Raw genomic sequence first — 57,671 nt, forward strand, 5'->3', positions numbered from 1 at the left:
TACCGAGGGCCGCCTCGGTGGTCAGGCGGACGTGAAGGGTGTGTCGGGGACCTGGAAGGGTCTGACCGAGTCGGTGAACGTCATGGCCGACAACCTCACCGCTCAGGTGCGGTCCATCGCCGAGGTGACCACCGCGGTCGCCCGCGGTGATTTGTCGCAGAAGATCCGGGTGGATGCGCGGGGTGAGATTCTCGAGTTGAAGGACACCATCAATACGATGGTCGACACGTTGTCCTCCTTCGCGGACGAGGTCACCCGCGTGGCCCGCGACGTCGGCACCCAGGGACGGCTGGGTGGTCAGGCGGATGTGAAGGGTGTGTCGGGGACCTGGAAGGGTCTGACCGAGTCGGTGAACGTCATGGCCGACAATCTGACCGATCAGGTGCGGTCCATCGCCCAGGTCGCGACCGCGGTCGCCCGCGGTGATCTGTCGCAGAAGATCACCGTGGAGGCCAAGGGCGAGGTCGCCGCCCTGGCACAGACCATCAATACGATGGTCGACACGCTGTCCGCCTTCGCCGACGAGGTCACCCGCGTCGCGCGCGAGGTGGGCACCGAGGGCATCCTCGGCGGGCAGGCGCGGGTGCCGAATGTGGCCGGCACCTGGAAGAACCTGACCGACAACGTGAATTCGATGGCGGGCAACCTGACCAGTCAGGTGCGCTCGATCGCGCAGGTCACCACGGCGGTGGCGCGCGGTGAGCTCTCCCAGAAGATCGACGTCGACGCGCGCGGGGAGATCCTCGAACTCAAGACGACGATCAACACGATGGTCGACACCCTGTCCTCCTTCGCCGCCGAGGTGACGCGCGTGGCGCGCGAGGTCGGCAAGGAGGGCCAGCTGGGCGGTCAGGCCGAGGTCGAGGGCGTGTCGGGAACCTGGAAGCGGTTGACCGAGAACGTGAACGAACTCGCGGGAAACCTGACCCGCCAGGTCCGCGCGATCGCCGAGGTGACCGGTGCGGTGGCCACCGGGGATCTGACCCGGTCGATCTCGGTCGAGGCCAAGGGCGAGGTCGCCGAACTCAAGAACAACATCAACGCGATGGTGCAATCCCTGCGCGAGACCACTCGCGCCAATGAGGAGCAAGCCTGGTTCAACACGAATATGGCCCGGATTTCCGGCCGCCTGCAGGGCCATCGCGACCTGTCGGCCGTCGCTCAGCTGATTATGAATCAGGTAACCCCACTGGTCGGCGCGCAGTACGGCGCGTTCTTCTCCATGGAGTCGGAGCCGGAGCGCTCGATGCTCCGCCTGATTGCCGGATACGGGCGCATCGCGGACGGCACGATCTTCGATCTCGGACAATCACTGGTCGGGCAGGTAGCCCTGTCCAAGCAGACGATATTGATCGAGCGCACGCCCCCGGACTACCTGCAGATATCGTCCGGACTGGGTGCTGGACATCCGGCCAGTCTGATCGTGCTGCCGATCGTTTTCGAGGATCAGGTGCTCGGGGTCATCGAACTGGCCGCGTTCACCCGGTTCACCGTGGTACAGCGCGATTTCCTCGAACAGCTCATGGAAGCCATCGGGGTGAACCTGAATACGATCATGGCCAATGCCCGCACCGACGCCCTGCTCGGGGAGTCCCAGCGGCTGGCCGGGCAGTTGCAGCAGTCCAATGCCGATCTCGAGGAGAAGGCGGAACTGCTGGTCCGCCAGAACCGCGATATCGAGATGAAGAACTTCGAGATCGAGCAGGCGCGCCAAGAGATCGAGGAGCGTGCCCAGCAGATCGCCCTCGCCTCGAAGTACAAGTCCGAATTCCTGGCGAATATGTCGCATGAGCTGCGCACACCGCTGACCAGCCTGTTGATCCTCGCCGGGGTGCTCGCGCAGAACGCCTCGCGGAATCTGACCGACAAGCAGGTGGAATTCGCCAAGGTGATCCAGTCCGCGGGTAAGGATCTGCAACAGCTGATCGACGACATCCTCGACCTGTCGAAGGTCGAGGCCGGGAAGATGGACATCCGCACCGAGCCGGTCGCGCTGCCCCAGCTGCTGGACTACGTGCAGACCACATTCCGCCCGCTCACCACCCAGAAGGGGCTGCGCTTCGAGATCGAGGTCGCGCCCGACGCGCCGCCGCAGCTGGACACCGATGAGCTGCGCCTGCGCCAGGTACTGCGGAATCTGCTGTCCAACGCGGTCAAATTCACCGAGGCGGGTACGGTCCGGCTCCGGGTGTGCCGCACCGGTGATGACGTCGCATTCTCGGTGAGCGACACCGGAATCGGTATCGCCGAGCAGAATCTGGAGACGATCTTCGCGGCGTTCCAGCAGGCGGACGGCACCACCAGCCGCCGCTACGGCGGCACCGGACTGGGATTGTCGATCAGCAGGCAGGTGGCGAATCTGCTGGGCGGGCAGATCAGCGCGGAGAGCCGGATCGGGGTGGGCAGTACGTTCACGCTGACGCTGCCGCTGACGCCGCAACCGGAGATCGTCGCCGAATCCAGAACCCGGCCCGAATCGTCGGCTCGCACAGTGCTCGTCCTGGAGGATCAAGCCGATCGCCCGCTGACGCGCCTGGTGTCCGCGGTGGTCGCCCAGCTGGCCGACAGCGACGGCCCGGTCCGGCTCGAGTCGGTCGGCACCTGTGAGCAGGCGCTCGCCGCGGCCGAGGCCTGCCAGTGCGTGCTGGTGGACGTGAACCTGCCGGGTGCGGCCAGCACGGATTTCCTGGGCGGCCTGCGTTCCGCGATGACGGCGAAAGGCGCTGCGGTCCTTGCCTATCCGATCGGCGAGCTGGATGCGGAGCGGTCCCGGATGCTGGAGGCGAGCGTGCGGACGCATCAGGTGGAACTGGTCGGCACGGCCGACGAATTCCGGGAGCGTTTCATTCTGCTGCTCGCCCACCCGCATTCGGCCGAACTCGAACAGCCGGGCAGTCCCAGGCGGATTTCGGGGCTGCACGGTCGCAGGGTGCTGCTCGTGGACGATGACCCCCGCAACGTCCTGGCCCTCGCGGGCATGCTGGAGCTGAACGGGATGAGCGTGAATCACGCGCCCAACGGCCGCAAGGGAATCGAGGCGTTGCAGGCGCATCCGGACGTCGATGTGATCCTGATGGATGTGATGATGCCGGAGATGGACGGCTACGCCACGACCGCCGCGATCCGCCGGATGCCGAAATTCGACCGGTTGCCGATCATCATGGTCACCGCCAAGGCGATGGCAGGCGACCGCGACAAGAGCCTGGCCTCCGGGGCGAGCGACTACATCACCAAACCGGTGGACGCGGACGATCTGCTGGCCCGCATCGGCCGCTGGCTGAACGTCCCGACCGACGAGTAACGGTGCGGCTCAATCGGTTTCGGTCACGAAGTCGATGAGCCGCTCCACCGCGCCCAGCAGCGGGGCCTCCAGATCACGGAAGGAGTCCACCGCGTCGTAGACCCGCCGCCAGCCCTCCTGCGGTGTGCCCCAGCCCAGTCGGCGGCATACGCCGGTCTTCCAGTCCTCGCCGCGCGGCACCCGCGGCCACCGCTCGATGCCCAGCGCCTGCGGTCGCACGGCCTGCCAGACATCGATATAGGGGTGGCCGGTGACCAGCACGTGCGGGCCCAGCCCGGTCGTGAGCGTGGTCTCCTTGGATCCGGCGACCAGGTGGTCGACCAGGACGCCGACCCGATGCCGCGGACCGGGCTCGAATTCGGTCAGCCGCGCGGCCAGATTGTCCAGGCCCTCGAGATGTTCCACGACCACGCCCTCCACCCGCAGGTCGTGTCCCCAGACCCGTTCCACCAGCGCCGCGTCGTGCACGCCCTCGACCCAGATGCGGCTGCCGCGCGCGACGCGGGCGCGCAGTCCCTCGACCCGGGTGGATCCCGATGCCGAGCGGGTGGGCCGCTGTGGCGCGGCGGCCTTGGGACGTACCAGGGTGACCGGTTTCCCATCGATGAGAAACGCCGCCTCCCGTAACGCGAACAGGCGCACCAGCCCGTGCCGGTCCTCGAGTTTGACGAACTCCCCGTCGTAGGTGCGCTCGAAACCCACGACGGCGCCGCAGAATCCGGTGGCGGCGTCCTCGGCGACCAGATCGCGTTCGGCGCTGACCTCGGGCACCGCGCGCTTGCGGGTGCGGGAATGGCCGGAGTAGATGTCGCCGTACTCGTTCACCCGCTCGAAAATACAGTCTCGGCAACGTTTTGCGCGTCCTTGCCCGGTTCGGAACGTTCCGGACGGTTACTGTTGATGACGTGGCCGCTATCGTGTGGCTGGTCGCGGGCATCGCGCTCGCCGCCGCCGAAATGCTCACCGGTGACTTCACGCTGCTCATGCTCGGCGGCGCCGCACTGGTGACCGCCGGTGTGGCCGGGATCGCGGACACCGCGGTGGTCACCGACGCCATCGTCTTCGGGGTCAGCGCGCTTGCGCTGCTGTTCCTGGTGCGTCCGATCATGTTGCGGCGCTTCTCCGTTCCGCCGCCGACGCCGACCAATGTGCACGCCCTGCCGGGCAAGACGGCCAAGGTGCTCGAGACCGTCAACGACGAAACGGGCCGGGTCAAGATCGATGGCGAGGTGTGGAGCGCCAGACCCCTGGACCCGTCCGAAGAATATGCCGAAGGGGAAACCGTGTACGTGATGAAGATCGACGGTGCGCACGCCGTCGTGTGGAAGGGGCCGTAAATGGTTGCACTGATCGTCGCCGTCGTCCTGGTCCTGCTGGTCGCGGTGGTGGTGTTCAAATCGATCGCCCTGGTGCCGCAGGCCGAGGCCGCGGTGATCGAGCGGTTGGGCCGGTATTCGCGCACCGTCTCGGGTCAGCTGACGTTCCTGGTCCCGTTCGCCGACCGGATCCGCGCGAAGGTGGATCTGCGTGAGCGGGTGGTGTCCTTCCCGCCGCAGCCGGTGATCACCCAGGACAACCTGACCGTGCAGATCGATTCGGTGGTGTACTTCCAGGTCACCAGCCCGCAGGCCGCGGTCTACGAGATCAGCAACTACATCGCCGCGGTCGAGCAGCTGACCATCACCACCCTGCGCAACGTGGTCGGCGGTATGACCCTAGAGGAGACGCTGACCTCCCGCGACCAGATCAACTCGCAGCTGCGCGGCGTCCTGGACGAGGCCACCGGCCGCTGGGGACTGCGGGTATCGCGGGTCGAGCTCAAGGCCATCGATCCGCCGCCGTCGATCCAGGAGTCGATGGAGAAGCAGATGAAGGCCGATCGCGAGAAGCGCGCGATGATCCTGACCGCGGAAGGTAACCGGGAGGCGCAGATCCGCACGGCCGAGGGCGCCAAGCAGGCGCAGATCCTCTCGGCCGAGGGTTCCAAGCAGTCCGCGATCCTGTCCGCGGAAGGTGAACGGCAGAGCCGGATCCTGCGCGCTCAGGGTGAACGCGCCGCGGCCTACCTGCAGGCTCAAGGTCAGGCCAAGGCCATCGAAAAGGTCTTCGCCGCAATCAAATCCGGCAAGCCGACCCCGGAACTGCTTGCCTACCAGTACATGCAGACGCTGCCGGAGGTCGCCAAGGGCGACGCCAACAAGGTGTGGATGGTGCCCAGCGACTTCGGCAAGGCGCTGGAGGGTTTCGCACGCAACTTCGGCACTCAGGGCGAGGACGGTGTCTTCCGTTACGAGCCGAGCACCGAGGGCGCGGAAGCCACTGGGAGCGAGGACGATTCGGACGAGGTCGCCGACTGGTTCGACGTCAAGACCGACCCGGCCGCCGAACGTGCGGTGCGTGCGGCGGAGGCCGCCGCGGCCGCGCCGGTGGAGGCGCCCACGATCGGCCAGCGCAGTACTCCCGCACAGGGCGCGATCAGCGAGCAGCCGCATCCGGCGCAGTTCCAGCCGCAGCCGCCATCGCAGTACCAGTCGCCGCCGCCGTCGCAGTATCAGCAGCAGCCGCGTCCGGGCCAGGGCGAGACGCAGGGCTGGCGCCCGCCGGAACCGCCCGCGCGGTAACGCCTCGTCCCGGTCCGTCGATACTCGAATAACGGACCGGGACAGGGCGGTTCGCGTACTGCCAGGAAAGCGGTATCAGGGGGATGATCGCACGACGAGCGATTCTGCAGGGCGGGCTCGTCCTGCCGCTGGCCGCCGCGTGCGCGCCGGAGGTGCTGGGCGGGGATTCCGGTGCGGTGCGAATCGCGGTGTCCTGGAGCGGAAACGAGCTCTCGGCCTTTCGCGCGGTGCTGGCCGGACTGGCCTCGGCGGGCACGTTCATCGGCCGGGTGGAGGTGGTACCGCTCGGCGATGACATCAATACCGCGTTGAGTGCGGGCGGGCGCGATGCGCCGGACATCGTCATGCTGCCCGACCCGGGCTCGATCCAGACCGCGGCCCGCACGGGATTGCGGCCACTGTCGGAACTGCGGGCCGAGGCGATCTGGAAGCCGGACGGTCAGCAGGCTTATTCCCAGTCCTGGTACGAGCTGCTGTGGCACGCCGATTGCGGTCGGGCCCCGCGGCTGTACGGCGTCCCGTTCAAGGCGGCCAACATGTCGCTGGTGTGGTTCGATCGCTCGGCCTTTCCGGGATACGACCCCCGGACCTGCTCCTGGAACGGGATCGACGGGCCCGAGCGCTGGTCGCTGACGGATTGGGCCGCCTATATCGAACAGTTCGCGCGCAGCGGCCGCCATCTGTTCGCGCTCGGGGCGGCGGACGGCTGGGTACTGGCCTACCACTTCGCGAATGTGCTGCGCGCGGTCGCCCCGAGGTCCTACGTGGCGCTGTCCGAACCGGACGCGGAGGCGGGCAACTGCTGGCCGCCGAAAAAACCCGGGCTGCCGTCGGCGAACTGGGATCACCACCACGTGCGGGCCGCGCTCACGATGCTCGGCAAGATCTGGTGTGTGCCGGGGGCGTTCGCGGGCGGCGTCGCCGAGCCGCTGCGGCGGCAGTTTCCCGACGCGATTCGCGATGTCTTCCAGCATCGGCACGCGGCCATGGTCGTGGCCCCGGATTATGCGGAACCCATTGTGCGGGACAGTCTGCGGCGGACGGGGCGGCCCGAGTGCAGTGTGGGAGTGATCGGGTTTCCGGGATATCAGGGGTGGGCCGACGGCCCGCCGAATATCGGTGGCGGCGATGTCATGGTCATCACCGCGGACGCGTCGCCCCGGGCTGAGGATCTGGTCGCGGCGCTCGCGGCGGCGAAGGCCTCCCAACCGTGGATCGACCGCTACGGCGGCTTCGTGCCGCCGAATGTGCGGACGGCCGACCCCGCGTCGTACACCGGTCTGTTCGATGGCGTCGCCGACCGGATGGGCAGGTGGGACGTGTTCGACTTCGCGGATCTGGTCGGACCGCGCGGGCGGCGAGATGGGTTGTGGCGCATACTGACCCGCTTTCTCATCGATGTCGGCGATCGGGGTGAGCGGGCGGTCGGCCCGGCGACCGAACGTGCCATCGCGGATCTCGAACGGACGTGGGAATGACCGTCGACCGGATCGAAGCCAATGGCCTGACGATGGAACTCGCGCCGCGCCGCCTGTCGGGGCGGCTGATCGGCGGATGGTATCTGCGCGGCGTCGTGGCCTTCGCTGTGCAGATACCGGCTCTGGCGCTGGGAGCGCTGGTACTGGTGCCCACCGGGTGGTCGGTGGCGGTCGTGGTGTTCTCGCCTCGGCACCGATTCGTCACCGTGTGCTGCGCCGCGGTGATCTGCGCGGTGTGGACCTGGCGCAGGCTGTGGAGTTCGCCCAGGCCCAGGGTTCCGCGCTGGCCCGAGTTGTGCGTGTGGCTGGCGTGGCTCGTCGGCGTCGCGTGGGCGGGTGTCGCTTTCGGGGCGCGCGGGAATTGGGGCTGGTCCCAGGTGGCCGGTGCGGGTGCGGTTCTGCTCGCGGTCTGGTGGTGGCTCGGGCGGCGGTGGCCGGGGCGCTGGTATTGCGCGGCGCTGCTGCCCGCCGCGGTGGCGAGTGCGGGCATGATCGCCGCGATCACGGCCACCGCGGGGAGCGAAGCGTATTGGATGACGCTCGTGTGGGTGGCCGCCACCTTCGGACTGCTCGTATTCACGGTCTGGATGGCCTGGCTGCTGCGACGCACCTGGTGGCCGTGGTGGCCGCTGATCGTGCCGTTCGGCGTCTCGGCGTTCGTGGCGGGCCTGGCCTGGCGGCTGATCTTCGAGCCGATCGTGGATCCGGTCACGGATGTGCGGTTCCAGGCGTTGCTGTACGCGTTGATGCTGGGCGCGGCGTTCGCCTGGATCTGGTTCGGCGCGCTGTTCGTCCTGTTGCGGGCCGCGGCCGCCAGCATCGAGTCCGATCCGGTCCGCCGCGCGTATCTGGAGCGCGAGACCGGGCTGCGCCGCTACTGGCGCCTGGTGGTGATGCTGAATCCGGTCATCATGATCGTGGGGCTGGTCGTCACCGTGGCCGCGGCGCGCGTGTTCGACATCATTCTCGTGGGCGTGCCCGGCCCGCTGCAGTACACGTTGGACAGCGTGACCGTGCACTGGTGGCATCTGCCGTCCGACACCGCGGCCGATCATGTCGCCGCAGCGGCGTTCTCGCTGCCGTTGGCACTGGTGGTCGGTGTCGTCGCGTGGTTTCTGCAGGTCGGTATCCGACGGCATCACGCGCGGTGGCCCGCACCGGGCGTGGCCACGGTGCCGGTTCGGCTGCGCCTTCCCGTTTCGGACGCGACCGGGGACCGGCCGGAACTGGCCAGGCACGAGGCGTGGATCCTGGCGCGCGTGCGGCCGGTGATACGCGGGATCGGGACGGGCTGGGTCACGGTGCGGTCCGCGATCGGTGGGAGAGTCGCTCGGCTCGCTGGTGCGAAAGGCTTTGTGAATCAGAAGGATTCGCGGTTCGATTCGCGCCCGGCCGAACGTCGGCTGGTGGCGGTGGTACGCGCGGGCCGCCTGTGCTTTCGAATCGGCGCCCTGCCGTTGGCGGCCCTGGCTCCGCTGGTGGTGTTGTTCGTGATGACGTGGGCGGGATTCGACGGACCCGCGCTGATCGGGCCGACGTCGATCTGGAGCGACACCGAACTCTGGCGCGGTCTGATGGATACCGGGGTGGTCGCGGTGGTGGCCACCTTCCTGACCGTGAGCGCGGCACTGCCACCGGCCTACTACGCGGCGACGTTGCGCCCGGACAGAGTGCCCTCGCGCGTGCTGATGACGTTCCTGGTCGTCTTCGCGGTCCTGCCCGCGCAGGTCTACCTGGGGCCGATCCGGGCGATCATCGATCGATACGACCTGGCCGGGACGTCGATACCGTTGATCCTGACGCACGCGGCGATCGGGCTGCCGATCGCGATCATGATCCTGCGCGGCGCACTCCTGGCCCCGGCCGACGGCCCGCTGTCGGACACGCGCCGGGAACCGGCGAGCACCTCGATCATGGTGCGCAGCGTATTGCACAGTGCCGGACCGGCTCTCGTCGCGGTGGCGGTGCTGCAACTGGTGCAGGTGTGGAACGACTTCTTCATCGGATTGCAGGTGCGCGGCGCGGACGCGAGTCCGTGGTCGCTGCTGCTGTGGAGCGACGCGCGGCAATTCCACGAGAGCACCGCGCATCTGGCCGCCGGGGCGCTGTTGTCCGCGGTGCCGCCGGTGGTGTTGCTGTTGGCGACCTGGCGGCGATTCCTGGTGCCGGGTCTGACCGGAGGAGCGCTGCGATGACCTCGGTGGAAGACTCCGCCGACTTCGGCCCGGATGAATTCGCGGTCGAATCGCCGGTGCAGATCGTCGCGAAATCCTCGCTGTGGCAGGGATTCCTGCGGACCGCCTCGGTATTGAGCACATCGTTGCTGCTGGAATTGTTCAGCAAACTCTTGGAGAACAGAGTCGGGCAGAGTCCGACGCTGGCGTCGGCGTCGTCCTGGCTCAGCCGGATCGCCATTCTCGTGGTCCTCATCGCGGCGGCATACCTGATTCTGCGCAGACTGGCCACGATGCGGGACCGGCTGCGCGTGCGGCGGGAGACGCGCCTCACCGCCGATCTGATCTCGCCGGGCCCGGCGGTGAAATCGTCGGTGCCGCAACCGGACCGAGTGGCGGCGCTGACCACTCGCCGGGAATATCCGAATCCGTCGGATTGCCGGCAGTTGTGGACGGGCAAGGTGGTGCGGGTTCTCGACGCGCTGCCCTTCGAACAGTACGAGGCTGCCGCACTGTACGACCTGGTCTCGGCCGTCCTGACGGCCCGGCGGCGGCTACCGCTGGACGAGGCGCCGCAACCGATCTCCGCGAGAGCGGAGATCGACCGAATGACGCGGGCAGGGGTGCTGGACAGGGGCGTCGGCGGTCGGATCGTGGTGTGGCGCGGGGTCGTGCCGCGGGCGCTGGTGTTGTGGGTGCTGGTGCAGCGGATGCTGATTCAGCAGAACGTCCGGCAACTCGGGCCGGTGCGGTTGGTGGTCATGTGGCGTGTGCTGCCCGACGGAATATGCCGCCCGATCGACGACGAGCCCGAATGGGACGCTGGGCTGCCCGCACTGGTGCGGCACCACGCGGATCTGGCGACCCGGTGGGCGGCCGCACTGGATACCCGCAGATTGAGCGCGGGTGCGCAACGCTGGTTCGGTCAGGAGGCCGAACATCTGGTCGGGTTGATCAGGGTATGCGGCGGAATGCGCAAGCAAGCTGTGCGCGATGCGGCCGTCCCGGATCTACTGCGCATCGCGGACGGCCTGGATCGCTGGTATGCCCGCAACGGCTGGAGCGCGGCGAAAAATGGCCTGGCCGAGCAGGTTTCGAAATTCCTCACGGCTCAGGAGCAGCCGGTGGAATACGAATTGACGCGGATCCGGCTGGCCGATGCCGACAGGAGACTCGATGCCGATGGGAGAACCGGGGCGGACAGTGAACCGGATCCGGCGATCGAATCGTCGGTGTCGTGGTTGCATCGGTACAAGGCTCCGCTGACGGCCCGGCGCGATGAGCGCGAGGCGTGGAAACTGCTGGCCCGGCAGACGAGCCCGGAGAAGGTGAAGGAGGCGGGCAAACTGCTCGAGCGGGCGTGGCGGCGACTGCCCGCCCGCGACGCCGCCGGTTCGGTCAGCCTGCTGATCGACCTGGCGATCGTGCGGTTGCACGAGGGCAGGCTCGAGGCCGCGCGGAACTGCCTCGCGGTGGCGCAGACGCTGGCCGGTGACGATCGCGACCCGGCCGGGCTGGCGCACGTCTACGAAACCCTGGGCGTGCTGCGGTGGATCCGCGGCGAACCGCGCCGGGCGCTGCACGACTGGCAACGGGCGTTGACCCGTTTCCGGGATCTGAATCACGATCTGGGCACGTCCCGGTGTCTGCAGCACCTGGGATCGGCGATCGCGGAGTTCCCCGAGTACGGCGGGTTACTGGTGAGCGGGGAGCCGTGGCGGGGCGAGGTGCTGCGGCAGGCCGGTGGCTGGCTGGCCCAGGCGGTGAGCATGCGCGAGGCAATCGGCCCCGATGCGGATTCCGGCCGTGGACCTGCGGAATTGCCTGCGAACAAGGCGCTGGCGCGGGTGCGGGAACAGCTGACGCAGGATCCGGGCTTGTTCGACCCCCGGCTGGGGCCGCCCACCGGCCTGCTGCTCGAATGCGTCGACAGCTGGCCGCTACCCGCCCCCGAGGACGCCGGATCGCTATCTCGCGAGTCCTGAGGAAGAAATTTCGGAGACTTGGATCACATTTTTGTTGTGATCTCGAACACGTAACGGTCCGTTAACCACATTTGTGTAATCCGTTATCTTTTCGATGTCAGCCGCCGGAAAGTCGTTCTAACCTCATGTATATGTTTACGGTATCGACTCGTTATCCGAGCGTGATCTGCCGCGAATTCTTCGTTACCGTCGTCGGCGGCTCGGAAATCGAGCTGGAACTCGAATCGTCGAACACCGGAAACCTCGTCCCGCGATTCGAGTTCGGACCCGACATTTCCGGGGACGAGGCCTGGCGCTGTACGAGCGCCGTGGCGGCTGGGCGCGGGCAGGGAAAACCATATGCTTCGCAACCGCAAGATCACCACGCTCGGACTTACCGCCGTCGCAGGCGCTCTCATTGCAGTTCCGTTCGGCATGAGCGCGACCGCTTCCGCGCAGGGCGCGCACAACTGGGACGCCGTCGCGCAGTGCGAGGCCAGCGGCAACTGGGCCGCCAACACCGGCAACGGCTTCTACGGCGGCCTGCAGTTCACTCAGAGTACTTGGAACTCCTATGGCGGCAGTGGCAACCCGGCCAACGCCAGCCGTGCCGAGCAGATCCGCGTCGCGGAGAACGTGCTCGCCGGCCAGGGCCCCGGCGCCTGGCCGGTGTGCGGCTCGCGCCTGTAAGCCGCGCGCTCGAACGAATTCGCTCCATCACGGCCCCGCCGTCCGGTATCTCCGGGCGACGGGGCCGTGATCGTCTCGTCCGACGGATGCTGCCGAGCGGCTCGCCCGCTCAGCAGTCGGCCGGGTCGATATCGCGCAGCGCGCGGGCGATCATGCGAATCGGCTCGGCGCAGGTGCCGTACCGGTGAGCCGGATCCTTCGCCAGACATTTGCGCAGAACCGAGCCGACCGCGGTCGGAAGCCACGGGCGGCGGCGGGAGATATCGGGCGGGTCGGTATGTATCTGCGCGTCGGCCAGCCGGAAAGGGCTCGTCAGCGGGAACGGCGGCTGCCCGGTGAGCAGTTCCGCGGCCGAGCACGCCAGCGCGTACTGGTCGGTCGCCGGGACCAGGGCTCGGCCGCACAGCAATTCCGGTGCGGCATAGGGGAGTGAGCCGACCACGAATCCTTCGGGCGTCAGCTGCGGACCGGATCCGTCGATCCTTCGGGCCGTGCCGAAATCGGATAACTTCACCCGCGCCATCGTGTCCGGATCGGGTGCGAACGCACCGCCCTCCGATAACGCTCTGGACTCGGACGCGGTCGCCGGTTCGATCCGGCTCAGCAACATGTTCGCGGGTTTGACGTCCAGGTGCAGCACCCCCTGCACGTGCGCGTAGTCCAGTGCGTGCGCGATGGCGGTGAGGATCGCCACCACCAGCGCCGGATCCGGGTCGTGGCGCGGCGCGGGTCCGTGCGCGGCGGCGCCATCGATGTATTCGTGTGAGGACCACAGGCGTCCGTCGTATTCGCCATGCGCGAACATCTGCACGATATTGGGGTGGTGCAGTTTCACCGCGACCTCGAATTCGTGCACGAATCGCGCTCGCGCCGGACTCGAACGGCTCGCGGCGGTATTCATGATCTTCAGCGCGACCGGTCCTTGGCCGTCGTCGGCCAGATACACCTCACTGCTGCCGCCGAGGCCCAGCGGCATTCGAATGACGAACTCCGCGAACCGGTCTCCTGCGCTGAACAACACGGGCACAGCTTAGAGCCGCCGGTGTCCGATTTCGCGGTGACGATCGCTCAGGGTTTGCGCCCCATTCCGGCCCATGCCCAGGCAGGACCCTCGTGCGGGTCGGTCTCGTCGGGGAGGTCCTCACCGAGCGCGGGCTGCCAGTTCTCCAGTGTCGTGACCCCCGGCGGCACGAGATCGGTTCCGGCGAAGAGCTTTTCGACCTCCGACCGGTTTCGCGCAACGAGGGTGAGCCCGCCCCGTCCGGCCGCCTGCACGGCGCGCGCCGCGCCGGTGTCGTTGAAGTCGCCGGTGAAATGACTGATGGCCAGGGAGCTACCCGCCGGGACGCCGTCCAACAGCCGGGCGACGATATCGTGCAGGCCGTCCTCGTCGTGGAAGTACATCAGCACCGCGATCAGCATGATCGCGATCGGGCGATCCGGATCCAGCGTGCTGGACAATCCCGGATCGCGCAGAATCGACTCCGGATCACGAAGATCGGCGTGGATGAACGCGGTCCGGCCCTCGGGCGAGCCCTTCATCAACGCCCGCGCGTGGGCCAGGACCATCGGATCCTTGTCCACGTAGACGATTCGCGCGGCGGGGTTCACCTCCTGAGCCACCTGGTGGGTGTTGCGCGCGGTGGGCAGTCCGGTGCCGATGTCGAGGAATTGGGTGATGCCCAGTTCGGTGATCGCGTAGCGCACGCTGCGCCCGAGGAACACCCGATTGGCGCGCGCCATACTGCGGACCCCGGGAATGTGCCCGGCGATCGCTTCGCCGAGGCTGCGGTCGGCGGGGTAGTTGTCCACGCCGCCGAGCCAGTAGTCGTAGACGCGCGCCTCGTGCGCGACGCTGGTGTCGATCGTGGTGGGTAGGCGGCCATCGGTCTCGCCGTCCGGCATGCTGTCCCTCTCCGGTGTCCTGTTCGCGACGCACGATTATGCCCGGTCAGCGGCCGGATGGGCCGGGTTTCGCGAAAGTCGGTTCCGCTGTCGCGCTCATATCGGGCACCTGCGTCCGGGACCGGCTTGCGAGGTTCCGGACGGGGCGAATTCGCGGGACGTCGTCCCTGGCGCCGAATGTGTCGAGGCCTCCGTTCGGTGTGCACGAGGGCCAGGGCGCGAACGGGCGGTTCAGGCGTCGGCAGGCTCGGCGGCCAGTGACTCTCCGGTGCCGGCGGGCTCGGCCGGATCGGCGAATTGGCTTGCGCCCCAACGGGCGTCGACGACGAGTCCGATGACGCCGATGGTGATGCAGACACCGGACAGCACCAGCAGCGCGGGGTCGGTGCGACCGGTCAGCGCGTCGCCCAGGACGACCACGCCCACCGTGCCCGGGAGAATGCCGATCACCGTGGCCAGCAGATAGGGCAGCATCCGCACCGAGGACAATCCGGCGCAGTAGTTGATCACCGAGAACGGCACCGGTGCGATCAACCGCAGCGAGCCGACGGCCAGCCAGCCGCGCCGGGCCAACCGGCGATCCACCGCGCGCACCGCGGGATGGTTCAGGCGCGCCGCCACCTGGTCACGATCCAGCGCGCGCACCAGCAGCAGCGCGAGGATGGCGCTGATGGTCGTCGCCCCGGCAGCGACCCCGACGCCGAGTACCGGCCCGAACAGCAGTCCCGCGCTGAGGGTGAACACGGTGCGGGGGAACGGCGCGACCGTCACGATCGCGTGCACGAGGAAGAACACGACCGGGAACAGCGGACCGACCGAATGCGCCCAGTCACGGATCTGCTGCGGCGCGGGATGCGGCGTGAGAAATGCCACCGCGACCAGTACACCGCAGAGCACCAGCAGCGCGATGACGCGCGGATTGCGGAGTCTGCTCAGCACCGGGACAGCGTATCGACCGGGCCGACACGGTCATCGAAGGGCCGGTCGAACGCCGAGCGAACGTCTCCGCGGCGGCGAGTACGCGAATGCCGCGCGGAACCGGGCGGACGGCTGCGAACGAGGCACACAGCGGTGTGCGAAGGTGGTGCGAAGAGTTGGTCGCCGATCCCGGTGTCCGGTAGAGCTAGATGTATCGGACTCGAGTGGAAGAGGTACAGCAGCGATGCCGATTGGTTCGGATCCCGGCGCGGAACCGGTTCCCGGTTACGCCGCGTGGCGCAAGGGTGTGGCCGGGGTGCTGGCCAAGTCGCGCAAGGTGGAAGCCGCCGAGCTCGGCGACGAGCCGGAGCGCCTGCTGGACGTGTCCACCTACGACGGACTGACGATCGCCCCGCTCTACACCCGCCGCGACGAACTGCCCGAGCCGCCGCTGCCCGGTGAATTCCCCTTCCTGCGCGGCAACGACCCGACCCGCGACGTGCATCGCGGCTGGTACGTGACCGCCCGTTTCGACGGTTCGGACGCCGCTGCGGTCAACGAGGAGATCCTGGCAGCGCTGGAGAACGGCGTCGGCTCGGTGTGGCTGGGTGTCGGTGAACGCGGTGTTCCGGTCGCCGACCTGCCGCGGGCGCTGCGCGGTCTGCTGTTCGAGCTCGCCCCGCTGGCACTGGACGCGGGGTCCGAGGTGAGCGCCGCGGCCGCGCAGCTGTTCTCGATCCTCGACGGCTACGAGGCGGCCGAGCGCGCCGACATCCAGGTCTCGTTGGGTGTGAGCCCGCTGACCAGCCAGTTCAACGGCACCGACCACGCCGATCTGGAGACGGCGGTCGCGCTGGCCCAGCAGGCCGTCGCGCGGCCGGAGACGATCCGCGCGCTGACCGTGTGCGGTGTGGCCGTGCACAACGCGGGAGCCTCCGACGCGCAGGAACTCGGCGCGGCGGTGGCCGCGGGCCTGGAGTACCTGCGGGCGCTGACCGGCGCGGGTGTGCCGGTCGCCGATGCGCTGGGTCAGCTGGTGTTCCGCTTCGCCGCCACCGACGACCAGTTCGGCACGATCGCGAAGTTCCGTGCCGCGCGCCGGCTGTGGGCGCGCGTGGCCGGGCAACTCGGCGCCCCCGAGGCCGGTAACGCCCCGCAGTGGGCGGTCACCTCGGCCCCGATGATGACGCAGCGCGACCCGTGGGTGAACATGCTGCGCACCACCCTGGCGGCCTTCGGCGCCGGCGTCGGCGGTGCCGATCAGGTGACGGTGCTGCCCTTCGACTCCGCGCTCCCGGCCGGGGAACTCGAAGTGTCCCAGGCGTTCTCGCAGCGCATGGCCCGCAATACCCAGCTGCTGCTGCTGGAGGAATCGCATCTGGGACATGTGCAGGATCCCGGCGCGGGGTCGTGGTTCGTGGAGAGCCTGACCGACACGCTGGCCGCCAAGGGGTGGGAGTTCATGCAGGAGCTCGAGGCCGCGGGCGGATACCGGGCCGCGCTGGCCTCGGGCCTGCTGGCCGAGCGTGTCGCGCAGACGCGCGCGCAGCGCGATCGCGATGTGGCACACCGCAAGACGTCGGTGACCGGTGTCAACGAATTCCCGAATCTGGCCGAGCCGCCGCTGTCCGAGGCCGCCCGCGAACCCGCGGCCGTGGCCCGCTACGGCGCGGCGTTCGAGGCGCTGCGCAACCGCTCGGACGCGTACCTCGCCGCGCACGGCGAACGCCCGAAGGCCGTGCTGATTCCGCTCGGACCGGTGGCCGAACACAATGTCCGGGTCACCTTCACCGCCAACGTGCTCGCCTCGGGCGGTATCGAGACGAACAGTCCGGGCGCGCTGGAACTTGCCGAAATCGGCGCCACCGCAACCGAATCCGGCGCCAAGGTCGCGGTCCTGTGCGGTTCGGACGCGCGCTACGGCAACGAGGCGGAGGCGGCGGTGAAGCAGCTGCGCGAGGCCGGGGTGCCCACGGTGCTGCTGGCCGGTCCGGAGAAGGCCGTGGCCGAAGTGCCGCAGGAGCATCGCCCGGACGGATACCTCACCGCCCGGATGGATGCGGTCGAGGCACTGTCCGGCCTGCTGGAGAAGCTGGGAGCCTAGAGGATGAGTGAGAACAACGTGATCGGCAGTTTCGCCGAGGTGCCGCTGTCCGGCGGCGAGCCGGGCTCCGCGCACGTCGGCGAGGAGCAGGTGCGCGAGTTCGTGCGCGCGTCGGCCGAAGCCAACCGGTACACCCCGGAAGAGCTGGTGTGGTCCACCCCCGAGGGCATCGACGTGCCGCCGGTGTTCACCCGCGCGGACCGCGATCAGGTTGCCGCGCAAGGGTATCCGCTGGATAGCGTGCCCGGTGTCGCGCCGTTCGTGCGCGGTCCGTACCCGACGATGTACGTGAACCAGCCGTGGACCATCCGCCAGTACGCGGGCTTCTCCACCGCCGCGGATTCGAACGCCTTCTACCGCCGCAACCTGGCCGCGGGCCAGAAGGGCCTGTCGGTCGCCTTCGACCTGGCCACGCACCGCGGCTACGACTCGGATCACCCGCGCGTCACCGGTGACGTCGGTATGGCCGGTGTCGCCATCGATTCCATCCTGGATATGCGTGAGCTGTTCGACCGGATCCCGCTGGATCAGGTGTCGGTGTCGATGACCATGAACGGCGCGGTGCTGCCGATCCTGGCGCTGTACGTCGTGGCCGCCGAGGAGCAGGGCGTCAAGCCAGAACAGCTGGCCGGAACCATTCAGAACGACATTCTGAAGGAGTTCATGGTCCGCAACACCTACATCTATCCGCCCAAGCCCTCGATGCGGATCATCTCCGACATCTTCGCCTACACCAGCGCGAAGATGCCGAAGTTCAACTCCATCTCGATCTCCGGCTACCACATCCAGGAGGCCGGGGCCACCGCGGATCTGGAGCTGGCGTACACCCTCGCCGACGGCGTGGAGTACCTCGAGGCCGGTATCGAGGCGGGCATGGAGATCGACCAGTTCGCGCCGCGGCTGTCCTTCTTCTGGGCGATCGGGATGAACTTCTTCATGGAGGTCGCCAAACTCCGCGCGGGCCGGTTGTTGTGGAGCGAACTGGTCGCGCAGTTCGAGCCGAAGAACGCCAAATCCCTTTCGCTGCGGACACATTCGCAGACCTCGGGCTGGTCGCTGACCGCGCAGGACGTGTTCAACAACGTCGCGCGCACCTGTGTGGAGGCGATGGCCGCCACCCAGGGCCACACCCAGTCGCTGCACACCAACGCCCTGGACGAGGCCCTGGCGCTGCCGACCGACTTCTCCGCGCGCATCGCCCGCAACACCCAGCTGCTGATCCAGCAGGAGTCGGGCACCACGCGCCCGATCGACCCGTGGGGCGGCTCCTACTACGTGGAGTGGCTGACCCACCAGCTCGCCGAGCGGGCCCGCGCCCACATCGCCGAGGTGAAGGCGCATGGCGGTATGGCGCAGGCGATTTCGGAGGGCATTCCGAAGCTGCGCATCGAGGAAGCCGCCGCGCGCACGCAGGCGCGCATCGATACCGGCCAGCAGCCGGTGATCGGGGTCAACAAGTACCAGGTCACCGAGGACACCCCGATCGAGGTGCTCAAGGTCGAGAACTCCCGGGTGCGCACCGAGCAGAACGAGAAGCTGCGCCGCCTGCGCGCCGAACGCGATTCGGCGGAGGTCGAGCGCGTGCTGGCCGAATTGACCAGGGCCGCAGCATCTTCCGAGGGCGGGATGGACAACAACCTGCTGGCGCTGGCGATCGACGCGGCGCGCGCGAAGGCGACCGTCGGGGAGATCTCCGACGCGCTGGAGAAGGTGTACGGACGCCATCAGGCCGAGATCCGCACGCTCTCGGGCGTCTACCGCGAGGAGGCCGGGAAGGTGACCAATATCAGCCGGGCCATGGCGCTGGTCGAGGAGTTCGCCGCCGCCGAGGGCCGCCGCCCCCGCATCCTGGTCTGCAAGATGGGCCAGGACGGGCACGATCGCGGTCAGAAGGTGATCGCCACGGCCTTCGCCGATCTGGGCATGGATGTCGATGTGGGCCCGCTGTTCCAGACTCCCGAGGAGGTGGCGCGGCAGGCCGCGGACAACGACGTGCACGTCGTCGGCGTGTCCTCGCTGGCGGCCGGTCACCTCACCCTGGTGCCCGCGCTGCGGCAGGCGCTGGCCGATGTCGGTCGCCCCGACATCATGGTCGTGGTCGGCGGTGTCATCCCGCCGGGCGACTTCGACGAGCTGTATGCCGCCGGCGCGGCCGCGATCTTCGCGCCCGGCACGGTCATCGCCGACGCCGCGGCGGATCTGCTCCAGAAACTGGCCGCCGGACTCGGGCACGAGATCGGCTCCGGCGCGGGCGAATGAACGAGCAGGGCGCGAACAACGGTGGGCCCGAGTCCGTCTCGGCCACGGACCACCGTCGTTCGACCGGGTCCGCCGCCCCGCCGAACGGGGAGACGCCGGGCGAGCAGGCCCCCGGGGCCGGGAGCGCCGAATCGGCTGCCGCGCGACACCAGCGGCGGGAGGACTGGGTCCCCGCCGGACATCCGCGGCTGACCTCGACCTCGGGCGTCGGCAGTTCCGCCGGTGGAGCGGGCGCGGGTTCGGCTGCCGCGCAACGTCGCACGATCGATGTCGATCAGCTGGCCGAGGCGGTGCGCAAGCGGGAGCGCAGCGGTCTGGCCCGGGCGATCACCCTGGTCGAGTCGAGCCGCGCGGATCATCGCGAGCTGGCCCAGCAGCTGTTGTTGAAGGTCGGCTCCGAGGGCGCCGCTGGATCCAATCGCGTTGGCATCACCGGTGTTCCGGGCGTCGGCAAGTCGACCTTCATCGACGCGCTCGGCATGTATCTGATCGGGCAGGGGCATCGTGTCGCGGTGCTGGCGGTCGATCCGTCCTCCACCCGCACCGGTGGATCGATCCTCGGCGACAAGACCCGGATGGCGCGGCTGTCGACCGAACGCGACGCGTTCATCCGGCCCTCGCCCACCGCGGGCACCCTGGGCGGGGTGGCCAAGGCGACCCGGGAGACGATCGTCCTGCTCGAGGCCGCCGGCTACGACGTGGTGCTGGTGGAGACCGTCGGCGTGGGCCAGTCCGAGGTGACCGTCGCCAATATGGTCGACGTGTTCTGTTTCCTGACCCTGGCCCGTACCGGAGATCAGTTGCAGGGCATCAAGAAGGGCGTGCTGGAACTGGCCGATCTGGTCGCGGTCAACAAGGCCGATGGCCGCCATGAACTCGAGGCGAAATCCGCCGCTCGCGAACTACAGGGCGCGATGCGCTTGATCCATCCGCGCGACTCCCTCTGGCGCCCACCGGTTCTCACCATGAGCGGACTCAACGGCACCGGCCTGGACACGTTCTGGGATACCGTGCTGACGCATCGCCGGGTGCTCACCGAGGCGGGGGAGTTCGCCGAGAAACGCCGCCGCCAGCAGGTCGACTGGACCTGGACCATGGTCCACGATCAACTCCTGCGCCGCCTGGCCGACAGTCCCGAGGTGAGAGCCATCCGGACCGGCGTGGAGGATCGCGTCCGGGACGGTTCGCTGACTCCGGCGCTGGCCGCCGAGGAGATCCTGCGCGCGTTCGACGGCTGAAATCCGTTCAGCGCGAGGATCGTTCTCGCCGTCCATTCCGGACCGATTCTAGCGCTGCGCGAGCGGCTCCAACCCGAAAAGCTCGGCGGCATTTCCGTAGCACGCCCCGCGAAGCCAGTCCTCACCGAGTTCGAGACGGTCCAGGGCATAGAGCGCGTGAGCGTACGGGTACGGAATGTTCGGGAAATCGCTGCCGAACAGGATGCGATCGCCCAGCGCGAGCAGGCGGGTACGCTCGTTCTCGGGGAACGGGTCCCGCGAATCGAAGAAATCGGTGAAGTTCATCGTCGTATCGAGGTGGACCAGCGGATATCGCTCGGCGATATCGAGGAATTCGGTGTAGTCGGGCGCGCCCATGTGGGCAATGATCAAGCGCAGGCGCGGAAAGCGGTGCAGCAGTTCGGCAATCGGGCCTGGTCCGGTAAATCTGCCGGGGGCCGGACCGGATCCGCAGTGGATGACCACCGGAATACCTGCTTCGGACAGCACTTCCCATACCGGTGCGAGCAGCTGGTCGACAGGGGAGAAATCGCCGACCTGGATGTGCACCTTGAAGATTCGCGCGCCGGATTCGATCGCCGCGGCGACGTACCGGTCCGCATCCGGCTCCGGGAAGAAGGTCGCGGTGTGTAGGCAGTCCGGGGCACGGGCCGCGAATTCGGCCGACCACTCGTTGAGCCAGGCCGCCATCTGCGGCTTGTGCGGGTAGACCAGTGCGGTGAATGCGCGAACACCGAACTCGCGCAATGTCTTCAACCGGACCTGCTCCTCGTCGCGGTAGGCGATCGGCCACGGCCGCCCGGTCAGCGGCCCGGCCGAATCGAAGTACGCCCACACCTTGCGCATCACCGGCTCGGGCATGAAATGCGTATGCACATCGATGATTCCGGGCAGGCCGAGCCTGCGCGGGAATTCGTGGACATAGCTCCGGTCCTCGTCTGCGCTCATGCTGCGATCTTCTCGATTCCTCTATCAGCGGGCCGGATACACCGTGCGGGCGAAATCTCCCACCCGCTCGATCAGCCGGTCGAAGAAGACCGCCGGATCGGTGCCGATGACGATGTCCGCATTGGGTTCGCGCCCCCACATCCCGGCCCAGTCCGCGACGGTGGTGCCACGGGTGATCGTGCCGCCCAGTTCGACCTCGACCGTCGCCGCCCTGGTGCGGGCGAGGCCGGGGTCCAGTGCCACCGCGGCGGCGAAGGGATCGTGCATGTGCGCGAGATAGCCCTGGTCGCAGTGGCGATGGAATTCGAAATAGAAACGCACCGCGTCGTTCAGGAACCGCACGATGGGGTTGCTCGCCTTCGACCGCGTGCCGGGCGTATCGGTCTCGGAGACCTCGTGTGCCGGAAGGCTTTCCGCGCGCTCGGCCAGCCGGGCGAGGTGGTCCGGGAACATCTCGATGGCCTCGGTGATGTCCAGCCCGCAGACCAGCGGGCGCCGGTCGGCCGGTGCGGCGGCGAAGGCGGCGAAGACCTCCTGCCACGCCTCCGGGTCCACGTGCACATTCCACTCGTTGGTGGGCGTGGTGTTGCCCGGGTGGTTGAACGCCCCGCCCATCACCACCAGCCGGCCGAGCAGCCGTGGCAGCCGCGGCTCGATCCGCAGCGCGAGTGCGAGATTGGTGAGCGGCCCGGTGCACAGCCCGACGATCTCCCCGGGATGTTCGCGCACCAGATCCACCCACAGCTGGGCCGCGGACCGGGTCGAGATCCGCCGCGGCGGGAGCGGGAATTCGGCGTAGCCGATGCCCTGGGGTCCGTGCGTGTCCTCGGTGGTGCGCAACGGGATCGCCAGCGGGGTGTCCGCGCCGAGCGCCACTTCGATATCGGGCGCCCGGCACAGTTCCAGCAGGGCCAGATTGTTCGTCGCCACCTGAGGAGCGGGGACATTACCGGCGGTCGAGGCGATGCCGAGGAGTTCGGCCTCCGGGCTGGCCAGTATGTAGAGCAGTCCGAGGGAATCGTCGATGCCGGTGTCGACATCCATGATGATCTTCTGCCGCACCAGCACGATCCTATCGGTGCTGCGTGGCGGGGCCGCCGAGGGGCGGATCCCGGAGGCGGCCCCGGTGTGGGAGCCGCCTGCTCGGCGGTCAGTACTTCGGCAGCTCGTAGTCCTCGGTCTTGCCGAAGAACATCTTCATCATGACCGGCCGCATGACCCGCGAGAGCATCACCCGATTGGCGGTGCGCCGCATGGCGGTGCCGAATCGGCTGTGCGACAGCATCATATCGATGCCTCCGCCCGGGAGCTGCTTGGCCTCGTCCAGGAACGGGGTCACGTTCCGCTCGTACCGGCTCAGCGCGCCGAGCAGATCGCCGGGGGTGGCGGCGATCTCGCCCGCGAGGACGTACGCGCCCACGATCGCCATCGCGGTGCCCATACCCGTCATCGGGGAGCCGCAGTATCCGGCGTCGCCGAGCAGGGTGACCCGTCCGGCGTTGAGTGTGGGCATATCGATTCGGGCCAGCTCGTCGAAGTAGAAGTCCTCGGTCGTGGCCATGCCCGCGAGGATGGCCGGGGCGTGCCAGCCGTCACCGGCCAGACGGTCGTGGATGAGGCGGTGCTGCGCGTCGAGATCGCCGCGCAGGGCGGGATCGCGATCGGTCAGCAGGGTCAGGATGGCCTTGGCGGTGTCGGGATCGCCATCGGGCCGGATGCCGACCGCGGCGCCGGGAATCAGCTGCATGGTGAACCAGCCGGGCCGCACGTTCGGCGGCGTCGGCATGGTGAAGAACGACATGTATCCGCCCAGGTAGGTGCTGAATTGCTCCTCGGGGCCGAAGGCCAGCCGGCGGGTGGCCGAGTGCACGCCGTCGGCGCCGACGACGAGGTCGAAACGTTCGGTGCGGCCCGAGGCGAAACTCACCTCGGCGCCGGCGTCGTCCTGCTCGAGTTCGGTGATCCAGTCGCCGTACCGATAGTCCAGGTCGCCGCCCGCACCGGCGAGCGCGTCCAACAGCAGCTGATTCAGATCACCACGGGTGATCTCGATCTCGGCCACCGGCCCCTTACCGTCGAAGAACTCCATCGGCATGTGTGCGTACGTGCGGCCGCGCGGGTCGACGTAGGACATGCCGAGTTCCTGGAGTTGGTACTTGCCGATGCCGGGCATCAGGCCCATCCGCTCGGCGGCCTCGCGGCTGGGCCCGCGCAGATCCACGGCTTGCCCGCCGGGTCGGGGAGCGGCGGCCCGCTCGACGACGGTGACGCCGATTCCGGCTCGAAGCAGTTGCAGCGCAACGGCATTACCGGCGATGCCGCCGCCGGAGACGAGGATGCGCGGGGTGTGGGTGATGTCCATGATGTCGTTCCCTGTCGTGTGGATCGAATGTCTTAGACAAATGTGCCAGACGATTCGCACATCTGTCTAGAACAAATGTCTAAGACGTTGTAACCTGGGCATATGGGTAATCGAGAGGATCTACTTGCGGCGGCGAAGAAGGTGATCCTGGAACGCGGGCTCGCCAAGGTCACCGCGCGGGACATCGCCGGTGCCGCCGGGGTCAGCCTGGCGGCGATCGGCTACCACTTCGGGTCGAAGGACCGGTTGATCTCCGAGGCCGTCACCATGTCGGTCGGCAGCGAGATCGGCGACGGAATGGACGAGGCGATCCGCGCTGCGGGGGAGGGGCGTTCGCTCGCCGAATCGTTCGCGCCCACCCTGGACGGCCTGGTCGACGTGGCTTTCCGATATCGGGAACAGTTGATGCTGAGCCTCGAGAACGGTGTGCGCATCGCCCGCTCGCCCGACTCCCAGGCGTTCCTGTCCGAGGCGACCGCCGAGGCGTACACCGAACTCGCCGCCCTGCTGCGTGAGGTGTATCCGGATCTGTCCGACCCGCAGGCGCGGGCGGTCGCGAAGCTGTATTTCGTGCTGTTCCAGGGCATTGCCATGCTGACCCTGCTCGGTCCCGGCGGTGAGATGCTACTCGGCGACGATTTGGAACTCGCGCTGTCGGCGCTTCAGGGCAAATAGCCACCGAGTACTCTCGGCCCGACGAATTCCGAGATCGAGCGGAGAGGAAGGTTCTTGGCCGAACGGATTGTCGCGGGTGGCTGGTTGCGTGAACTGCGCGCGGTGCCCGATCCGCGCACAGTGCTGGTGTGCTTCCCGCCCGGTGGCGGCTCGGCGAGTGCGTATCGCGCCCTGGCGCGGCAAGTGCGATCGGACACAGCGGTTTTCGCGGTGCAGTATCCCGGGCGTCAGGATCGTCTGGGTGAGTCGCTGATCACCGATCTGCGAGTGCTCGCGGACCGGATCTCCCCGGAGCTGTCGGTGGGCGCGCCGCGGCTGGCGTTGTTCGGGCACAGTATGGGGTCGACGGTGGCCTTCGAGACCGCACGCCGGCTGGAAAAAGCCGGGCAGCAGGTGATCCGGCTGTTCGTGTCCGGACGTATCGCCCCCGACGCCCCGTATGCCGGTGCGATACACAAGGCTCCGGATGCGGAGGTGATCGCCGAGCTGGAGCGTCTGGCCAATGATCCTGCCTCCGTCGCGATTCTGCGATCGGAGCCCAGTCTGGCGGAGTTGGTGCTGCCCGCGGTCCGCGCGGATTACCAGGCCGTCGAGACGTATCGATTCGAGCTGGGATCGCCGCTCCGGTGCGATATTTCGGCGCTGCTCGGTGACGTTGACCCGACGGTGACCGCCGAACAGGCGGGGGAGTGGCGGCGGCACACCGCCGGTGGGTTCGAGCTGTCCACCTTCCCGGGGCGGCACTTCTATCTCGACGAAAAGGTCTCCGAGGTAGCGGATTTCGTCAATGAACGCTTGGTCTGAGCGCGCGGTGGTGCCGGGGTAGCCAGAAGTATCCCGCCCACGAGATCGCGACCGCGATCACGACCAGCACCCGCACGAGATCCAGTGCGCCGCGCGGATACAGCACGCCGGTGATGTAGTGGTCGATGAAACCGCTGGACGGTAGCGGGGCCTCGCCGGAACGTTCGCGCGACCAGTTCTCCAGATGGGTCAGCGGGCAGGAGATCTTGAACAGCACCGTGCCGAATCCCCAGCCGAATGCGACCAGATGGGTCCAGATCGTCCATCGCCACTGCCATGCGAAGTAGCCACCGACCACCACATAGACGACGAACAGGAAGTGCACCAGCACGGTGGCGTCGGCCAACAGACGGTACATCATGCAATCCAGGGTAGGTCGATCGCACTCTTCGCGGCCGGGTGTGATCGTATTGATGCGTTCGATCCAGCGGCCCGGCAACCCCCTGAGACGCGGCGGAGGAGAGCGGTTCGGCCTGTGCCCGGCCGCTGACGCAGATGGTGAATTCCCGTGCGGCAGGCCGGGATCCGTCAACCGACCGGTGCATTCCAATCCGGATTCCCGCATATGGAATATCTATACTGGAATATGCGCATTGAAGCATGTGTGTTCGAAACGTCGAACACCGACAAGACCACAAGGATCGCGGGAGAGGAGCGGTTACCAGTTGGACGGTTCGAAGTCCTTGAGGAAGCAGCCGTGCAGATCCTCGCCGTTCTCCCCGCGCACGATCGGGTCGTAGACGCGCGCCGCGCCGTCGACCAGATCCAGCGGGGCGTGGAAGCCCTCCTCGGCGAGGCGGATCTTGGTGTAGTGCGGGCGTTCGTCGGTGATCCAGCCGGTGTCCACGGCGGTCATCAGGATGCCGTCGGCCTCGAGCATCTCCGCGGCGCTGGTGCGGGTGAGCATGTTCAGCGCGGCCTTGGCCATATTGGTGTGCGGATGGCCGGGACCCTTGTAACCGCGCCCGAAGACGCCCTCCATCGCGGAGACGTTCACCACGTACTTGCGCCGCGCCGCGGCGGCGGCCATCGCCGGGCGCAGCCGCGAGATCAGGATGAACGGCGCGGTCGAATTACACAGTTGCACCTCGAGCAGTTCGGTGGCGTCGACCTCCGCGACGGTCTGCACCCAGCTGTTGGTGTGCGCGAGATCGGGTACCAGGCCCCCTGCGTCGATGGCCAGGCCGCGCGAAATGCGTTCAGGCGTGGCGGATCCCGCGACCAGGGCCAATTCGGTGACCTCGGCGGCGGTGAGCGCGGGAGCGAGTGAGGCGGTGAGCGCGGTCGGGTGCGCCTGCATGGTCTTGCCGAAGCTGACGGTGTCGGGCAGCTCGCCCACGGGCAGCGGATCCGCCTCGGCCTCGACCAGCGCGCCGTATGCGCCGGCCGAGCGGCGCACGGTCTGCGCGGCGTTGTTGATCAGGATGTCCAGCGGGCCCTGTGCCGCGACATCCTCGGTGAGCGCGACGACCTGGGCCGGATCGCGTAGGTCGATGCCGATTACCCGAAGCCGGTGGATCCAGTCGGCGCTGTCGGGCTGAGCCTTGAACCGGCGGATGGCGTCATTGGGGAAACGGGTGGTGATGGTCGTGTGCGCGCCGTCGCGCAGCAGGCGCAGGGCGATGTACATGCCGATCTTGGCGCGTCCGCCGGTGAGCAGGGCGCGACGGCCGCGCAGATCGGTGCGCGCATCGCGTTTGGCGTGCCCGCGGGCGGCGCAGTCCGGGCAGAGCTGGTGGTAGAAGGCATCCACCCGGGTGTAGCGCTGTTTGCAGATGTAGCACGGGCGCGGCTTGAGCAGTGTTCCGGCCGAGGCCCCGGAGACGTTGGAGGTCAACGGGATTCCGGCGGTCTCGTCGTCGATCCGGTTGAGCGATCCGGTGGCGGTGGCGTGCACGACGGCTCGGTCGTTCGCGGCGACGGCATCGCGGGCCGCGATGCGGCGGCGGCGCTTGAGCATCTTGAACATGTGGCCGACCGCGCGCTGCACGCGCACCGAATCGGGATGCTCCTTGTCCAGGTCGCCCACCTGATCGAGGACTCGCAGGCAGATGGCGAGTTCGTCGGGATCGATGGTGGCCTGCGGCGCGGCGGTATCGGTCGTCGGGTCGTGATCGGCCATCGTGGTGCGGGCGGTTCCTTCGTGCGTGCGGATGCGAGTCGGATCATTGTCGCATCAGTGCAGGTATGTACCCGCACACGGCCGTCGTACTAGGGGCCGCGCCGGGTTGTTGACATAACGCCAACAGTGGTCCACGCTGGTGCGCAGGTCGGCGGGATGCCGGCCGGGATGTGCGTCCGGCGGGTGAGCGCCGGATGGGCACGGTGAATCGGCTCGGTACGAGAGGTGAGACGAAGATGGCACGCGCGGCATGGAGCGACGACGAGGTCGAGGCGGTCCGGGAGCTGGCGAGGGATTTCTTCGCCAAGGAGGTCGTCCCGCACGAGGAGAAGTTCGTCGAGCAGGGCCATCCCGACCGTGAGCTGTACAACCGGGCAGGCGAGCTGGGGCTGCTGTGCGCGGCGATTCCGGCCGAATACGGCGGCGGCGGAGGCACTTTCGCGCACGAGGCGGCCATCATCGAGGAACAGGCGTTCCTCGGCGACGGCGCGCTGGGCATGCCGGTGCACTCCTCGATCATCGCGCCCTATCTGGCGCATTTCGGCACCGAGGAGCTCAAGGCGCGGGTGCTGCCGAAGGCGGCGAGTGGTGAGATGGTGCTCTCGATCGGCATGACCGAGCCCGGCACCGGCTCCGACCTGCAGGCCATCAAGACCCGCGCGGTGCGCGAGGGTGACGAGTACGTCATCACCGGGTCGAAGATCTTCATCTCCAACGGTTGGCTGTGCGACGGCATCATCCTGGCGGTCAAGACCGATCCGACCAAGGGCGCCGCGGGCGTGTCGCTGATCTTCGCCGAGGTGGGCGACGACACACCCGGTTTCAAGCGCGGCCGGATCCTGTCCAAGATCGGCGGCAAGGGCCAGGACACCGCGGAGCTGTTCTTCGACGGGCTGCGCGTGCCCGCATCGAACCTGCTCGGCGAGGCCGAGGGGCAGGGCTTCTATCAGATGATGCAACTGCTCGCGCAGGAGCGGCTGGTCACCGCGATCATGGCGGTGGCGATGATGGAGAAGGCCGTCGAGCTGACCGTGGAGTACACCAAGGGGCGCGAGGCGTTCGGCAAGCCGCTGTTCGCGATGCAGAACACCAAGTTCGAACTCGCCGAATGCAAGACCATCGCGCAGGTGAGCCGCACGTTCCTGGACGATGCGATCTGCAAGCATCTTCGTGGCGAACTCGACATCCCCACCGCTGCCATGGCGAAATACTGGCTCACCGACCAGTTGGGTATTGTGGTGGACCGTTGTCTGCAACTCTTCGGCGGCTATGGATACATGACGGAATACCCGATCTCCCAGCTCTACACGGGCGCGCGGATTCTGCGCATCCTGGCCGGTTCGAACGAGGTGATGAAGGATCTCATTGCCCGCTCACTCTGAAACCCGTCCCGCGATGGCCACCGAGGCCGATGCCCCGGCACGCCGCCGGCTCGATCCCGACGAACGTCGTGCCCAGATTCTGGCCCGCGCCATCGAGATGTTCGGTGAACGCCCCTACGCGGCGGTGTCCACCGCGGAACTCGCGCAGCGCGCCGGGGTGGCGCGCGGCCTGATCAACCATTATTTCGGCAACAAGCGAGACCTGTATCTGGCCGTGGTGCGCCGGATGGTGACCCTGCCCAAGCCCGACCACATGGTCCTGCCCACCGGTACGGACCGGGAGCGGGTGGACGCGAGTGTGTCGTGGTTGCTGGACATCATCGGCGAACACGGCAGCACCTGGGTCAAGGTGACCGGGCACGAGGGGATCGGCGACGACCCGGAGGTCCAGCGCATCCTGGACGAGGCCGACGACGCGGCCGCGACCCGATTGCTCGAGATGGTCGGGCTCGGCGGCTCGGAACACACCGCCGAACTGCAGGCGCTGGTGCGGGCCTACGGGGGACTGGTGAAAGCCGCTGGGCGCGAATGGATCACCCGGGGCTCGCTGAGTCGCGAGCAGGTGCACGGTCTGCTCGCGGACATGCTGCTGACCCTGGTCACGCGCTCGTTCCGGCGGATCGAGCGGCAGGACTGAGCGCGGCTCAGCCGGACTCGTCCTTGCGGGCGCGGCTGGGCTGCACCCGGGGCGGCTCATCGGGCATCTTCGGGTACTGCGGCGGCCACGGTGCATCCAGGAGGCCCGAATCCCGGTCGCGGGCAGCCATTTTCAGCAGCGGTTCGATGGACTGCGGAGTGCGGTCGGCCCACGGGTCACCGAATTCGGCGACCCGTGCTGGCACCGTGGCGATGGTGAGTTCGTCGGGCGCGATGGCGTCCAGGGCATCCCAGGAGATCGGCGTGGAGACCTGTGCGCCGACCTTGGGGCGCACGCACCAGGCCCCGAAAACCGTTCGGTGCGGGGCATTCTGGTTGTAGTCGATGAATACGCGGCTGCCGCGCAACTCCTTCCACCACTGCGCGGTGATGCGGTCCGGATGGCGGCGTTCGAGTTCGCGGGCCAGGGCCACCGAGGCGGCGCGGACCTGGTAGCCGTCCCAGCGCGGTTCCAGTGCGACGTAGATGTGCAGGCCGCGTGACCCGGAGGTCTTCACTCGCGAGTCGATGCCCAGTTCGGTGAACAGCTCACGGGTGCGCACGGCCGCCTCGCGCAGGTCGGCGAATCCGGTACCGGGGGAGGGATCCAGGTCGATGCGCAGTTCGTCGGCGATGGCCAGATCACCGAGGACCTCGGTGACGGCTTGTGGCGTCGGGGTGTGTCCGGCGGCGGCGTCGGGCGGTCCGGCGCTGACGTGGTTGGCCCAGACGTGAAATCCCAGGCAGCCCAGGTTGACCGCCCACAGGATGTGCGCGAGATCGGCGGCGACCAGGGCGTCGCTGGTGGTGCCGTTGGGGGTGGCGACCTTGGTGGTCTGCAACCAGTCCGGAACCGAGGCGGGCACCCGCTTCTGGAACCAGGATTTGCCGCTCGCGCCGTCCGGATAACGCTCCAGCAGCACCGGCCGATTGCCGATGGTGCGCATGATCGGTTCCTCGACGGCCTGGTAGTAGCGCACCAGATCGAGTTTCGTCTCCCCGCGCTTGGTGAAGTAGATCTTGTCGGGATTGCTGATCCGCACGGTGCGCCCGGCGGCCTCGACATCGATGGACGCGCTCATTTGCGCGCCTCGGCGAAGATGTCGGCGAGTTCGGCGGGGGCGACCTGCTCGAGCTGGGCGTACGTACACGACTCCGGGGTGCGGTCGTCGCGGAACCGGACCAGGCGGCCGCCGTGCCGCAGCCGCCCGGCCATGACGTGCTCGTACCGGACCTCGGCGACGAGCTCGGGCCGCAGCGCCTCCCAGGACAGATCCTTGGTCCCGGTCCAGCGGCTGACCCCGCCGGGCATCTTCCCGTCCGCCTTCGCCTGGGCCGCGGCATCGGCCCACTGTCGCCACGGGTGGTTCTCCAGGGCGTTCTCGCGCAGCGGCTGGAGTTCGGTGACCAGCGAGGCCCGGCGGGCGGCGGTGAAACTGCTGGCCACCCCGACGTGATGCAGATTGCCCTGCTCGTCGTACAGTCCCAGCAGCAGTGAGCCGACGCCCTGGCCGTCCTTGTGCCAGCGGAATCCGGCCACCACGCAGTCGGCGGTGCGCTCATGCTTGACCTTGATCATCACCCGCTTGTCCTGCAGATAGGCCAGATCACCGGCCTTGACCACGACACCGTCGAATCCGGCCCCTTCGAAGCGGGTGAACCAGTCCCGCGCGAGCACCGGATCCGTGGTGATCGGCGTGAGATGCACGCGGTCGAGCGAATGGTCGACGATGGTCTCGAGGATCTTGCGGCGCTCGGCGAACGGCTCGCCGGTCAGATCCCGGTCGCCGAGGGCGAGCAGATCGAAGGCCACGAAACTGGCGGGGGTCTCCACGGCGAGCTTGTTCACCCGCGAGGCCGCGGGATGCAGCCGATTCTGCAGGGTGTCGAAATCCAGGCCGTGTTCGGTGACCACGACGATCTCGCCGTCCACCACGCAACGTTGCGGCAGAGCCTGCCCCAGCAATGTCACCAATTCCGGGAAATAGCGGGTGAGCGGACGGTCGTTGCGAGAGCCGAGTTCGATCTCGTCGCCGTCGCGGAACACAATGCAGCGGAAACCGTCCCATTTGGGTTCATAGAACAGTTCCGGATCATCGGGCAACGCAGATGCCGATTTGGCCAGCATCGGCTTGACCGGCGGCATAACGGGTAGGTCCACGCGATCCTCCTGTGTTTTCGGCCTCCGCTTCGCTCCGGCGTGATCGCGGCCCCGGAGTCTCGCTCTCGGCCCCGCACCGGTGTTCCGCACACCCGCGACGTGTCCGAGCAGCGAGACGGGCCGCGAACCCGGTGTCGGCGTTGATGCGTTGCCGACCGCGGCGCGAACCGATCTCTCAATCGGATAGACGATGCGGACGACGGAATTTCATCGTCCGCATCGTCGTGAAGATCGTATGACGTGGTACCGACAGAAATGCGGTAGCGCCGATCAGCCCTCGAGCCATCCGTGCTGTTCGGCGAATGCCGCCAGTCGCTCGCGGATGGTGACGATCTCTCCCGCGGTCAGGGCCGGGCTGGCATCGAGCAGCAGTTCGGTGATCAGCCGTTTGTGTTCGGCGGCCGTGAGCACCCCCGCGCCGCGTTCGCGATTGCGATGGCGCTGTACGGGCGGCTGGCCCGCGACCAGGGTCAGATTGACCGCCTTCGGGCCCCGATCACCCTCGGTCACCTCGAATTCGAAAACTCGGCCCTGGCGCAGTTCGTCCTCGTCGAGCCCTATGTCGTTCACGTGTACGAACACATCGGGTCCACCGTCTTCCGGCCGAATGAATCCGAACCCCCGTGAACTGTCGAAGGACACCAATTTCCCGATCGACACCTGCACCCGCTCCTCATTGCCGTCACTGTGCCGTCACTCTAACTGTCCCGTGTTTCGTTGTCGGTGGATTCACCGGTGGAGGACAGAGCTTTCTGCAGCGAGTTGAATACCGTCAGACCCTGGCCGACCATGCCGTTGACCAGTTCACTCACGCCGTCGGGTCCGTTCAGCACGGTCAGGTTGGCATGCGAGAGGCCGATCGATGCCTGCTTGACGATTTCGGGCAACTGTTCGATGAGCAGCTGATCCAGGGCGATGCGGTTGTTCGACGCCGCCGCCTCGGCCTGGATGCGGGTGCGGTCGGCCTCGGCCTGGGCCAGCACGCGTACTCGCTCGGCCTCGGCCTCGGCGGGCTTGACCACCTCGGTCTGCAACTGCTGTTCGCGCAGCTGGGCCTCCTTGCGGGCACGTTCTGCCTGCGCGGTGAGCACCTCCTGCAGGGCGATGGCCTCGGCCAGCGGACCGGCCTGGGAGGCCTCGGCCTTGGCCTTATCGATGTCGCGCTGGTATTCGGCCTGCAGAATCTCGGTCTGGCGCTGGTATTCGGCCTGTTTGCGGCGCGAGGCCTGTTCGGCCTCGGCGGCGGCCTGGGACGCGGCGGCCTGGGCGATCTGCGCATCGCGCTGGACCGCGGCGTTGTGCGGGGCGGCGAGCGCGCCGATGTAGCCGAGGTTGCCGTCATCGATGGACTGGATCTGGAACGAGTCGACCCACAGGCCGATATTGCTCATCTCCACCTTCGAGGCGACCAGCACCTCGTCGGCGAGTTTCTGCCGCTCGCGGATGATCTCCTCGACGGTCATCGATCCGACGATCGAGCGCAGATGCCCGGAGAAGATGCGGCCGGTCAGCACCGACATCTCACGCTCCTGTTCGGACAGGAACCGCTGCGCGGCGTTGACCACCGACTGGGTGTCGTTGGCGACCTTGAACGCGATCACGGCCCGCACATCGAGCTGGATGGCCTGCTTGGTGACGCACCGCTCCTGGATCTCGGCCTCGTACATGGCCAGCGACAGATAGCTGACCTTGCGGAAGAAGGGCATCACCCAAGCGCCGTGCCCGGTGATCACCCGGAACGGCGCATTGTCTCTGGCCTTGCCGCCGCTGACCAGCATGGCCTCGTCGGGATCGGGCACGTGGTAGCCCAGCACTGTTGTCTCCCTTGTTATCTCGATAATTCCCCGCCCGGTCCGACGTCGAGCGGGATCCAGGGAACGACATCGACGATCCGGCCCGGATGCACCTCGACGATCAGGACGGTCGCGAACTGCTCGATGGGCTCGGTGGATCGTGCGATGTAACTCTCTGTCCCCCCTCGGATCGCTACCAGGACCTCCCCGAGCATGCCTTCGCCGCGGATCGGCGATGTGAGCGTACCGGTCAAACCCTGCACCGGGTCGGTCATCGCATCGAACTCCTTGCCGGGCAACGGTTAACCGGGTGAATTCCCAGCGTACCGCTCTGTATTGCGGAGCAGAACCGAATATTCGCCCGGCGAGCCGACGTCCCACACGCGGAAAAATGATGCTGGTCATCCGGGCGTGTCCGTGCAAGGCTGAAGCGGTGACCACTCCTCCGGATAGTCAGGCCGCACAGCCGGATCCGACCTCCGACAAGCTCGACGCGAGCGTGTTGAAGGTGGCCGGTGTCGTGGTGATCGGCGCGATCATGTCGATTCTCGACATCACCGTCGTCACCATCGCCCTTCCCACATTCCAGAACACCTTCCACGCCAGTTACGCGATCGCCGCGTGGTCGATGACCGGCTATACGCTCGCGCTGGCCACCGTGATTCCGCTGACCGGCTGGGCGGCGGACCGATTCGGCACCAAACGCCTCTACATGATGGCGCTGACCTTCTTCGTCCTCGGTTCGCTGCTGTGCTCGACGGCGTGGAATATCGAGTCGCTCATCGCCTTTCGCGTGATCCAGGGCCTGGGCGGCGGTATGTTGATGCCGCTGGGCATGACGATCATGACCCACGCCGCCGGTCCGCAGCGGATCGGCCGGGTGATGGCCGTACTCGGCGTGCCGATGCTGCTGGGGCCGATCCTCGGCCCGATCCTGGGCGGCTGGTTGATCGATGTGCACTGGTTCGGCATGCCTGGATGGCATTGGATCTTCCTGATCAACGTTCCGATCGGCGCGCTGGCGCTGATCCTGTCCTTCGTGGTGTTCGCGCCCGACCGGCCCGAACCGTCCGAGTCGTTCGACTTCGTGGGCATGCTGCTCGCCTCGCCGGGCCTGGCGCTGTTCCTGTTCGGGGTGTCCTCGATCCCGGAGAAGCACACCGTGTTGGCGGCGCGGGTGCTGATTCCCGCGGTGATCGGTTTGGTGCTGATGGCGGCGTTCGTACTGCACGCGTTGCGCACCGACCATCCGCTGATCGATGTGCACCTGTTCCGGAACCGGTCGCTGACCTTCGCGGTGCTGACCATGGTGTTCTTCGCGATCGCGTTCTTCGGGGCCGGGCTGCTGCTGCCCAGTTATCTGCAGCAGGTGCGCGGCCTGACGCCGCTGCACGCCGGATTGCTCATCGCGCCACAGGGATTGGGCGCGATGCTCACGATGCCGATCGCCGGACGACTGGTGGACAAGATCGGTCCGGGACGGATCGTGATGACGGGTCTGGTGGTCATCGCGATCGGTACCGCGTTCCTGACCCAGCTGCACGCCGATACGTCCTATCCGCTGCTGATGGCGGCGCTGTTCGTGATGGGTCTGGGGATGGGCTGCACGATGATGCCGGTGATGACCGCCGCCATCCAGACGTTGACTCACGCGCAGGTGGCGCGCGGGACGACCCTGATGAACATCGTGAATCAGACCGCGGGCTCGATCGGCACCGCGACCATGTCGGTGGTGCTGACGAACATGCTGAACAGCAGACCGCTGGCGCAGGCGGCGATCGCGTCGCAGTTCAATCCCGGTATCGCCAAGCGGCTGCCGCCGGGCGCGCTGGCCACCGGATTCGACCAGGCGGCCACGGCGTTCGCGCACACCTTCGTGGTGGCCGTGGTGCTGACCGTGATCACCCTGATCCCGGCGTACTTCCTGCCGAAGTCCAAGCCGGCCGTACCGCAGGATTCCAGCGATGCCCCGATGATGATGGGACACTGAGCCTTTCGGATCGAGCGCCCGCGCCCCGAAAACATCGGGACGCGGGCGCTTCCGCGAGATGAGGCGCGGAGACGGAAGGGCAGTGGATGACGGGGCAGGAGTGGACCGGGCGCGATCCGACCGGCCGCACGGTCGTGGTGACGGGTGCGAGTTCGGGTGTCGGGGCGGCCGCGGCGGCGGAACTGGCGGCCCGGGGTGCGAATGTGGCGGTCGTCGGCCGCTCGCCCGCTACAGCCAGCTTTTGGTGTACGCCACCTCGAAATTGGCGATCATCCGCCCTGAGCAGGGCGCGGAGCCGCTCGTGCATCTGGCCACGACCGCGGATGCGGTGAACGGCAAGTACTTTCACCGCTTGCGGCCGGAGGAACCGCGCAATGCCCCGGCCCGGGACGCGGAGCTGGCGCAGGGGCTGTGGGCGATGTCCGAGAAGCTCGCCGGCGTCGCGTTCCCGTCGGCACAGGGCTCGGCGGCGAGTGTTCCGCCGCTACCATCCTGCGTGCCGAATCGCTTGTGCCAGGGCGTTTTCCAATCCGGCGATGATGAGATCCAGCCCGCGCTCGCGGCTGGTGCACGTCGGCGCGATGGCCGGGCTCTCGATCGCGCTGCTCGGAAACGTCCTGCGCTCAACTGATCTGGTGATCATGGGCGCGGGTACGGGCTCGATGGATCCGATCCGGCTCGGCGAGGCCATCGAGCGCGTCATGCGCGGCGCGGCCGGGGGAACTGACCATCGACGCGCGCCCGGTGCCGCTGGCGGAGGTCGAATCGGTGTGGAACGCCGACGGGCAGGGCGTTCGCACAGTCCTGATCCCCTGACGGGGCTCACAGTGCGGCGACCGCATCCCCGATCGCGGTGTCCAGGATGGACAGGCCGAGGGCGAGTTCGTCCTCGGTGGCGGTGAGCGGCGGCGCGATCCGGAATGTGCCACCCATGCCGGGCAGCTGCACGATGTTCATGTGCAGGCCGAGCTCGAGGCAGCGCCGGGTGACCAGTGTGCCGAGTTCGTCCGAACCCTCTTTGGTTTCGCGGTCGAGTACCAGTTCGAGTCCGGCGAGCAGACCGCGGCCGCGGATATCGCCGATGACCGCATGCCGCTCGCCGAGTTCTTGCAGGCCCTCGCGAAGGATCGCGCCGAGTTGCGCGGCCCGCACGTCCAGGCGGTCCCGCGTCAGCACCTCGAGCACGGTGTTACCGACGGCGGCGACCAGCGGATCGGCGACATGCGTTGTGAAGAACAGGAATCCGCGATCGTGCGCCCGCTGTTCGATGTCGTCGGAGGTGAGCACCGCCGCCAGCGGCAGCCCCGCGCCGAGCGTCTTGGACAGGACGAGGATGTCCGGCACGATGCCCTCGCGCTCGAACGCGTACCACGATCCGGTGCGGCACAGGCCCGTCTGCGCCTCGTCCACGATCAGCAGCATGCCGCGCTCGCGGCACTTGTCCCGCAGCGCGGTGAGATATCCCAGCGGCGGCTCGATGATGCCGCCGGAGCTCAGGATCGGTTCGATCAGACAGGCCGCGAGGCTGCCGGTGGACTGGGCGTCGATCAGGTCGAAGCCCAGAGCCAGCTGCCGCTGCCAGTCGAGTTCGCCTGTGGCCGTGGTGATATCGGGCCGATAGGCGTGCGGGACCGGCAGGGCGAAGTTGCCCGGTGCGGCGGGACCGTATCCGCGGCGGCCCGCACTGTAGGTCGCCCCGGCCGCGGCCTGGGTCATGCCGTGCCAGGACCGCGCGAACGAGACGATCTCGTGGCCGCCGGTGACCAGCTTGGCCATCCGGATCGCGGCCTCGTTGGCCTCCGCGCCGGTGGTCAGCAGCAGCGCCTTCGTCAGCGGCGCGGGCAGGGTTCCGGCCAGGCCCGCGGCGAGATCGATGACCGGCGGGCTGAGCATGCCGCTGTAGAGGTGGTCGAGTTCGCCGATCTGACGCCGGACGGTGTCCACGATCTCCGGATGCGAGTGCCCGAGAATCGCGCTCATCTGACCGGAGGTGAAGTCCAGGATCTTCCGGCCGTCCCGGGTGTAGACGAAACTTCCCGCGGCGCTGGTGATGATCTCGCCGACGAAGTCCGCGTGCCCGGCGTAGCGCACGAGGTGCCGTTCGGCCGCGGCGCGTGTGGCCGGATCCGGCGAGGATGCGAGCGCCCGGGTATCGGACGTGGGGGAACTCATGGCTTCGACGGTACGGGCCGAACAGGGGAGACGTACGCCGATCAGATCCGTCACGACGACCGCGATCTCGGGCGGATACAGCTGATGGTGACCGGATCGCCGCACCGGTCTCCGAAAGGCCCTCGGCCGTATATGTTTTCCGTCAGAGCCGGGCGGTCGAGCGGCGCGCGGACACGGGCACAGGGTGAGATTCCCTGCGCCCGTGCGGTATCGGCGTGGGCCTAGGCGACCGGGGTGGTCTCCGGCTCCTCGGCGGGCGTGGGCCGATGACCACGCAGCAGGATCAGGCCCAGGGCCGCGGCGGCGAGGGAGAAGCCGACGCTGATCCACGAACCGGTGGACATGGCCGCGGTGAAGGCGGATTTCGCGGGACCGTCCACGCCGATTCGCAGTGCCGCGCCGATGGATTCGCGGGCGGCGGCCGGAGCGTCGGCGGGCATGTGCGCGGTGTACACCCCAGCCAGCACGCTGCCGATCACCGCGATGCTGATCGCCTGCCCGACCTGCTGGAGTGTGTCGTTCATGGCCGAGCCGACCCCGGCGTGCTCGACGGGGATGGCGCCCAGGATCGCGGAGTAGGCCGCCGGACCGGCCAGACCGCCGCCGATGCCCATGATCATCATGCTGGCCAGCACCCACCAATAGCCGTCCGCACCGGCCAGCACGGCGAACGCACCGGCCATCACCGCGAGTCCGGCCACGATGAGCGCCTTGTTGCTCACCTTCTTGCCCAGCGTCGCACCCAGGCCGTTGAACACCGCGGCCGCCAGGGCGTAGGGCAGCAGCGCCCAGCCCGCCCGCATCGGCCCGTAGCCCAGGACGAACTGCAGATACTGGGTCAGGATCAGCAGGACCGCGCCCATGCCGAAGACCATCAGCAGCAGCGTCAGGCAGGTGCCGGTGAAATCCCGGTTCCGGAACACGCCCAGCGGCAGCATCGGATGTTCCGAGCGGTGCTCCCACACTCCGAATCCCGTGGCGGCCAGCACGGCCAGCACGATCACCGGAATGTTCCACTCCCGCTGGATGATCACGTACACCGTCGAGGTCAGCGCGATGATCGACAGCACGACCCCGACCGGGTCGACCGGGCGCTGCTCACCGCGGGTTTCGGGCATCAGCACGACCGCGGCCGCGATCGCGACCACCGCGACCGGAATGTTCAGCAGGAACACCGAACCCCACCAGAAGTGCTGCAGCAGCAGACCGCCCAGCGTCGGGCCGAGCACGATGCCGACCATCGACACCGTGGACCAGGCCGCCATGGCCTTGCGCCGCTCGTCCTCGGCGAAGGTGGTCATCAGAATGGACAGCGTCGAGGGCATCAGCAGTGATCCGCCGACGCCCATCGCGGCACGCGCCGCGATCACTTGCCACGGCGCGTCGGCCAGCACGGCCAGCAGCGACGCAGCACCGAACACGGCCAGTCCGGTGATGAGCATGCGGCGTCGCCCGAAGCGGTCCGACAGACTGCCCGCGGTCAGCAGCAGTCCGGCGAAAACCAGGATGTAGGCGTCGAGAATCCACTGGATATCCGAGGGCGAGGCGTTCAGATCCCGGATCAGCGACGGGATGGCGATGTTGAGCACGGTGCCGTCGATCATCAGCACCAGCAGGGACAGGCACAGCACCACCAGAATCCACCAGCGACGCGGATCGCGGACCGGTGTTTCCGCAGGTTCTGGTACAACGTTCGATTCCACTCGCACACCGTACGATAAACTCGAACGGTGTGCGAGTGAATTAAGGTTGGTGCCGTGTCCAAGCCATTCACCTCGGTATGGGCGCGCGAGCCGCGCCGCCCCAGAAGCTCCGGACTCGGCCGGGAGCAGATCGTCGCGGCCGCTGTGGAGATGCTCGACGCCGAGGGGCTCGGGTCGCTGAGCATGCGCAAACTCGGCGCCCGGCTGGGTGCGGGCGCGACCAGTCTGTACTGGTACGTCGCGAACAAGGACGAGTTGCTGGAACTGGCCATGGACGAGGTCTGGGGCCTGGTGGAGGTGCCCGACCCGGACCGCACGCCGTGGCGCGAGGTGGCCACCACCACGGCCTATGGCCTGCGGGTCGTACTGCTCGAACACCCGTGGCTGGCGAATCTGCTCGGCCGGATGCCGATGGCCGGACCCCATGCGTTCGCTATGAGCGACCGGCTGCGCCGTGCGTTCGTGCGCGCCGGATTCACCGGCGTCGACGTCTATTTGGCCAGCGGCACACTGATGGGTTTCGTTCTGGGACAGGTTATTCCGGAGATCGGCGTCCGCCAGGTGACCGAGGACGGCACCTACGATCCCGCCAGTATGGTGGCCGTGGTGGATCGAGTGGCCGCGGACTATCCGGAGATGCGCGCGGATTTCCGGCAGACAGTGGAGATGGATCCGTCGGCCGCGCGCGCCATGGCCTTCGACTTCGCCCTGCTGTGCGTCCTGGACGGCCTCGCGGCCCGGCTCGCGGCCGCCGATGTCGCCGGGAAGTCCGCGGAGGCCGCCGCCCAGGAGCGCGGCTGACACGGCGTCGCCGACACCGGTGGCTCAGCCGCGATACATCGTCCGGTAGGCGGAGATGGTCTCGACGACGTGATCGACCAGTTGTTCCCGGGTCGCGCGCAATCTGCCGTTCAACCAGGCCGAGAACATCCCGGCATTGCCCGCGGCCATCGTGACCGCGGCCAGGCGGCGTTGCGCGGGATCGGCGATGTGGGTGAACAGATGATCCTGGATCAGCCGGGTGAAGGCGGGCATCACCGCGATGGTGGTCTGCCCGAGGCCGGTCGAGGAGTACGGCTCCACCAGGAACAGCCGCGATTTGCGCGGATCCTGGAGCACGGTATCGATGAGCGCCTGCGCCAGCGCGCGGATCCGCTCGGGATCGTCGGCGACGGCGAAGGCGGTCATGGGTTCCAGGAATTCGGTGGCCACCTGCCGGTACAGCACGTCGAGCAGATCGTCGCGATCGGTGAAGCTCTCGTAGAAGTAGCGGTCGGTCAGGCCCGCGCGGCGGCAGACCGCGCGCATGGTGACCCCGGCCGCACCGGATTCGCCGATCAGATCCAGCGCGGCCTCGAACAACGCGGTCCGGCGGGCCTCGCGACGTTCGGTGAGGGTGGTCCCGCCCCAGATGCGGGGTTCGGGGCCGGGGGAGTCCTGACCTGAATGCACGAGGACAACACTAACGCCGAGCGCTCAGCCGAGTAGTTCGTCGATATAGCACCAGCGCCACTTCTCGCCCGGCTCCACGCTGCGCATGACCGGATGCCCGGTCTCGGTGAAATGGCGGCTGGCGTGATTGCCCACCGAGGAGTCACAGCATCCGACGTGCCCGCAGGACAGGCACATTCGCAGATGCACCCACCGCAGCCCCTCGGCGATGCATTCGGCGCAGACCTCGGGCAGGTCCGGGACCGGGATGTGCGGCGCCTCGCGCAGATGCTCGCACGCCCCGGCGGCCGGGCCGCGCAGCGGATCGGGCGGCAGATCGTCGGCCTCGGCGACCCGGTCGATGGTGGACTCCTCCATATCGAGCACCCTCATCACCTGGTCCAGGATCTCGTGATCCAGAGTGCCCGAATCACGCACGCGCAGGACGACTTCGCGTTCGGCGGCCAGCATCGCCAGGCGCAGCCGCCGGTACTCGCCGCTGGGGGTGATCCGCACCGATTCCGCGCGGCCCAGTTGCTCCCAGGCCGCGTGCGCCCGGCGCTCGACCCGATCCCGCAGTGCCGTAACGACTTCCGGGGGAGTCTCGGCGACGATGTTCTCCTCCAGCGCGACCAGGCCCGCGGCGGTGGCCTGCTGCAGGAGATTCGCCTGCTGCAACGCGTCCTCGGCGCGGCTGGGCCCGCGCAGCCGCAGCACGCGCACCAGCAGCGGCAGCGAGACGCCCTGCAACAGCAGCGTGCCGCCGACGACCACCAGCGCGAGCAGTTTGAGCGTGGCCAATTGCGGTGTGTCCGAAGGCAACAGCAGCGCGCCCGCGAGCGTCACCACACCGCGCATACCGGCCCAGGACACCACCGTCGGGCTGGTCCACGGCGGTGCGGGCTTACCGCGCGGGCGCGATTCGACCCACCAGGCGAAATAGGTGGCCGGATACACCCAGATCGGCCGGGTCAGCACGACGGTCACCAGTACCGCGGCACAGGTCAGCAGCAGGGTGGCGTGGTCCAGGCCGCTGGACCAGGCGTCCTCGAGGATGTGCCGGACTTGCAGGCCCATCAGCAGGAATACCGCGTTCTCCAGGATGAACTGGATGGTTCGCCAATTGGTGCGTTCGGCGATGCGCGAGGCCGCGGTCTGCCACACCGGCGCGCCCTGCCCCAGGATCAGCCCGCACACCACGACCGAGATGACCCCGGACGCGTGCGCGGCCTCGGCGGGCAGATAGGCGGCGAACGGGGTGATCAGCGACAGGCTGGTGTCCAGGACCGGATCGACGATGCGGCGGCGCAGCATCGCCAGCACCCCGGCCGCGACGACGCCGATGGCCGTTCCGCCGACGGCGGACCACAGGAAATCACCCCCGGCCTGCCACACGCTGAACGCACCGGCCATGGCGGCGACCGCGGTGCGCAGCGCGACCAGTGCGGTCGCGTCGTTGAACAGCGCCTCACCCTCGAGCAGGGTCACCACGCGCCGGGGCATGCCGACCCGCCGCGCGATGGCGGTGGCCGCCACCGCGTCCGGCGGGGACACGATTGCCCCGATCGCCACCGCGGCGGCGAACGGGATGTGCAGCAGGGTGTGCACCACGCCCGCGACTGCGAAGGTGGTGAACAGCACCAGCCCCACCGAGAGCAGCGCGATCGAGAGCTTCTTGGGTTTGAACTCCACCAGGGAGCTGCTGATCGCCGCGGTGTACACCAGCGGTGGGAGCAGGCCGAGCAGCACCATCTCGGGATTGATGTCGATCTCGGGCACGAACGGCAGATAGGACGCACCGATACCGGCGACGGTGAGGATCAGCGGTTCGGCCATGCCGACTCGGCGGGCGAGGGCGGCCAGGCCCACGGTGACCGCGACCAGCGCCACCAGTCCGAATGCGATATGCACCCTCATATCCTGCCAGTCGGGTATCCGACCAGCGCGGTCGGTGTTCGCGCGGGCGAGGACCGCCTGCGGACGACATCCCCGGCGGGCGATCGGCGCGGTGGCCGCCCCGGGGTTCCGTGCGAGATCCCGGTCGGGGCCCCGGGGATGGCCGGGGTGCGATGCGAGGTCCGTATCGAGGACCCGCGCCGGACTCTTGCCGCAGATGTGCCGATGGCGTGCCTGGGCAATCCGCTCGGTGGCAGATGTGTGCGGGAGGCGTCGGCTGTACGTGGTGTCCGACCCCACCCGCATACTGGTTGACGTGAGCGAGCTTGCGAGCGAACCGGAAAGACAGCACGCCCGGCATACCGCCGCGCCCGGCGTCGGCGAGGTGCGGGTCGTGAGCGATCCGGCGAGCGGGCCGTGGACACCGTGCGTGAGTGAGATGGAGTTGTGAGTGAGCTTGCGAGTGAACGATCGACGCGGGACATGTCGCGTATGCCGCAATCGAGCGTCGACGAGGTGATGTCGTGAGGGAGTTCGCGGCCGCGGTGTGGCCGAGGTGCGCGCCGGGGCGCAGCGCCGGTGGATTCGTGGGTGATCGATGGGTACGGTGCGTCCGGCGCATGTCGGAGGCGAGGGGCAGCGAGGTGGAGTTGTGAATCCGTCGCGGGAGAACACCGGTTCGGGGCCGATCGTCACGGTGTCCGGGCCGATCGGCCGGCGCAATCCGCGCCGCGCCGAACTGGTGCTGTGCGTCGCGGCCGTGGTGATCGTGGTGGTGGCGGCGTTGGCGATGTCCGCGGCCACCGGCGGCGGTGATTCGCTGCAATGGTCGCTGATCGTGTTCGTGGTGCTGACCCTGCTGGCGCATCTGGCCGTGCGGATCTTCGCCGCCAAGGCGGATCCGGTGATCCTGCCGTGCGTGGTGCTGCTCAACGGGATCGGACTGGTGCTCATCAATCGGCTCGACCGGGCCGAGGCGACGACCGCGGCCTCGCAGGGCGAACCCGCGCCCTCGTCGGACTCCGCGCATCAGCTGATCTGGACCGCGGTGGGCATCGCGTTGTTCGCGGCGGTGCTGGCGGTCGTGCGCAATCACAGCCAGCCCGCCCGGTACGCGTACACCTGCGGTCTGGCCGGTGTGGTGGCCCTGCTGGTGCCCGCGGTGCTGCCGTCGAAATTCAGTGAGGTCAACGGCGGCAAGAGCTGGATCATGTTCCACGGCTTCTCGATTCAGCCCGGTGAGTTCGCCAAGGTGCTGCTGCTGATCTTCGTGGCCGGTTTCCTGGTGGCCAATCGCGATCTGTTCAGCACCGCGGGCAAGAAGGTGCTGTGGTTCACCGTGCCCCGGCTGCGTGACCTGGGTCCGCTGCTGCTGGTGACGCTGCTGGCCGTGCTCGTGCTGGTCTACGAGAAGAACCTGGGATTCTCGCTGCTGGTTTTCGGGACCGTGCTGGCGATGGTGTACATCGCCACCCGGCGGGCGTCCTGGCTGCTGATCGGGATCGCGATGTTCGCGGTCGGCGCGATCATCGCGTACAACCTCTTCGCGCACGTGCGGGTGCGTGTGCAGGTGTGGGAGGACCCGTTCGCGACCTACTACACCAACGGTTTTCAGATCGCGCAGGGCCTGTTCGGCCTGGGCACCGGCGGCCTGTGGGGCGCGGGTCTCGGGGCGGGACGGCCGCAGGAGGTGCCGTTCGCCAAGACCGACTTCATCATCGCCACCATCGGCGAGGAACTGGGGTTGTTCGGGCTGACCGCGGTGATCATCCTGTTCATGATCATCACGCTGCGCGGATTCAGCGCGGCGCTGACCACTCGCGACTCGTTCGGCAAACTGCTCGGCGGCGGACTGGCGTTCTCCCTGGGCTGGCAGCTGTTCGTGGTGGTCGGCGGCGTCACCAAACTGATTCCGCTGACGGGTCTGACCACGCCGTTCATGTCCTACGGCGGATCCTCGCTGCTGGCCAACTACGTCATCATCGCGCTGTTGATCCGCATCTCGCACGATGCGCGCAGTGTCCCGGCCGCCGCACCCGCACCGGTCGCGCCGATCGCGGACGCGATGACCGAACACATCGCCCGACGGCAGATCTGAGCCGCTCGCGGCTCACCCGCGCGGTGAGCCTTCGAGGGTTTTTCCGGCATCACGCCAGGCGACGATGCCCCCGTCCAGGCTGCTCGCGTCGTATCCGGCGCGCCGGGCGCGCGCGGCGAATCGCCGGGACACCTCGCCGACCGGGCAGACGAACACGAGCGGGCGGGTGCGGGAGAACGGGATGCCCTGGGCGAACATGTCGTCCAGTTGATCGTCGCGGATATTGAGCGAGCCCGGGACGTGCCCGATCCGGTACGCCATCGCCCCGCGGGTGTCCACGATGACGGGCTGGGCCAGCCCGTCGAGGCGTTCGAGCTCGTCCGGACTCAGCGCGGGAACCTCCGCGAGTTCGCGTGCGTCGGGTGCGGGGGCTCGGGAATCATTGCGGCCGAACAGGTCCGGGCGGCGCTTCTTGATGTACGACAGATACGGCTCGATCCGATCGCAGACGATGATCACCGCGCGCACCGGCTCCTCGGGGGAGGCCGCCGAACGATCCGCTGCGCCGAGATGTTCGATCGCCGCGGCGTAGGTCGCACCGCTGGTGGGCCCGGCCAGGATGCCGTAGCCGGTGGCCAGCCCGAGGGCCCCTTCGATCGCGCTCGCGGCGGTGACGGTCATGATGCGGTCGTAGAACTCGGGCCGGAACAGCCCCACATCCCACATCTCGGTCTCCGAACGGATACCCGGAATGAAGTCGGTGCGTTCGGACACCACGGCCACGGTGCGCAAATCCGGATTGTGTTTGCGCAGATAGCTCGCCGTGCCCCGGGTGGATCCGGTGGTGCCGAGTCCGCCGATCAGATAGTCGACGCACGCGCCGCCGAGGTCCTCGTGGATCTCGCGGCCGGTGCCGTGATAGTGCGCCTCGATATTCTTCTCGTTGGTGTATTGGGACGGATGATGGTATGCGCCAGGATGTTTGGCCATCGTCGCCTCGATGACCGAGTACACGTCGTTGGGCGTGGTCGGGTCCGGGCATTCGGACAGACCGGGCAGTTCCTCGATCCTCGTGCCGAACAGTTGCAGCAGATCGCGCACCTCGCCGACCTTGATGCGATTGGTGATCGCGTGCAGGCCGACCCCGCGCATCGCGCCCAGAATGCGCAGCGCCTTGGCGGTATTGCCGCTGGAGGCCTCGATGAGGGTCTGGCCGCGGGCGGCGATCTCGTCGAAATCGTCGCGGATCATGCCCCAGGCCACCCGGTCCTTCACCGACCCGAACGGGTTGCAGGACTCCAGTTTCGCGTAGAGCTCGACATTCTCCAGCCCGTGCACCGCGGGATCCAGGCGCAGCAGCGGGGTGTTGCCGATGAGTTCGGTGATGTGGTCGTAGCGCATCAGGCGGCCCCGTCGGCGGCGGTGTGCCGGGCCTCGCAGAGTTCGGCCCGATCGATGGCCGTCGGGGGTTCGTATTCGGCGTCGCGGCAGATCCGAAACCCCTCCCCGTCGTGGGCTACGGCGAGTTTGGGCGGCGGTTCGTGCATCGACGCCGAGGCCGCCGACAGATCCATGTGGTAGGCGGCGGTATTCGGGAACACAACCAGATCGCCGGGCTGCGGGACCATCGCGGGCCACACCTTGTGATTGGTGATGAGATCGCGCTCGAGGCACAGCCGCCCGGCGAAATACACCCCCACCCGAGCCGCGCCGTCCGGTCCGGTACTCCCGGGGAAGTCCGAATCGCTCGCGGCGCAATCGGATCCGAACGAATCTCGGCGAGCGGCGCCGGGTAGTACCAGCGGATCCACCATGACCTCCTGATCTGCCGGGGTGACGGAGTCGCGGGAGAGGTCGAGGTTCACCAGCACGCTGCCATCGGCGGCCCGCTTGACGAATTCGACCTGGGCGACGGTGATTCCGGCGTGATCGACCAGTGCCTTGCCGGGTTCGAGCCAGATCTCGAGCATGTTCTCCGTGGCCAGTTCGGCGAAGGTGCGGCCGCCGTGCTCCTCGAGCGGTGCGGTGAGCAACTCGTCGAGCATGCGGGTGGCGGGCACGGTATTGGCGTACTTGTGGAATACCGGCGTTCCGTGCACACGGGTGCCCTCGATCTGATAGCCGAAGGTGTTGCCGCCCCAGGCCATCGGCTCACCGCGGCCCAGCAGCGCCTCCCGCAACGCCAGGACGTAGGCGTCGAACCGGGCGGCGTCCGCGGTGAACACCTGCCGGAATCCGCCGCCGATATCCAGCACCGACGGCGTCAGATCGTAGGAATAGGCCAGTTCGATCAGTTCCAGGCAGGCTTCGACGGCGCGCAGGCGTTCGGCGGGTTCCCCGGAATCGATGTGGAAGGCCAGGCCTCGCAGATCGAGCCGGGTGCGGTGCGCCGAGAGCATCCGCAATGCCTCCCCGGCCTCGGCCGCCGCGATGCCGAACCGGCTCACCGCGCTGTTCCGGAAACCCGAGATACGCAGCAGCACAGGAACTCTCGCATGATCACCGGCGAGTTCGGCCAGCCGTCGCAACTCCCAGAGGTTGTCCACGTTGACGCTCACCCCGGCCTCGACGAGTTCGCGCAGGAATCGCTCGCCCTTGGGGCCGGTCGCCTCGATCCGGGCCGCGGAGAATCCGGCGCCGATCGCCGCGGACAGCTCCCGCGGGGAGGCCACGTCGACCGCGATACCGGCGTGCTCGGCGGTACGCAGCAGCGCCCGCGAGCGATTCGCCTTGTGCGCGTAGCAGATCCGGTAATCCGACAGGTGCGTGTCCAGCACCGATCGCAACCGGCTCAGATTCTCCGAGTACACCTGCGGGAACAGCAGGTGGGCGGGGGAGCCGAAACGAGTCACGGCGTCCTGCACCGCGCCGGGACTGTTCAGGAACGCCCGCACCAGCGGATGGATCTTCGCCGGCAGGGCCGGTGCGCTCATCGGGCGGACTCGGGCAGCGCGGCCTCCGGCGACCGCGCCCCGGCGTGCGCGGGCGCGGCATGGGTGGGGTTGTAGCCGCTGTCGCGCAGCGCCTCGAACGCGCGGTGGCGATTGCGCGGACTGCGGAACTCGGCGACGACGCGCTTGCTGATCAGATCGATGTCGTGCACGCGGATCTGCATGGACTCCAACACTCCGGTGATGGTGCGCACGCAGTGTTTACAGTTCATGTCCGGGACGTGGAACACCTGGTTCTCCGCGTCGAGCGCACCGTCGCCGGGTGCGGCGTCGTCCGGAATCTCCGTCACGGTCAACTGCGGCACGATCTCGGTGAACACCTCCACGAAACGGTCCACCACGATCGGCAGCAGGCTGTAGTGCTCACCGTCGAGCCGATGCGGCATGGCCGCCAGGCAGGCCGGGCGGACGCCGGGCGGCAGCAGCGCGTATTGGCGGGAGATGAGATCGAGTTCGTCGTGGTACTTCTCGATCGCCGCGGGCACGGACAATCCCTCCACGCTGGTGGCGCGGCGCATGACCGCGTGCGCGTCCGCGATGGTGGCATCCTTCATCGCGCGCAGGGTGGCCACTGTGTCGGGCGTGTAGCGGACCGTGCCGTCGGGCTGGGCCGCGAAGCTCACCGGAATCATCCCGCGCCGATAGGTGGACGCCTGCAACTCCCAGAACCAGCGGGTGGCGACCGCGCCGAAGACACCCGAATCGCGCATGCCGCAGGCGAATTCGACCGGCGTGCGATAGGGCGTGGCGTGCGCGAGCAGGGCGTGCTGGGCCAGCGCCCGGCCGGTGGCCTCGATGCCGACCCGGAACACATCGATCGGATCGTGATCGGTGGTGGTGCCGTCGAGGGCGTCGCGATCGGGGCCGGACAGCGCCGAGATGCGTTCGGCGAGTGCGGAATCCGTCTCGAGCGCATGCCACAGCGTCAGCACCGCCTCGCGGGTGGCGATCGGGACGATCGGCCCGAGACCGCCGGTGCGGATGTGCCCGGTGTTGGGGATGCCGTCGCTGTCGGTCCAGGCGATGCGATGAGTAGCGCTGGTGACCTGGTCGGGACGACACGGCCGCATGAAGCTTTCCAGATACATCCGCTGCGAGAGCGTCAGGCGGGCACCTGGTTCGGGGCGCATGGCCGCGCGGGTGTAGTCGATCAGGGTCGCGGTCGCGGGCGCGAGCCGGTCGAAGAGTCCGGGACGCGACAGCGCGGCCAGCACGCGTGCGGCCGCACGCCGATCGTAGCGGGGGTGTGGCGGGCTGGCTGTCAAGGTCCGACCTCCCGGGCGATCTCGGCGAGACATGCGACGAATCGGTCGATATCGTCGGCGGTGGTGTAGATGTGCGTGCTGACCCGGACCGAATCCGCGTCGTCCCCGCCGTCGGCGGGCGGGACGCAGTGCGCCCCGGTCCGAACCAGGAATCCGGCCTCGGCCAGGACGAATCCCAGATCCGTCGAACCGATCCCCGCGAGGGTGAACGACACTGTGCCGTAACCGGTCTCGCAGGGCGCATGGGCCGGTCCCGGGCTGAATTCGAGTCCGGGCAGCGGGCGCAGGCCCTCGATCAGCCGACGGGTCAGCGCACGGTTGTGCTCGGCGATGACGTCGGTGCCGATCTCGTCGAGTACGTCCAGGGCCGCGCCGAGCGCGAGGACGCCGGGGATGTTGTGCGTGCCGCCCTCCAGCCGCTCGGGCATCGCGGCGTACGCCAGGCTCGAATTCGCCGGTGCCACACCAGAATTTCCGCCCGGGAGGAAAGGCGCCAGCTGGTCGTGCACGCGCCGGGCGCAGTACAGCACGCCGGTGCCGGGCGCGCCGAACATCTTGTGCGCGGACAGGACCGCGAAATCCGCGCGCAATTCGGTGACGTCGATCGGCAGATGCCCGCCGCTCTGGCTGCAGTCGAAGCACAGCAGGATCCGCGGGTCGAGGCGCTCCCGCAACTCCTCGAGGGTGTTCAGCGCGCCGAACACATGATGCAGGTGGCTCACGGTGATCAACCGGGTGCGTGGGGAAATCCGTGCCGCGATCTCGACGGTATCGGCCTCACCGAGTTCGGTGACGCGGTAGGGGATCAGCCGTATCCGGCGGCCGAATCGGGCCAGGGTGTCGCGCAGGTGCAGCCAGGGATACACATTCGAGGCGTGATCGCGTGGGCTGTAGAGGATTTCGTCGCCGTCGTCGAGATTCGCCAGGCCCCAGCTCAGCGCCACGGCGTTCAGGCCCGCGGTCGCCCCCGGGGTGAAGACGATCTCCTCGGGCGCGGCGCCCAGATGCGCCGCGGTCCGCTCCCGCACGTGTTCGATGGCGCGAGTGAGGGTCGTGGCCCACGGATAGCTGCCGCGACCGGCGTTGGCGGTGCGCTCGCGCAGGTATACCTCGACCGCCGCGATCACCGGTGCGGGCTTCTGCGTCGTCGAGGCGCTGTCCAGATACACCTCGGCGGCCGCGGTGACCGAAGGGAACAATCGGCGCACCATCGCCGGTGAGATCGGTTCCGGCGGTGGCGGTGTCGGCCCGGACCCGGGCGGAATCGGCGAGGGAGCCCGGACCGCCGGATGCGGAGTGGGGACCGACCCGGATACAGCTGACCGCAAACGCGACGCTCCCTTCGGCTCGTACGCTCCGACTCGTTCAACGATACGACATTCGGCGAGTTGTTCGAAGATTGCCGCCGACAACGACTTTCGCGGGGTGCGGGCACGGGCGTGGCGAGAGTCGCGCGGGATCCGGATTCAGCGCATCACTTTCCCGCGGGATCGGGCCCGCCCGGGTTGCACAGTGCCTGCACGGTCGCGTCGTAGCCGACCGCGGGCCGCCACGGTTCGAGATTCCAGCTCGGCTTGTTCGGTGAGACCAGCCGCGCCCACTGCCAATGACATTCGAACTGGTCGTACATGCCCGGGGTGTTCGCCTCGGGAGCGTCCTTCAACACCTCGCCCCAGGCGCGGTCCAGCGCGGCCGGGAACCAGTCGTCCCGGCCCGCGGGAGTCGGGTAGACGTGCAGGCGGCGTCCGTCGGAATCGTCGGTCCACTGCGTGTGGTCGATGAGCGGGGTGTTCGGGTACGGGTCTGTGCTCGGAACGACCGCCTGCGTGACGGTACTCGCGGACGCGGCGGTGCTCGCCGAGGTGGTCTTCGCGGGCGTCGTGGCGCGCGCCGTCGCGGGCGCGTGCAGCGCCGAGGAGGGGACGGTGCCGATCGCCACCGGCGAGGACTCGTCGGCCGCGCCGCAGCCACAGGTCAGCAGCACCACCGTCAACACCGGCGCGAGTGCGATGCCGTACCTCATCCGTCGGCCCCCTTCGATAGTTCCCGCTCGCGTCCGCCACGGTACCGCGCGGGTCGCGCGGGCGATCCGGCGCTCCGGCGGCACCCGACCGGACGTGCGCCGTCCTGCCCGACATGTCGGTGCCCTCGAAGTACCATGGACGAGTGGCCGCACAGCTGACCAAGGGACAGATCGACCATCTGACAGTCGGGGAGCTCACCGTATCCGTGCAACACGGCGAGCCGATCGATGTATCGGCGCTGCTGTTGAATTCGGCCGGGCAGGTCCGCAGCCAGCGCGATCTGATCTTCTACAACCAGACAACGGGCCCCGGCGTGCGCCTGGTGCCCGGCCAGACGCCCGGCGTGTTCATCGAATTGCGTTCGCTGCCACGGGATGTCGATCACGTGCGAGTGATCCTGAACCTCGCCGATCAGCAGGCCCATTTCGGCGACTTCGGGCCGCCGATCGTCCGCGTCGAGGGGCCGGGCGGAAATCCGTTGTACGAGTACGTCATCGACGATCTGGGCCGGGAGGGCGTGGTCGTCGCGCTGGACCTGGACCGGGTCGGCGGGGCCTGGCAGCTGCGAATGCTCGGGCACGGCTACGACGCCGGATTCGAGGCGCTGGTGACCGGGCACGGTGTGCGCATCGGGCCGCCGGGCCAGGAGGATCTGGGCTATCGCGGTCCCGCGGAACTGAATCCGGGCCAGGAGGTGTCCCTGCACCACGTCCGCAACGGCGAGCTGACGCTGGTGAAGATGGCGCTGGGCTGGGATCCGGTGCGACAGATCGGCATGCGCAAGGTCGAGGTCGATCTGGACGCCACGGCACTTATTTTCGCCGGTCGCAACGTGGTCGACGCCGCATCCTTCCTGCAACTGTCCTCCCGCAGCGGCGCGGCGCGGCACTCGGGTGACAACGTCGACGGTAGCGGGGCCGGTGACGACGAGACCATCACCGTGGATCTCGCGCGGCTGCCGCAGCAGGTCACCGCGGTGGTGTTCGTGGTGACCTCCTACAAGGGCCACACCTTCGAACGGGTCCGCGAGGCGTTCTGGCGCTTGGACGACGGCGTCGCGGGAATGCAACTGGCGCGCGGCAACCTGCGTGCCGGTGGTGCGCACACCGGCATGATCGTCGCGAAGGTCTATCGCGACGGCAGCACCTGGCGGGTGGCCTCGATCGGCGTCCCGATCCAGGCCACGCACCCTGTCGAGGCGGTTCCTGAAGTCGTCCGGTATCTGTAGGTCGGCGCCGCGGAATGTCAGGCGCTGTCGCGTCCGGTGATCTGGACGATCGGCAGAACCAGCGCCGCGGGCGCCGAGGCGGGCACGACCGGATTGTGCGGTGCCACAGGGGAGATGCGCCGATAACCCTCGCTCTGCGCGGGCCGGGTGTCCTGCTCGCCCTTGTTCGGCCACAGGGCCGCGGCGCGCTCGGCCTGCGCGGTGATCGTCAGCGACGGATTCACCCCGAGGTTGGCCGAGACCGCCGCGCCGTCGACCACGCTCAATGTCGGATACCCGTAGACCCGGTGGTACGGGTCGATCACCCCGTGCTCGGCGTCCGACCCGATCGGCGCGCCGCCCAGGAAGTGCGCGGTGAGCGGAATGTTGAACACCTCGCCCCAGCTGCCGCCGGCGATACCGCCGATGGTGTCGGCGACCTTGCGGGTCACCTCGTTGCCGACCGGGATCCAGGTCGGATTCGGTTGTCCGTGGCCTTGTTTGGAACTCATCGTGCGGCGGCCGAACAGCCCTCGTTTGGTGTAGGTGGTGATCGAGTTGTCCAGATTCTGCATGACCAGCGAGATGATGGTGCGCTCACTCCAGTTCCGGACGGTCAGCATCGACAGCAGCCGCACCGGATGCTTCAGCACTTCGAGAACGAAGCGCAGCCAGCGCGGGATGCGGCCTCCGCCGTCGACCATGAGCGTCTGCAACAGGCCCATCGCGTTGGAGCCCTTGCCGTAGCGGACCGGCTCGACGTGCGTATCGGCGGTCGGGTGGATCGAGGAGGTGATGGCCACGCCGCGGGTGAAATCGCGATCCGGATCCACCGTCCGGGTGGCCGCGCCGACGATCGATTCGGAATTGGTCCGGGTCAGCTGACCCAGCCGGGGCGAGAGAGCGGGCAGAATTCCCTTGTCCCGCATGGCGAACAACAGTTGCTGGGTGCCCCGGGTACCTGCGGCGAACACCACGTGCGAGGCGGTCAGCGTGGTCGGCGACTTGCGGAACCACGCCCCGGTGCGCTCGGTGCCGACCTCCCAGGAGTCGTCCGGCAGCGGCCGCACCGCGGTCACCGTGGTGAGCGGAAAGACCTGTGCCCCGGCCTGTTCGGCGAGATACAGATAGTTCTTCACCAGGGTGTTCTTCGCGCCGTGACGGCAGCCGGTCATGCATTCGCCGCATTCCAGGCAGCCGGTGCGCTCGGGGCCCACGCCACCGAAATACGGGTCCGGGACGGTCTTTCCGGCCTCGCCGAAGAACACGCCCACCGGCGTCTGCACGAAGCTGTCGCCGAAACCCATCTCGTCGGCGACCTGTTTGAACACCTCGTCGGCGGGGGTCATGTGCGGGTTCTGCACCACGCCGAGCATCTTGCGGGCCTGCTCGTAGTAGGGGATCAGCTCGGCCTGCCAGTCGGTGATGTCGCGCCACTGCGGATCGTCGAAGAACGGTGCGGGCGGGACATAGAGGGTGTTGGCGTAGTTGAGCGAACCGCCGCCGACGCCCGCACCCCCGAGGATCAGCACATCGCGCAGCAGGTGGATGCGCTGGATGCCCAGACATCCGAGTTTGGGGGCCCAGATGAACTTGCGCAGATCCCAGCTCGTCTCGGGCAGTTCGTCGTCGGCGAAACGCCGTCCGGCCTCCAGCACCCCGACCCGGTAGCCCTTCTCGACCAGCCGTAACGCCGTGACACTCCCACCGAATCCGGAGCCGACGATCAGTACGTCGAAATCGGTGTTCCGCTGCGTCATGGCCTTGCTCCTCGCGTGCTGTCTCCGGTGACCCAGGTTACGTTACTACTCGGTAGGTTAGGGCGGCGCGACAGTCTACGACCCGGTCACGCTTAGGATTCCCGGGTGACCGGATACGACGACGCTTTCGAGCACCTCGACACCTCGATTCTGCCGCCCCGCCAGCAGCGGATCCTGGCGGCGATCCGGGATTCGGTGGTGCGGCACGGCTATCCGCCCAGTACGCGCGAAATCGGGCAGGCGGTGGGGCTGCGCTCCGCCTCGACTGTCTCTCGGCATCTGAAAGCGTTGGAGGACAAGGGTTTCCTGCGACGCGGCGAGTCCGTATCGCGGCCGATCGACGTGCGACTGTTCCTGCGGTCCGCCGCGTCGCCGGAACGCGACGAGCAGGCGGTGGACGTGCCCGTGGTCGGCGATATCGCGGCCGGGACGCCGATCCTGGCCCAGGAGCACGCCGAGGACACGCTCACGCTGTCCCGCCAGTTGGTGGGCCGCGGCACGGTGTTCGGCCTGCGGGTGCGGGGCGATTCGATGATCGATGCCGCGATCTGCGATGGCGACATCGTCGTCGTGCGCCGTCAGCCCGATGCCCAGACGGGTGAGATCGTCGCCGCGATGATCGACGGCGAGGCCACGGTGAAGGTGTTCCGGCGGCGGGGCGGCCACGTCTACCTGGAACCGCGCAATCCGGCCTATTCGGTCATCGACGGCGATTCGGCCGTGGTCCTGGGCAAGGTCGTCTCGGTGATGCGGCGCGTGTGACAGGCCACAGATCTGAAACATGTATGGTTCGCCAAACGATAGCCGGTCAACTACAGTTCCGAGCGTCACGTCGCCCGGGCAGAGCTTTGAATATGCAACGGAGGTGCGCATGAGGCGCGGTATTCGGATCGCAACGGCTGCCGCGGCGGCTCTTTTCGCGGGGTTGTCGACCGTGGTCGCCGCAGGCCCGGCCGCGGCATCGAGCGATCCGGTGATCGCGTCGAAGAGCCCGCTGGCCAAGCCGGTGTCCCAGGACGGTTCCAAGCTGGCCGGACTCACCGTCGTCGATGCCACCCACTTGAAGCTGAGCGTGTTCTCCGCGGCGATGAACAAGCCCATCACCGTGGAGGTGCAGCGTCCGGCCGACACGTCCGCGCCGCGTCCGACGCTGTACCTGCTCAACGGCGCGGGCGGCGGTGAGGACAGCGCCAGCTGGGATGCGAAGGCTCCCGATGCGCTGAAGTTTCTCGCGCCCAAGAATGTGAACGTGGTGCAGCCGATCGGCGGTGCGTGGAGCTATTACACCGACTGGCGCGCGCCGGACCCCACGCTGGGTGTGAACAAGTGGAAGACCTTCCTGACCCAGGAGCTGCCGCCGATCGTCGACGGTGCGCTGGGCGCCACGGGCGTGAACGCGATCGCCGGTCTGTCCACGTCGGGGACGTCGGTGCTGGCGCTGGCGATCGCCAAGCCCGGCCTGTACAAGTCGGTCGCCGCCTACAGCGGCTGCGCGCAGATCAGTGACCCCATCGGATATCGGTATGTGAACTTGGCCACCGGGGTCTGGGGCGGCGGCAACACGGTGAACATGTACGGCCCGGAGAACGACCCGATGTGGGCGGCCAACGACCCGTACGTGCACGCCGATCAGCTGCGGGGATTGAACCTGTTCATCTCCAGCGGTTCCGGGCTGTCGGGCAAATACGACACGCTCAACGGCCGGTACGCCCTGCCCGGCGCGTACGGTTTGGGCAACCAGCTGATCATCGGCGGCGTCATCGAGGCGGCGGTCAACGGTTGCAGCCACAATCTGCAGGCGAAGCTGAACAAGCTGGGCATTCCGGCCACCTACGACTTCACCCCGGACGGCACCCACTCGTGGGGTTACTGGCACGACGATCTGATCAAGTCGTGGCCGGTGCTGGCCAAGGGCCTGGGCCTGCCCGCCTGAGCATCCGCTCCGAACGCCCCGTCGCAGCCGCGGCGGGGCGTTCTCGGTGAATGCGCTAGAGGACGACCGGCCGGTCGCAACTGTCCGGCGGGTCCACCTGCGAACAGGCCAGGGGTGCGCGGGTCGGGCGGTAGTTCGCGGGCACGCCACCGGCGCGGGTGATGGCCTGATACGCCGCGACCGCGTCGGTAGGCTTGCGGGTCAGGCTCGGATCGGTGGTGACATCGACGGTGTAGAGGCCGAAACGCGGTGTGTAACTGCCCCATTCGTAGTTGTCGGTCAGACTCCAGTAGTTGTATCCGAGCAGGTTCATCCCGTCGGCCTTGGCCCGCTGTAGCCAATACACCGTGTCCCGCAGGTGATCCGCGCGGGTATATCCGTCCGGCCGGGGTTTGCCGTTCTCCGTCGGCATCCCGTTCTCCACGACGTACAGCGGTTTGCCGGGAAAGAGCTTGGCGTAGTGGCGGAGTGCGTAATAGATGCCCTCGGTTTGCAGGGGCAGCTGCCACATGCCGGGCGCACCGGCCGCGCTGCTCGCGGCCCTGGTCCCCGGATCCGGGCCGAAATAATAGTCGACGCCCAGGAAGTCGAGTTTGCCGGAGACCTTGTCGACGAACGGCTGATTCACCGAGGTCTCCGCGCCCGGCACGAAGCCGAGATTGCTGGTCACCATCGCCTCGGGCCGGACGTGGTGGATGTAGTCGTAGATCTCGTTGTGCACCTGGGCCAGTCGATCGCGCATGATGGTCGCCTCGCTCCGCGCCAGTGCGCCGATGCGCTGTTCGGTGCCGATGTAGGCGGCGGGTTCGTTGATCGTCACCCAGAGCGGATCGCGGGATGCATAGCGGTCCACCACCTTTCGGGCGTTGGCCAGCCAGTCACGCACCATGTCCGGATGCCGCCAGCCGCCGCGCGCGGCCGCCCAGCCCGGATACACCCAGTGATCCAGGGTGAGCATCGGCCGCAGCCCCGCGCGCACGATCGCGTCCACGATGCCGTCGTAGCCGATCAGCGCCGCATCGTCCCACACACCCGGATTCGGCTGCACCCGCGCCCATTCGATGCTGGTGCGGTAGACCTCGACGCCCAGCTGTGCGGCATGGGAGACGTCATCGGGGTAGTAGTCCCAGAACCGCACCGAGTCCAGGTAGGGATCCGCCTTCCCCGAGCTGATGTAGCGGGTCCAATTGCTGTCCGGCGCATGGCCTTCGGTCTGGAAACCGGACGAGGACACGCCCCACAGGAATCCCTCACCCAGCGGCGGCACCCCGCCGGGCGGGCCTGGTGGTGGCGCGGCCGGGGCCGGGCCGGGCACGATGAGAGCCGCTACGGCGGCCGCGCCCGCGGCGAGGATCTGCCGGCGACTCGACTGTGCCATCGCGCAAGCGTAGCTGTGAGATTGCTGAAATTCGGGCCGGTCGTACGCGTGTCGTCGTGCCGGATGATCGCTGGGACGATCTGTTCGGGCAGGTTCGCGGGAGGCGGCGCTCTGGCAGGATCGATGGGTATGAGCGGGCAGGATGCGATGCGGGAGCCGGGCGAGGGCGCCGCGGCGGCGACACAGGGGATGAGCACCGTCGTGGAGACCGCCGCCGGGCGGGTGTACGGAGTGGCGGAATCGCCGGGCGTGTACGCGTTCCGCGGAATTCCGTATGCCGCCTCACCGATCGGGGAGCTGAGGTTCGCGCCGCCGCGACCGCATCCGGGGTGGGCGGGTGTTCGCGACGCGGCCGGGTCGGGCCCGGCGGTGCCGCAGTGGCCGTCCC

At 68.1% G+C, this 57,671-nt stretch carries 48 protein-coding genes and 1 pseudogene (1 of these 49 running past the window's edge); 24 read left to right on the top strand and 25 right to left on the bottom strand.

Translation table 11 applies throughout. From position 1 onward, the window contains the following. Nucleotides 1-3,301, top strand: a 3,301-nt coding sequence (locus tag NM2_RS32100; protein WP_067676810.1) for a HAMP domain-containing protein, incomplete at its 5' end; no start/stop codon positions are given. A 9-nt stretch (nucleotides 3,302-3,310) separates the two neighbouring features. Here the strand turns inward: NM2_RS32100 and NM2_RS32105 are convergent. Beyond that, the gene (locus tag NM2_RS32105; protein ID WP_067676812.1) at nucleotides 3,311-4,126 is read right to left on the bottom strand and encodes a DUF3097 domain-containing protein; all 816 of its coding nucleotides are present in this window, start codon (nucleotides 4,124-4,126) and stop codon (nucleotides 3,311-3,313) included. Nucleotides 4,127-4,206: 80 nt separating this feature from the next. On the opposite strand from NM2_RS32105, the gene NM2_RS32110 reads away from it, so the two are divergent. From NM2_RS32110 to NM2_RS32135, 6 genes are all read left to right on the top strand, one after another. After that, nucleotides 4,207-4,638 (top strand): NfeD family protein, encoded by a 432-nt coding sequence (locus tag NM2_RS32110; RefSeq protein WP_040824680.1) that lies wholly within the window; start codon nucleotides 4,207-4,209, stop codon nucleotides 4,636-4,638. After that, nucleotides 4,639-5,922 (top strand): SPFH domain-containing protein, encoded by a 1,284-nt coding sequence (locus NM2_RS32115; RefSeq protein WP_067676814.1) that lies wholly within the window; start codon nucleotides 4,639-4,641, stop codon nucleotides 5,920-5,922. A gap of 83 nt (nucleotides 5,923-6,005) precedes the next feature. Continuing rightward, nucleotides 6,006-7,400 (top strand): ABC transporter substrate-binding protein, encoded by a 1,395-nt coding sequence (locus tag NM2_RS32120; RefSeq protein ID WP_067676816.1) that lies wholly within the window; start codon nucleotides 6,006-6,008, stop codon nucleotides 7,398-7,400. Then, nucleotides 7,397-9,595, top strand: coding sequence for a hypothetical protein (locus NM2_RS32125; RefSeq protein ID WP_067676818.1), 2,199 nt, complete (start codon nucleotides 7,397-7,399; stop codon nucleotides 9,593-9,595). The genes NM2_RS32120 and NM2_RS32125 overlap by 4 nt, the downstream gene beginning before the upstream one ends. After that, nucleotides 9,592-11,559, top strand: coding sequence for a tetratricopeptide repeat protein (locus tag NM2_RS32130; RefSeq protein WP_067676820.1), 1,968 nt, complete (start codon nucleotides 9,592-9,594; stop codon nucleotides 11,557-11,559). The genes NM2_RS32125 and NM2_RS32130 overlap by 4 nt, the downstream gene beginning before the upstream one ends. 339 nt (nucleotides 11,560-11,898) lie before the next feature. Beyond that, a complete protein-coding gene (locus NM2_RS32135; protein WP_067676822.1) occupies nucleotides 11,899-12,228 on the top strand; it encodes a transglycosylase family protein in 330 nt (109 codons plus the stop codon). Between the two features lie 109 nt (nucleotides 12,229-12,337). Here the strand turns inward: NM2_RS32135 and NM2_RS32140 are convergent, their stop codons facing one another. The 3 genes from NM2_RS32140 to NM2_RS32150 form a co-directional block, all read right to left on the bottom strand. Next, nucleotides 12,338-13,249, bottom strand: a complete 912-nt coding sequence (locus tag NM2_RS32140; RefSeq protein ID WP_157121441.1) for a serine/threonine-protein kinase — start codon at nucleotides 13,247-13,249, stop codon at nucleotides 12,338-12,340. A gap of 47 nt (nucleotides 13,250-13,296) precedes the next feature. Continuing rightward, nucleotides 13,297-14,133, bottom strand: a complete 837-nt coding sequence (locus tag NM2_RS32145) for an SAM-dependent methyltransferase (RefSeq protein WP_067676823.1) — start codon at nucleotides 14,131-14,133, stop codon at nucleotides 13,297-13,299. Nucleotides 14,134-14,364: 231 nt separating this feature from the next. Continuing rightward, nucleotides 14,365-15,072, bottom strand: coding sequence for a TVP38/TMEM64 family protein (locus tag NM2_RS32150; RefSeq protein WP_067676825.1), 708 nt, complete (start codon nucleotides 15,070-15,072; stop codon nucleotides 14,365-14,367). 223 nt (nucleotides 15,073-15,295) lie between these two features. On the opposite strand from NM2_RS32150, the gene NM2_RS32155 reads away from it, so the two are divergent. The 3 genes from NM2_RS32155 (at nucleotide 15,296) to meaB (ending at nucleotide 20,652) form a co-directional block, all read left to right on the top strand. Beyond that, nucleotides 15,296-17,155, top strand: a complete 1,860-nt coding sequence (locus NM2_RS32155; RefSeq protein ID WP_067676827.1) for a methylmalonyl-CoA mutase family protein — start codon at nucleotides 15,296-15,298, stop codon at nucleotides 17,153-17,155. A gap of 3 nt (nucleotides 17,156-17,158) precedes the next feature. Beyond that, nucleotides 17,159-19,414, top strand: a complete 2,256-nt coding sequence (scpA, locus tag NM2_RS32160) for a methylmalonyl-CoA mutase (RefSeq protein WP_067676829.1) — start codon at nucleotides 17,159-17,161, stop codon at nucleotides 19,412-19,414. 263 nt (nucleotides 19,415-19,677) lie between these two features. Beyond that, nucleotides 19,678-20,652: a methylmalonyl Co-A mutase-associated GTPase MeaB gene (meaB, locus tag NM2_RS32165; RefSeq protein WP_067676904.1), complete on the top strand. Its 975-nt coding sequence runs from the start codon at nucleotides 19,678-19,680 to the stop codon at nucleotides 20,650-20,652. Between the two features lie 48 nt (nucleotides 20,653-20,700). On the opposite strand, the gene NM2_RS32170 is transcribed toward meaB, so the two are convergent. The 3 genes from NM2_RS32170 to NM2_RS32180 all read right to left on the bottom strand — a co-directional run bounded on the left by NM2_RS32170 (nucleotide 20,701) and on the right by NM2_RS32180 (nucleotide 23,962). Continuing rightward, the gene (locus tag NM2_RS32170) at nucleotides 20,701-21,600 is read right to left on the bottom strand and encodes an amidohydrolase family protein (RefSeq protein ID WP_067676831.1); all 900 of its coding nucleotides are present in this window, start codon (nucleotides 21,598-21,600) and stop codon (nucleotides 20,701-20,703) included. A 24-nt stretch (nucleotides 21,601-21,624) separates the two neighbouring features. After that, nucleotides 21,625-22,644, bottom strand: a complete 1,020-nt coding sequence (locus NM2_RS32175; RefSeq protein WP_169816276.1) for a nucleoside hydrolase — start codon at nucleotides 22,642-22,644, stop codon at nucleotides 21,625-21,627. Nucleotides 22,645-22,750: 106 nt separating this feature from the next. After that, nucleotides 22,751-23,962, bottom strand: a complete 1,212-nt coding sequence (locus NM2_RS32180; protein ID WP_067676833.1) for an FAD-dependent monooxygenase — start codon at nucleotides 23,960-23,962, stop codon at nucleotides 22,751-22,753. A gap of 102 nt (nucleotides 23,963-24,064) precedes the next feature. Between NM2_RS32180 and NM2_RS32185 the strand changes: the two genes are divergently transcribed. Continuing rightward, nucleotides 24,065-24,637, top strand: coding sequence for a TetR/AcrR family transcriptional regulator (locus tag NM2_RS32185; protein WP_067676834.1), 573 nt, complete (start codon nucleotides 24,065-24,067; stop codon nucleotides 24,635-24,637). A gap of 54 nt (nucleotides 24,638-24,691) precedes the next feature. Further along, nucleotides 24,692-25,441 (top strand): thioesterase II family protein, encoded by a 750-nt coding sequence (locus tag NM2_RS32190; protein WP_067676836.1) that lies wholly within the window; start codon nucleotides 24,692-24,694, stop codon nucleotides 25,439-25,441. Here the strand turns inward: NM2_RS32190 and NM2_RS32195 are convergent. Continuing rightward, nucleotides 25,422-25,802 (bottom strand): DUF2784 domain-containing protein, encoded by a 381-nt coding sequence (locus NM2_RS32195; RefSeq protein WP_067676838.1) that lies wholly within the window; start codon nucleotides 25,800-25,802, stop codon nucleotides 25,422-25,424. The genes NM2_RS32190 and NM2_RS32195 overlap by 20 nt on opposite strands. A 297-nt stretch (nucleotides 25,803-26,099) precedes the next feature. After that, nucleotides 26,100-27,563 (bottom strand): SDR family NAD(P)-dependent oxidoreductase, encoded by a 1,464-nt coding sequence (locus NM2_RS32200; RefSeq protein WP_067676839.1) that lies wholly within the window; start codon nucleotides 27,561-27,563, stop codon nucleotides 26,100-26,102. 236 nt (nucleotides 27,564-27,799) lie between these two features. On the opposite strand from NM2_RS32200, the gene NM2_RS32205 reads away from it, so the two are divergent. Then, nucleotides 27,800-28,945 (top strand): acyl-CoA dehydrogenase family protein, encoded by a 1,146-nt coding sequence (locus NM2_RS32205; RefSeq protein ID WP_067676841.1) that lies wholly within the window; start codon nucleotides 27,800-27,802, stop codon nucleotides 28,943-28,945. Nucleotides 28,946-28,958: 13 nt separating this feature from the next. Continuing rightward, a complete protein-coding gene (locus tag NM2_RS32210) occupies nucleotides 28,959-29,582 on the top strand; it encodes a TetR/AcrR family transcriptional regulator (protein ID WP_067676842.1) in 624 nt (207 codons plus the stop codon). Between the two features lie 7 nt (nucleotides 29,583-29,589). Here NM2_RS32210 and NM2_RS32215 read toward each other — a convergent pair whose 3' ends face one another. From NM2_RS32215 to NM2_RS32235, 5 genes are all read right to left on the bottom strand, one after another. Then, complete coding sequence (locus tag NM2_RS32215; RefSeq protein WP_067676844.1) at nucleotides 29,590-30,663, bottom strand: DNA polymerase domain-containing protein; 1,074 nt, start codon at nucleotides 30,661-30,663, stop codon at nucleotides 29,590-29,592. Further along, the gene (locus tag NM2_RS32220; RefSeq protein ID WP_218026033.1) at nucleotides 30,660-31,742 is read right to left on the bottom strand and encodes an ATP-dependent DNA ligase; all 1,083 of its coding nucleotides are present in this window, start codon (nucleotides 31,740-31,742) and stop codon (nucleotides 30,660-30,662) included. The genes NM2_RS32215 and NM2_RS32220 overlap by 4 nt, the downstream gene beginning before the upstream one ends. Before the next feature lie 270 nt (nucleotides 31,743-32,012). Beyond that, nucleotides 32,013-32,384, bottom strand: a complete 372-nt coding sequence (locus tag NM2_RS32225; RefSeq protein WP_439956951.1) for a cold-shock protein — start codon at nucleotides 32,382-32,384, stop codon at nucleotides 32,013-32,015. A 56-nt stretch (nucleotides 32,385-32,440) separates the two neighbouring features. Beyond that, nucleotides 32,441-33,556 (bottom strand): SPFH domain-containing protein, encoded by a 1,116-nt coding sequence (locus tag NM2_RS32230; protein ID WP_067676851.1) that lies wholly within the window; start codon nucleotides 33,554-33,556, stop codon nucleotides 32,441-32,443. A gap of 14 nt (nucleotides 33,557-33,570) precedes the next feature. Then, nucleotides 33,571-33,810 carry an NfeD C-terminal domain-containing protein gene (locus NM2_RS32235; RefSeq protein ID WP_067676853.1) on the bottom strand — a complete coding sequence of 80 codons (240 nt, stop codon included), beginning with the start codon at nucleotides 33,808-33,810 and terminating at the stop codon, nucleotides 33,571-33,573. A gap of 158 nt (nucleotides 33,811-33,968) precedes the next feature. Here NM2_RS32235 and NM2_RS32240 point away from each other — a divergent pair, with 158 nt between their 5' ends. The 3 genes and pseudogenes from NM2_RS32240 to NM2_RS32245 all read left to right on the top strand — a co-directional run bounded on the left by NM2_RS32240 (nucleotide 33,969) and on the right by NM2_RS32245 (nucleotide 36,156). After that, nucleotides 33,969-35,525 carry a DHA2 family efflux MFS transporter permease subunit gene (locus tag NM2_RS32240; RefSeq protein WP_067676907.1) on the top strand — a complete coding sequence of 519 codons (1,557 nt, stop codon included), beginning with the start codon at nucleotides 33,969-33,971 and terminating at the stop codon, nucleotides 35,523-35,525. An 86-nt stretch (nucleotides 35,526-35,611) separates the two neighbouring features. After that, nucleotides 35,612-35,752 (top strand): annotated as a pseudogene (locus NM2_RS53480) (SDR family NAD(P)-dependent oxidoreductase); the annotation flags it as partial. Between the two features lie 17 nt (nucleotides 35,753-35,769). Beyond that, the gene (locus tag NM2_RS32245) at nucleotides 35,770-36,156 is read left to right on the top strand and encodes a hypothetical protein (RefSeq protein WP_067676855.1); all 387 of its coding nucleotides are present in this window, start codon (nucleotides 35,770-35,772) and stop codon (nucleotides 36,154-36,156) included. A gap of 191 nt (nucleotides 36,157-36,347) precedes the next feature. Here NM2_RS32245 and NM2_RS32250 read toward each other — a convergent pair whose 3' ends face one another. Further along, the gene (locus NM2_RS32250; protein ID WP_084531788.1) at nucleotides 36,348-37,697 is read right to left on the bottom strand and encodes an aspartate aminotransferase family protein; all 1,350 of its coding nucleotides are present in this window, start codon (nucleotides 37,695-37,697) and stop codon (nucleotides 36,348-36,350) included. Between the two features lie 221 nt (nucleotides 37,698-37,918). Continuing rightward, nucleotides 37,919-39,400, bottom strand: coding sequence for an MFS transporter (locus NM2_RS32255; protein WP_067676857.1), 1,482 nt, complete (start codon nucleotides 39,398-39,400; stop codon nucleotides 37,919-37,921). A 54-nt stretch (nucleotides 39,401-39,454) separates the two neighbouring features. Between NM2_RS32255 and NM2_RS32260 the strand changes: the two genes are divergently transcribed. After that, the gene (locus tag NM2_RS32260; RefSeq protein ID WP_067676859.1) at nucleotides 39,455-40,201 is read left to right on the top strand and encodes a TetR/AcrR family transcriptional regulator; all 747 of its coding nucleotides are present in this window, start codon (nucleotides 39,455-39,457) and stop codon (nucleotides 40,199-40,201) included. Nucleotides 40,202-40,225: 24 nt separating this feature from the next. On the opposite strand, the gene NM2_RS32265 is transcribed toward NM2_RS32260, so the two are convergent. After that, complete coding sequence (locus NM2_RS32265) at nucleotides 40,226-40,852, bottom strand: TetR/AcrR family transcriptional regulator (protein WP_067676861.1); 627 nt, start codon at nucleotides 40,850-40,852, stop codon at nucleotides 40,226-40,228. A gap of 24 nt (nucleotides 40,853-40,876) precedes the next feature. Then, nucleotides 40,877-42,748 (bottom strand): Na+/H+ antiporter, encoded by a 1,872-nt coding sequence (locus NM2_RS32270; RefSeq protein WP_174575711.1) that lies wholly within the window; start codon nucleotides 42,746-42,748, stop codon nucleotides 40,877-40,879. Nucleotides 42,749-43,043: 295 nt separating this feature from the next. Between NM2_RS32270 and NM2_RS52670 the strand changes: the two genes are divergently transcribed. Both NM2_RS52670 and NM2_RS32275 read left to right on the top strand, forming a co-directional pair. Continuing rightward, the gene (locus NM2_RS52670; RefSeq protein ID WP_281182555.1) at nucleotides 43,044-43,178 is read left to right on the top strand and encodes a hypothetical protein; all 135 of its coding nucleotides are present in this window, start codon (nucleotides 43,044-43,046) and stop codon (nucleotides 43,176-43,178) included. A gap of 201 nt (nucleotides 43,179-43,379) precedes the next feature. After that, complete coding sequence (locus NM2_RS32275) at nucleotides 43,380-44,825, top strand: FtsW/RodA/SpoVE family cell cycle protein (protein WP_245718316.1); 1,446 nt, start codon at nucleotides 43,380-43,382, stop codon at nucleotides 44,823-44,825. A gap of 12 nt (nucleotides 44,826-44,837) precedes the next feature. On the opposite strand, the gene NM2_RS32280 is transcribed toward NM2_RS32275, so the two are convergent. From NM2_RS32280 to NM2_RS32300, 5 genes are all read right to left on the bottom strand, one after another. After that, nucleotides 44,838-46,166 carry a pyridoxal-phosphate dependent enzyme gene (locus tag NM2_RS32280; RefSeq protein ID WP_067676863.1) on the bottom strand — a complete coding sequence of 443 codons (1,329 nt, stop codon included), beginning with the start codon at nucleotides 46,164-46,166 and terminating at the stop codon, nucleotides 44,838-44,840. Beyond that, the gene (locus NM2_RS32285; protein WP_067676865.1) at nucleotides 46,166-47,698 is read right to left on the bottom strand and encodes an alanine racemase; all 1,533 of its coding nucleotides are present in this window, start codon (nucleotides 47,696-47,698) and stop codon (nucleotides 46,166-46,168) included. Before NM2_RS32285 ends, NM2_RS32280 begins: the two co-directional genes overlap by 1 nt. Beyond that, a complete protein-coding gene (locus tag NM2_RS32290) occupies nucleotides 47,695-48,981 on the bottom strand; it encodes a heavy-metal-associated domain-containing protein (RefSeq protein ID WP_245718317.1) in 1,287 nt (428 codons plus the stop codon). Before NM2_RS32290 ends, NM2_RS32285 begins: the two co-directional genes overlap by 4 nt. Continuing rightward, entirely contained in the window at nucleotides 48,978-50,192 is a 1,215-nt protein-coding gene (locus NM2_RS32295; RefSeq protein ID WP_067676869.1) for an aminotransferase class V-fold PLP-dependent enzyme, read from the bottom strand. The genes NM2_RS32290 and NM2_RS32295 overlap by 4 nt, the downstream gene beginning before the upstream one ends. Nucleotides 50,193-50,455: 263 nt before the next feature. After that, complete coding sequence (locus NM2_RS32300; protein WP_067676871.1) at nucleotides 50,456-51,004, bottom strand: DUF2599 domain-containing protein; 549 nt, start codon at nucleotides 51,002-51,004, stop codon at nucleotides 50,456-50,458. 143 nt (nucleotides 51,005-51,147) lie between these two features. On the opposite strand from NM2_RS32300, the gene NM2_RS32305 reads away from it, so the two are divergent. After that, nucleotides 51,148-52,233: a TerD family protein gene (locus tag NM2_RS32305; protein WP_067676873.1), complete on the top strand. Its 1,086-nt coding sequence runs from the start codon at nucleotides 51,148-51,150 to the stop codon at nucleotides 52,231-52,233. Nucleotides 52,234-52,250: 17 nt separating this feature from the next. On the opposite strand, the gene NM2_RS32310 is transcribed toward NM2_RS32305, so the two are convergent. Further along, nucleotides 52,251-53,972 carry an FAD-dependent oxidoreductase gene (locus NM2_RS32310; RefSeq protein WP_067676875.1) on the bottom strand — a complete coding sequence of 574 codons (1,722 nt, stop codon included), beginning with the start codon at nucleotides 53,970-53,972 and terminating at the stop codon, nucleotides 52,251-52,253. A 105-nt stretch (nucleotides 53,973-54,077) separates the two neighbouring features. Here NM2_RS32310 and lexA point away from each other — a divergent pair, with 105 nt between their 5' ends. Continuing rightward, nucleotides 54,078-54,734 carry a transcriptional repressor LexA gene (gene lexA / locus NM2_RS32315; protein ID WP_067676877.1) on the top strand — a complete coding sequence of 219 codons (657 nt, stop codon included), beginning with the start codon at nucleotides 54,078-54,080 and terminating at the stop codon, nucleotides 54,732-54,734. 109 nt (nucleotides 54,735-54,843) lie between these two features. Further along, nucleotides 54,844-55,905 (top strand): alpha/beta hydrolase, encoded by a 1,062-nt coding sequence (locus NM2_RS32320; protein WP_067676879.1) that lies wholly within the window; start codon nucleotides 54,844-54,846, stop codon nucleotides 55,903-55,905. Nucleotides 55,906-55,960: 55 nt separating this feature from the next. On the opposite strand, the gene NM2_RS32325 is transcribed toward NM2_RS32320, so the two are convergent. Next, nucleotides 55,961-57,283: a family 1 glycosylhydrolase gene (locus tag NM2_RS32325; RefSeq protein WP_067676881.1), complete on the bottom strand. Its 1,323-nt coding sequence runs from the start codon at nucleotides 57,281-57,283 to the stop codon at nucleotides 55,961-55,963. 129 nt (nucleotides 57,284-57,412) lie between these two features. Between NM2_RS32325 and NM2_RS32330 the strand changes: the two genes are divergently transcribed. Next, nucleotides 57,413-57,671 carry the 5' portion of a carboxylesterase/lipase family protein gene (locus tag NM2_RS32330; RefSeq protein WP_218026034.1) on the top strand. The gene runs 1,247 nt beyond the window's last position, so the window shows 259 of its 1,506 coding nt (coding positions 1-259); its start codon is at nucleotides 57,413-57,415; its stop codon lies beyond the right edge, outside the window.

Origin of the sequence: Nocardia miyunensis NBRC 108239 (assembly GCF_001613065.1) — a bacterium.
GTDB classification, from domain to species: Bacteria; Actinomycetota; Actinomycetes; order Mycobacteriales; family Mycobacteriaceae; genus Nocardia; species Nocardia miyunensis.

Coding starts and splice junctions, on each gene's coding strand:
- NM2_RS32310 (WP_067676875.1), bottom strand. CDS start 53,972: ATGACGCAGCGGAACACCGATTTCGACGTACTGATCGTCGGCTCCGGA.
- NM2_RS32115 (WP_067676814.1), top strand. CDS start 4,639: ATGGTTGCACTGATCGTCGCCGTCGTCCTGGTCCTGCTGGTCGCGGTG.
- NM2_RS32285 (WP_067676865.1), bottom strand. CDS start 47,698: ATGAGCGCACCGGCCCTGCCGGCGAAGATCCATCCGCTGGTGCGGGCG.
- NM2_RS32280 (WP_067676863.1), bottom strand. CDS start 46,166: ATGCGCTACGACCACATCACCGAACTCATCGGCAACACCCCGCTGCTG.
- NM2_RS32175 (WP_169816276.1), bottom strand. CDS start 22,644: ATGGATGTCGACACCGGCATCGACGATTCCCTCGGACTGCTCTACATA.
- NM2_RS32185 (WP_067676834.1), top strand. CDS start 24,065: ATGGGTAATCGAGAGGATCTACTTGCGGCGGCGAAGAAGGTGATCCTG.
- NM2_RS32320 (WP_067676879.1), top strand. CDS start 54,844: ATGAGGCGCGGTATTCGGATCGCAACGGCTGCCGCGGCGGCTCTTTTC.
- scpA (WP_067676829.1), top strand. CDS start 17,159: ATGAGTGAGAACAACGTGATCGGCAGTTTCGCCGAGGTGCCGCTGTCC.
- NM2_RS32180 (WP_067676833.1), bottom strand. CDS start 23,962: ATGGACATCACCCACACCCCGCGCATCCTCGTCTCCGGCGGCGGCATC.
- NM2_RS32200 (WP_067676839.1), bottom strand. CDS start 27,563: ATGGCCGATCACGACCCGACGACCGATACCGCCGCGCCGCAGGCCACC.
- NM2_RS32210 (WP_067676842.1), top strand. CDS start 28,959: ATGGCCACCGAGGCCGATGCCCCGGCACGCCGCCGGCTCGATCCCGAC.
- NM2_RS32215 (WP_067676844.1), bottom strand. CDS start 30,663: ATGAGCGCGTCCATCGATGTCGAGGCCGCCGGGCGCACCGTGCGGATC.
- NM2_RS32235 (WP_067676853.1), bottom strand. CDS start 33,810: ATGACCGACCCGGTGCAGGGTTTGACCGGTACGCTCACATCGCCGATC.
- NM2_RS32155 (WP_067676827.1), top strand. CDS start 15,296: ATGCCGATTGGTTCGGATCCCGGCGCGGAACCGGTTCCCGGTTACGCC.
- NM2_RS32170 (WP_067676831.1), bottom strand. CDS start 21,600: ATGAGCGCAGACGAGGACCGGAGCTATGTCCACGAATTCCCGCGCAGG.
- NM2_RS32120 (WP_067676816.1), top strand. CDS start 6,006: ATGATCGCACGACGAGCGATTCTGCAGGGCGGGCTCGTCCTGCCGCTG.
- NM2_RS32130 (WP_067676820.1), top strand. CDS start 9,592: ATGACCTCGGTGGAAGACTCCGCCGACTTCGGCCCGGATGAATTCGCG.
- NM2_RS32270 (WP_174575711.1), bottom strand. CDS start 42,748: ATGAGGGTGCATATCGCATTCGGACTGGTGGCGCTGGTCGCGGTCACC.
- NM2_RS32325 (WP_067676881.1), bottom strand. CDS start 57,283: ATGGCACAGTCGAGTCGCCGGCAGATCCTCGCCGCGGGCGCGGCCGCC.
- NM2_RS32295 (WP_067676869.1), bottom strand. CDS start 50,192: ATGGTGCGCCGATTGTTCCCTTCGGTCACCGCGGCCGCCGAGGTGTAT.
- NM2_RS32205 (WP_067676841.1), top strand. CDS start 27,800: ATGGCACGCGCGGCATGGAGCGACGACGAGGTCGAGGCGGTCCGGGAG.
- NM2_RS32195 (WP_067676838.1), bottom strand. CDS start 25,802: ATGATGTACCGTCTGTTGGCCGACGCCACCGTGCTGGTGCACTTCCTG.
- NM2_RS32125 (WP_067676818.1), top strand. CDS start 7,397: ATGACCGTCGACCGGATCGAAGCCAATGGCCTGACGATGGAACTCGCG.
- NM2_RS32145 (WP_067676823.1), bottom strand. CDS start 14,133: ATGCCGGACGGCGAGACCGATGGCCGCCTACCCACCACGATCGACACC.
- NM2_RS32300 (WP_067676871.1), bottom strand. CDS start 51,004: ATGAGGTACGGCATCGCACTCGCGCCGGTGTTGACGGTGGTGCTGCTG.
- NM2_RS32135 (WP_067676822.1), top strand. CDS start 11,899: ATGCTTCGCAACCGCAAGATCACCACGCTCGGACTTACCGCCGTCGCA.
- NM2_RS32250 (WP_084531788.1), bottom strand. CDS start 37,697: ATGAGTTCCCCCACGTCCGATACCCGGGCGCTCGCATCCTCGCCGGAT.